Source organism: Aliikangiella coralliicola (assembly GCF_007004725.1).
GTDB lineage: Bacteria > Pseudomonadota > Gammaproteobacteria > Enterobacterales > Kangiellaceae > Aliikangiella > Aliikangiella coralliicola.
In genome coordinates this window covers 1-57671 of sequence record NZ_ML660163.1, presented here as the reverse complement: position 1 = coordinate 57671, position 57671 = coordinate 1, and the positions used below count along the sequence as shown (strand labels likewise).

Below are 57671 nucleotides of genomic sequence, written 5' to 3'. Positions count from 1 at the left end.
CAGCGGAAGTCACTGTTAGTGATGTTGAATATTGTTCGGTAACAGGCAATACCAAATATGAGTGGATTGCCAAGGTAGCCGCTAATGGTTTTGAAAATACCAGTGAGGCTGACGGGTATGCGGATAACACCAGCTTAACAATTCCGTTTGTTCAAGGTGACAATTCGATTGAACTCACTGCCGGCGGAAACTACAGCGAGCACTGGGTTGCGTGGATTGACTTTGACGGTGATGGAGAGTTTAACAACAGTAACGAAAAAGTATTGAGCGGTCTTTCTGGTAAAGGAACCGTGACTGGCAATATCAATATTCCGCAAGGGGTAGTCGGCGTAAAAACGCGCATCCGCATCGCCATGAAATACCATAGCGAACCTTCTTCGGCTTGTGGTGACATGGGAGACGGTGAAATAGAGGATTATAGTGTGTTGATCAGTGAGGCGAGTAATGAAGCGCCTACGGCTAAAGTCAATGGTCCTTATTCTGGCGTCGTTAATACCGGTATCGACTTTAGCAGTGAGGGATCAACCGATTCTGATGGCTTTATTCAAAGCTATCTCTGGGATTTCGGTGACGGAAACAGTAGTACAGATGAGAATCCAACTCACAATTATTCCACCAGCGGACAATACACGGTGACTTTAACGGTGACCGATGATGATGGTGTCAGTCATTCTGTTAGCACCAGCGCGAATGTCACCGCAAGTGCCAACGAATTACCTGATGCTTGTCAAACGCAGTCGCCGGTTACTGGCGGTCGACTTGAGCCGGGGGTCGCAACCTGTTTGGGAGAGAAGAGCGTTATCTGGTTAAGTATCGGTAATGTTAATGAACATCAGAGTATTGCGATTACCATGGGACATGGTCAGGGGAATCTTGACGTACTCTATAAAAATGATGGCTGGCCAAGTGATAACGATTTTGACGCTGAATCGCGAGGAGCGACTAATAGTGAGTGCATCGAAGTTTCGGGTGATACCAAGTATTGGTCTTATCTGAAGATTAGTGGCCAGGGGACTGGAGCCACAATTATGGTTGACTTTGACGCTGGCTGTCGCGCGAATTAATGGTTTAATATTCTTTATTGACGGTTTATTGCTTTTTGGTGATAAACCGTCAATTATTTTCGCCGCTTTCCTATTTTATTTATCAATTTGAGATAAATAAAAAAACAAATTCTAATCGCCGCTAAATCTTACCATTTAATATCCTATACTCATCGTTGCACTGTTTTCACTCAATGAAATGGCAAAGGAGCAAAGACGATGGATGTGTTAAATTTATTTCGAAAAAATTCCAAAGCAGAAAAATTTACCGCCGAATTAACACCGACACCTTCGGCAGGTTTAAAAGTTGATGATTTTGTTAAAAACAGAAAAAATCCAACGCCGGGTAATGTGGGTGTTTGTTTAAGCGGTGGTGGTTCTAGAGCCTTGAGCTCAGCTATGGGACAACTTCGTGCACTTAAAACGTTGTCAAATGGTCACGGAGATTTGCTGTCACAAACCAAAGCCATATCGACTGTGTCCGGTGGTTCCTGGTTAGGCGTCACTTATGCCTATCTGACCGACCCTGCGGTTACCGATGATGATTATTTAAATACCTATGTTGATGATCCTGGACAGCTAGTTCCGACGAAAACTACTGGGCACCAGTTATCAGAAACATTAGATGAATTGCCCGCTGGTAACGCCGGTGAAAATATCACATCCAACTTCTCTGTCATTGATATTGCATTGCAAGCTTTCTGGCTTTACAAATTTCATGGAACACCAGCTCACATGTTATGGCAAACTGTTATTGCCGATAACATTTTAAAACCATACGGACTCTATACGCCGGGAGAAGCTGAAGCACCTACAACCTATTTTACATTTAACGAGTCAACGATTGAGCAAATTAAAAGCTTTCCTTATCAAAATGCGACGTTTGGAGATTTAACGGGGCATCAGCTTTCGCAAGATGATGGCAGAGTCGAAAGACCGTTCTTAATTTGTAATACGGCGATGTTTGTTAATGATGCAAGACCTGATCTGGTTGTGAGCAGTAAAGGATTTAAATTTCTGGCTCCGGTTCAATGCACGCCTTTTTATACTGGAATTATCGGGAAACCCGGCGGAACTGACGCCAATGGCAAGAAACCAGGTGGCGGCGGTGTTACTTCATTTTCCTTCAATTCTGAATTGATCGATATCGGTGTTGGTGATGAAAAAAATCTAGTAGGAATTTCTGAAAACAGGCCGTTTTCTTTATTAGATATTGTGGGATCGAGTAGCGCGGCATTTGCAGAAACGCTAGAGAATATTTTTAAAACCTGGGAAGCTGATTTCGACCAATATTTGAAAGCCGTTGAAGAACGCGGTGACGCTGCAGAAAAGTTCTTAGGTGATCATTTGTTAGATAGCGAGAGCGATTCGCTTAAAGATTTTATCAGCCAAATAAAATCGACCAAAGCAGCTACTAAAACACGACGCGAATTTCAAAAAGAAGTCACCAAACTAGGATTTACTCACACAGCACTTAAAGCCGATATGAAAGAAATTGGTATCAAAAATATCATTCCACAGTATTATTATTGGCCTGTGACCGATGCAAAACCAGAAACTGACATTAAAGCAACTCGATTTGCAGACGGAGGAAGCTTGGAGAATACCGGTGTCGCGGCGATGTTGTCGTATCAAGATATTGATAATGTCATTGCATTTGTCAATACGCCGACACCACTTGAACCTATCAACGATGAGAGCCATATTCTGGTAGACGAAACCACCCTTGAAATTACTACCAACATTAAAGTGGATTCGCAAATTCCACCACTGTTTGGATACCAGCCATTTGATTCAGATTCTGGAACTTATCAACTTTATCAAGGCGATAGCAAACCTTCTTCACCTGAATATGCCAACAGTAAAGTGTTTCCGGCAAAGAAGTTTGCCGAATTACTTACCGGATTGTGGGGAGCAACGGGAAATGGAGAAGACAAGCCTGCAACATTTAAACAGACAATGGACGTTGTTGAAAATCAATGGTTTGGCGTGAAGACGCGAGATAATATTAATGTTGTTTGGGTGTATACCAACTGGGTCGAACAGTGGGTGAGCCAGCTTTCTGATGATGTCAAAGCTTTGCTGCCCGATGACTTTCCATATTATGGAACTCTGAATACAGAATTAACCCCAACTGAAATCAATTTGCTGGCAAACTTGACTGCCTGGTGTGTTGCTGACAAAAGTCATTGCGATGTGTTTGTTGATTTGTATCAGTAAAGCCTTTAAATCAGTTCAAAGATAAACTCCGGCCGCTCCAGTTTTAATTCGGGGCGGCTGTGGTTGACGTCAAAGCATTTTTTTGCACACCAGTCTAAAAAACATCCTGCCGTGCGAGGATAACCGGGGGAATAAATATTGAATTTTTATCGATACGATCAATCTATAACAAATCAATAAAAAATCACAGTATACTCAGGTCTAACCCAATTCACCGTTTTCCAGCTGAAAGTTTAAATAGTTAGTTAATATGCTAAGTCGTCATTTTATTCGAGCTACCATCGTTTTATCTGTTCTTTTTTTAACGCCCGCTTTTGCATTTGAATTCATCAATGTTGGTGCGCCAGTGATTAATATCGAGCAGGTCAATAAAACCAAGTTAGGCAAAATTGCCATTGCTGCGCAAGATCATCGGGGATTTATCTGGTTAGTCGGCGACGATGGCATGTTTCGTTATGATGGTAGTGACTTGAAAACTTCGCTTGAATTTCAGCGATTTTCGATATCAAATGTTACTGACGTAATAAAGGGAGGTGGAGATAACCTTTGGATAGGCACTAGCGATTTTGGACTGGTTTCCTATGAATTCCAGTCAGAACAGTTTGTCTATTATGGTGATGATGAAAGTTTGCATAGTCAGTTGGTAAATTTGCCAATCGATGCACTCGTGCAAAAAAATTCTGAGCTTGTCGTTGCCTCAGGCAGTAAGATATTTGTTCTCGACGAACAAACACTGGCGATAAAAAAACAATTATCAATTGATATTCCGGCTTCAGATAACATTGTCAGATTGTTGCTCGATTCTAGTGGCAATATCTGGTGTTCCACTGCAAATACTAATGGGGTTTATCTATTTAAAAACGACGAGTTAGTGCGTTTCAAACACGACCCTAAGAAATCCGATTCAGTTAGCAGCGCATTTGTTATCTCTATTTTTGAAGATAGCAAAAAGCAGATCTGGTTGGGAACTGTGACTGGAATTGATCGATTTAACCCGGCAACTCAAAACTTTCAACATTATACACCTTTAGATGAATCTAATGAGCGAGTGAAGACAAAAGGGATGCTGGCTAACTTGACAACGAGCATTGTAGAAGATTTGGACGGTTACCTTTGGTTGGGACTGCATAATTCTGGTGTGGTCAGGTTTGACCCGGAGGCCGAGACTTTTTCCCACTTTCGAGAAGTTAAAGGAGTCAATTCTACGCTATCGACTAACGGGATTTTTGGCGGTTTATTTTTTGACAATCAACAAACCGTGTGGGCCTTAACATTACGCGGATTGAGCCAACTCAAGAAAAACACCAGGAACCTGGCGCAGTGGCTCAATATGGGAGAGGATAATTGTACACCGTTGCGTATGTTTGAATTTAATGAAAGTGTCTATTTCGCTTGCGGTAAAACGGTTTATCGTTTTCAAAAGGATAATAGACTTGAAAAGTTAACCACATTTAACCAGATTATCACCGATCTTTCTTTTGATCAGAACAATCAACTCTGGGTGGGGACTGTCGGCGGCGGCGCTTACCGTTATAATCCAAAAACAAATCAATCAAAGCAATATCAATTTAGTAGTAATACGAACGAGAACTTAGCGGTCAATTCTATTTTAACTTTGCATCCCGACGCGAGTGGCATTTTATATGGCACGACTTTTATGCACTCAAAAAGCAAGGGCTCCGGATTCATTCAATATGATGAGACTACTGATCGTTTTTCCAATCTTGGTCTTGATTTTAACCTGGTAAATTTTATCGATATTAATGCGGAGAAAATGCTGTGGATATCAGGGAACGCTGAAAAATTAGATAAATCTTTGTACTGGTATGATAAAAGGACGCGAAAATATACACAGCTGCCTTTTTTAACAGGTAATGTTTATGCGGTATTAAAGTGGGAACAGAATATCTGGGTCAGTAGTGAAAAGCTTGGGCTATTTAAATTCGATTTACAGTCTGAACAAATCACTAAAATAACCATTGAGGGTTTTGGTGTTGCTGCGACAGAAAAAACAGAACTAGAAAAAACAGAACTAGAAAAAACAGAACTAGAAAAATCTAACCAGGAAAGAGTCACCGGTTTATACCTCAAGCAAGATTCGAATGAACTATTAATCAGCTCATCAAAAGATTTATATCGGGTAAATAGTATAGCCAATAACCGGATTGAAGCTCAGTGTATAACCTGCGCAATGAACTTAGGATATCTTGGGTTAAATAATGATACTAGCGGTCAACTCGCGAATAGCAATGGTTTTTTATTCGACAATAATCGCTTTTTAATTAGCACGGGAAATCAGTTGTTCGACATAAACCTTGATGAGGTGAAGCCTGAGAAATTAACTGGTCAACTGGCTCTGACAAACTTTAAAGTGATGAATAAAAGCCTTACACCCTCCGCAGATAATGTGGAGGGAGTGCTTAGTCAAAATATAAACTACGCAAGTAAAGTTACTATTCCGGCCGATAATACTTTCTTTTCGATTGAGTTTGCCTATGTTAATTTTATAAACACAGATGCAGTGCAGTATGCCTATAAGCTTGAAGGCCTCAACGATGAATGGGTGTATACCGATGGAACTCGCAGAGAGGCGGTTTTCACGTCTTTACCGTCGAAAGACTATGTTTTTAAAGTAAAGTCGACCAATCATTTAGGAATTTGGGATAATTCAGTTGAACCTGTTTCGTTATCGATAACTGTTTTACCACCCTGGTGGCGCACTTGGTGGGCCTATAGTTTATATTTAATCGCTTCTCTTGGGTTAGTGTCGTTTATTTTCTGGCTAATTTATCGACGCAAAATCGCAGAAACGGCCCGACAATCAGCTATGGCTATCACTATGGCAAAAGAACAATTATTTGCCAACCTTTCTCATGAATTCAGAACACCATTAACTTTGATTCTCGGACCGGCGGACGCGATAAAAAATAGGGAGGCTGCGGCGCAGACACGAAAAGATGTTGAGCTTATTCAACGCAATGGACAGCGATTGCTTTTTATGGTTGATCAATTATTAGATTTGGCACGTCTAAGAGGTGATCGCAGTAACGCTATGGTTTCGCTACATGTGGCGTCAATTTGCCAATTTGTCGTGTCGTCTTTTCAATCGACAATGACTGAAAAAAATATCAGCTTAAATATTGAACCGGCTATTGATGATTCATGGTGGGTTTCGGGCACTAAAGATTCACTTGAAACGATTCTATTTAATTTAATTTCGAATGCTTTTAAATATTCGCCATTTGGTAGCGAGATCAGGCTCAGTCTGAAAAGTGAAACCAACTACATCCAATTTCAGGTTGTTGATTCCGGCTGTGGAATCGCGGCAGAGGCTCAGCAAAAAATATTTGAACGCTTTACAAGGTTGGAAAATGCTGATGATTATGCGTCGGGGGCAGGAATTGGACTGGCGTTAGTTAAAGAGCTTGTTGAATCGATTGGTGGAAAAATAACCGTGCAGAGTGAGTTGGGCAAAGGAAGCACATTTTTCTTTTCTTTATCGCGAGTCAGTCCGCCTGACAATATAAATCAAGACAAGTTGCTGCCGGAGGAAAGTCACCAATTACAAGTGATCGTTGAACAGTTAAAGCATGCGACCGTTGCTGACGACCGTCGTACGACTGATGTTGATACAGATGTTAATAACATAAGAGTCAAAGAGACGAATACGAAAGCGGGTGCTTCCGCTACCGAAGCCAGTGCAAAAATTGAAAAGCAGACTTTGCTAGTGGTTGAAGACAATGTCGAGATGCGCGGGTTTATACGGCAAAGTCTTCAACAACGCTACGCGATTATGGAAGCTGCCGATGGCAAACAAGGAGCGGCAATGGCTCGTGAAAAGAGTCCTGATCTGATTATTTCTGATGTGATGATGCCGAAAATGAATGGTTTTGAGTTGCTGGAAACTATTCGCAATGACCTGGCTACCAGCCATATTCCCTTTATTCTGTTAACCGCTAAAGGTGACCGAGAGAGCCGGTTGAAAGGTCTATCAGAGCTTGCAGATGATTATGTGACCAAACCGTTTAACGCTGATGAGCTTATCGTGCGTATTCAAAATTTATTAGGACTGAGGACAATATTGCAGACCCGTTACAGCGAAGTTGCTGAACAGGGAGCTGATTTTGGAAATGTTGCGGGCGCACTCAGTGGCAAAGATCAAGAGTTTTTAGAAAAGATTATGCAGCTCATTAGTGACAAGTACCGCTTTCCTGAGTTGACGCTGTCGACTATTGCGTCTGCAGTGGCTATGAGTGATCGACAGCTACAGCGCAAACTTAAAGCAATTCTCGGGAAAAGCTTTACTGAGCTGTTACGAAACTACCGCCTGGAACAGGGCGCGTTATTGTTGCAGGAAGATTTGCAGGTCGCGCTAATTGCTGACCGTATCGGGTTTAGTTCCAGTACTTATTTTGTTCGATGTTTTAAGGCTAAGTTTGGTAAAACACCAACAGAGTATCGCCAGGCATAGGCAATCCATTTTTTAAAAAAGCCGCTAGTTTTTATTGAAAAAATATTTAATTGACGTCTCTGTACTATTATCTGTCGTCTTTGTTCAACGCGTAACTATCTGTTTCTAAGATAATTATCCCTGGTTCGACGAAAAAACCGAACCTAACTCCTTGTTCGACTATTACCGAAACCTCCTGCAGGTTTCGGCTTTTTCGCGGGGGCAACACACTGCTTATGACAACAATGTCATTGATTATTGGTTAATAAAGTAGAGGTAACAATGAAACGGATTCTTGCACAGTTATTCGGAGTTTTCTTATTTGGTCAGTTGGTGGCCTGTGGTGGCGGAGGGGGAAGTGGAGAGCCAACACCACCGACTCAAAATCTTGCTCCTATTGCGGTTAATGTGTCTATCAATGATGTTAATGGCGGTGATATTCAGGTGGGTGATGAATTAAAGGGTCACTATAATTATCAAGACGCAGAAGGCGATAAAGAAGGCGCTACCAGATTTGCCTGGATGCGAAACAACACTGTTATTGCCGGTGCAACGGCAGCAACTTATATTCCCGATGAAGTAGATGCCGGACAATTGATTCAATTCGTTGTTATACCCGTAGCGTTGACAGGAACTCAAATCGGTGAAGTGAATTATTCTTCAGATGGTGTGCTGGTCATTGATCCTCAGGAAAATAGCGCACCGATTGCCACAGATGTTTCGATTACTGATGTCAATGATGGTGAGGTTAGAGTTGGTGACGAATTAACCGGCAATTACACCTACCAAGATGCCGATGGAGATACTGAGGGCGCCACGACATTTGTCTGGAAACGTAATAAAGAAGTCATTGATGGTGCTACCGAAAAAAACTACACCTTAATTGATGCCGATGATGGGAAGAATATTGAGTTTATTGTATGGCCGGCTGCGAAAACGGGTGCTCAAACCGGGCAGATAGGTTATCCCTCTAACATTGTAACTGTGGTTAGTTCTCAAGAAAACCATGCTCCGGTTGCCGTGGACGATGAGGCGGTAGCAGAATTTAACCAGGCCGTTGTCATTGACATTCTTGCGAATGATACCGATGAAGATAATGATGAATTAGTTGATTTGGTAATTTCTGAAATGCCTCAGTCGGGCGAGGTTGAGCTTAACGGTGATCTAACTGTGACCTATCAACCCAATGTTGATTTTAGCGGTCAAGATCAATTTGAATACCAGGTTGGTGATGGCAATGGCGGTGTGGCGACAGCGCAAGTGACGGTAACGGTTAACAGTAGTAATGGTGTTGTTGTGACCGCCAACGATGATGAGTATTTTGTGGTGGTTAACCGAACGACAGTATTGGACGTTCTAGCCAATGATGAGGTTACTGGTGGCAGCAATCTGAAAATTATAAAAATTACCTACTCACTGGATAGTGAGATAAGCATTGAGAATAATAAGATTTCTTACACTGCTCACACCTACGGCGCTAATCCCGATAGTTTCAGCTACACGATAGAAAGTGAAGGTGTTCAATCGACGGCGGAAGTTCTGGTCACAAAAACAATGCTGTTTCCAGAAAAAGATATCGTAGAAACTCACATCAACCAAGCTAAATCTATCGATGTATTGGACAACGATAGGGTGTCACAAGGCGGTTCGATAACATTGACGAACTTCTCTCAACCGCAAAACGGACAAGTGAGCCGCGATGGTGATTTACTAAAGTACACCCCGGCAAACGATTTTTTTGGCATAGACAGCTTTACTTACGATGTCGAAGACAACCATGGAAATACTGCCGAAGGTACTATCGTTGAAGTACGAGTCAGGAAAATCGTTGATCAAAAATATGTCGAATTTGATTTGGCCGATTTAACATTAGTGCCGAATGAAGGGGTAACAATTACTGATCAGGATGTCGTGGGGAATTTTCCTGCCGACCTGGAATCAATCGGTGATTTTAATGGTGACGGACACGGTGATTTTGTTAGTTGTTTTGAGTCAAAAAGTATTGAGGTTAATTCTGCCGAATTGGTCAACGCCGGTGCCTGTTACATAGTTTACGGCGCGATGAGTAAGCTAACCTCACAATCATTTGAAGAGCTGCTTGCCTCAGGTAAAGCTTTATTGGTCACAGGACCTAGCGCCGCCGATTTCTTAGGTCAGCGTGTTTTTCCCGCCGGAGATATAAATGGCGATGGTCTGCAGGATCTCATACTGGAAGTAACTGTTAATAATAGTGATAAAGATTTGATTATTGTTTTAGGTCGTGAATCTTCAACCAGTATCCATTTATCAACGGTTAACTTCGCCACCTCGCCCGATATTTTCTACGTGGACACTATCAGTGAAATTCATACACTAAGTAAGCTTGGCGATATTGACAATGATGGGTATCAAGACTTCGGCTTTTCCGAGTATTTCACTAACGAGTTTGCTCAACAATTCCTTCTGACTAAAGTGTTAAAAGGTCGTAATGGGTCAATGACTTTGAATACCGAGCAGCTCACTCAAGAAGATGGAATTATCATTAAACCGGGCTCCCCTTATTCTCAGGGCAATATGGGATGGGCTATTGCGCCACTGGGTGATGTGAACAATGATGAAATAGATGATTTTGCGTTAACAACGGTGCGTACCGACCTTGGAAGTGCCAACTCGGCTAGAGCTATTGTATTTCACGGTGCTGAAAATGGGTATGCACAGAATATTACTCTGAGCCTGGCTGATGTGCTCCTTAATTATCCCTATATTGATTTCAAAGGATCGATAAACAATGACTATTCAGGATTGTTTTATCCGATTGGCGATTTGGATAACAACGGCTACCTGGATCTTGCCTGGGAGTCTGGTGATAGAACTTATGTGGTTTATATGGAACCTTTTGTTGACATTGGAGGCTGGCTTCCTAAAAAAGTCGATTCGAAAACACCGAGTATTGTTTCATCAAGTGGAACAGGTGTTAAAGTTCGACCTAAAGGTGATGTCAACAGAGATGATAAGGCAGATCTGGTAATCTGGGACGGTAGTTATAATGAAGGTTCTGGCGCGCTATTTGTTTTGTACGGAAATGGGCAAAAGATATCGCCAGATACAACTCTCGATTCGTTGGCAATAGAAAATGGTGGAAATGGTCAGGCCGGAATGCTGTTTTATCACTCCACCAATCCACTAACTGGCAGTATGACAGGATTGTTTGATCTGAATAATGATGGATATGATGATATCGTTATTGGTGGAAAAACTATCAACGAGAACAACCGCGAGGCATATATCATTTATGGCAGTGAAATGTTCGGAAACTAATCTGTTTGACTATGAAGTCTGACAGTTGCAATACGGATTTTATTCTTTGAAGCAGTAATCACTTCCCCTCTCCTTTGAAGGAGAGGGCGAGGGAGAGGTAGAAGTTTTATTTTCCTTCACTTTTTTATCATCTTTATTTACCTAAAGTATTCTAGTTGACAGAATAGACCTTCCATAGTTTTTTTTGGGCATTTTTTAGCCTTGATACTGGTTTTGGCCTTGCACGGCATGTATTATGCTGATTAGCCACTGCGAAATTTTGAATGATTTATTGGATACAATCGCTAAATTATTGAGAATAAAGTTTGAGAATGAAGTTGAGAGCATTATCTATTTTTTGTATCGCTATTTTTGCATACTCAAGTCTGTTCACCACTAGTCTGGTTGAAGCAAAAGTTTATAAATGGGTTGATAAAAACGGAAAAGTACACTATTCCGATAAGCCGCCAGAGAAAGAATCGAAAGACCCTGTAGTGGTTGAGTTACAATCAAATAAAACTAACGTGGTCGGTAATTCTATCCATTTTCCTGACATTAAAGTGCCTAAACCAATCAATAATCCTAACCCAGAGCGTTCAAAAAGTGTCTTTCTAGAACATGTGTCAGTCGAGCTGGAGTCCGACAATGACCCAAATAATACGGTAGTTGGTCAGCTCTACCATTTTGATAAGAATAGTTTCAGACGAGGGCTGGTTGGTACTTATGACGACTCAGAAGCGAGTCAAACGGCTTTGCTCTGTAATTCTAAACGACCGATAAGGTTGAGAAATATTCAAGGTGAATTGGCGGGGCAGAATTATCGCACGTCATTTAATAAAGGCTTTCAATCCAATAACTATCCTGTTGCCGGGGCGGAGAAAAAAAGGTTTGCTCTACAAAAGTCTGAGGCGAGTGATTTAAGTATCGCGGCAATCATTACCGAGTTAAAGATTGCGCGGTGCATTAGTTCTACCAGACGTTATGGCAATCAATACCATCAAAGTTCAACTTATATGAAAGTTAAATGGGAAGTTTTTGATAACCTGAGCAGACGTGTTGTGTTTAGAACTGAGTCGGAAGGAGTCGATGATTATTTTAAAAAAGCACCACGAGAAGGGCGAGCGGTTGAGAGTACTGGGTTTGCTTTTAAGCGAGCAGCTGAGAGCTTACTTTCACAGCAAGCATTCGTCGATATCGTTGCGCCTTCCGTTGCAAGGAGCTCTGCTTTCAAATCAAAACCTAATCCAAAACGGAGTGATATCAAGATAACTTATGGTGACAATCAGTCTCGTTTTTCGGCAAAAATTGAGAAAATAAAACAGGCAACTGCGACAATAAGAACTGTTTCTGGCCATGGCAGTGGGTTTGTGATTTCGTCCTCAGGACATGTTTTGACCAATTATCATGTGGTTAATGATAATACTGAGTTATTAGTTATTATTAATGGTGCTGAGTATACTGCGGAGTTGTTAATTAAAGATCCGGCAAGAGATGTGGCAGTTTTACAGATTAATGCTGAGTATGATGGAGAGCACCTTGAGATCAGTCGAGAGACTGCTGGACTTGGTGAAGTTATCTATGTCATTGGGACGCCGTTAGACGAAATGCTAGACTTTTCAATTACTAAAGGAATCATTTCAGCCACGCGAAATTTCCAACAACAAAATTTCTACCAAACCGATGCTGCTGTGAACCCTGGCAATTCCGGCGGACCAGTATTCAACGAGTATGGCAATGTTATCGGTGTGACCGTCGCTGGACTTTTTACTCGTGACGGCGGCTCAAGGAATATTAACTATCTTATTCCTATTGCCGACGCTTTGAATGCTATGGGAATTGAAGATTAAAGAGAGGCGCATATTTCATACGCTAACGTTTGAAATATGCGCGGTTATCAATAACTGTTCTCAGTATCTTCATAGTCTAATCCTTTAGATTGCGCTTGTTTTTTAATTGTCGCAAGTAACTTTTCATCTAGACTATTTTTGGCATCTTTTGATTTTGCTAACTGTTTTTTAATGTACGCATCCCTCTTTTCTGAAAGCGTTACCAGTTGGCGTTTAATATTTTTTCTTTGTGCCATTTTTTGTTGAACGAACTTTTCTCTTTGTGCTAACTCCATCGTTTGCATCGCTTCGGGGAGCTGCTCCTTCTCAATATTCTCAAGTTTGATTTCGTTGTTCTCCAGTGCCTGAAGTAGCTCACCGTTGCCCGCGAAATTTTGCTTTCCACCTTCACTGAGATTAAATTTTGCTCGTCTTGCTAATGATGAAGACGTCGAGGAGGTATGTAGTTTGTTGGTAGCTTGCCTATTTCTAAGTTGAATCTTTTTTTCTTCAGGAGTCCCATAATAAACTCGCGTGTCATCAAGCTCCCTGGATACCTCGGCAATTGATTGATCATAAGGTGTTGAAATGGCCAGGGCGCCCCCTTGTTGATCAACCTGGAAATTGTTACCAGACCCAAGCGCGGCAATTTTTTTCCAAGCGCGAGTTGTCATAGTATTTCTTCCTGCTTGAATTGTGTTAACGATAATCCCTTTTTGCGCCGCGTTGGATAACGTAGTCGTGTAAGGAATATCATCTTGATAGTCATTGTGACCGGGCGCATCTCCAACCAGGAAAATGACCTTATAGCTATTGGGATCCTGACTCCAGCTCATCCTGTTAACTGAATCGTAAAGAGCCGCATTAACGCTCTCAGGACCGTCACCTCCGCCGGCTGCTGTAAAATCTAATAATGCTGCGTAAACTGAGTCCAGGTCTGCAGATAGATCGACACGTTGGGTTATATAGTCATCACCTCTATCTCGATAAGCGACCAGCCCAATTCTAATGTCTGGCGTTGGTTTCGCAGCCGCCATGGTAGAAGCAATCGACCAGATTTTTTCTTTGGCTGCGTTGATCATTCCACTCATACTACCGGTTGTATCTAATGCAAATACGAGCTCGATTTTTGGTTTATGAGCGACTGTATTTATCACCGTTAAAGGTAACGGTTTGGTTTCTGCGGGGCGAACAGGAGGTAGCGATTCATTATCAATATTCAGGTGCTGATGAGAAGCGACTGCCATTATTGTGATTAATGTAATCGAAAATATACAGGCAACGAGTAACTTGGTTTTCATTGTCTTTCTCCTGATTATTGATGAGACTTAGAAAGTCGTTTGATAGCATTTTGAGCGTTACGATAAGCCGTATGAAAATCTCTGTCAGACGATTCAAGATCACTGATTTCCGAATTGAAGTGCTCAAAGAACGCGTTTCTTTTGTTATTGACAAGCTGTGGGATAAAAATGGTTAATGCTTGTATGAGAAAGAAAAGCCAGAAAGATAGAAACCAGCTTCCAGTGGCAAATAAAGTCCAAACGGCTGCAGAATAGCCCGCAAATAAAAGACCTGCATCTAGGACTGATGCGATGAACCTTTGATGATGATATAAGGTTCTTACCAACCAGACTGAAAGCAATATCGAAATGATAAGCAGGTTGATTGGCAAAAACAGATACAGCAATGCGATATTACCGACAAGGCAAACTAGAATGGTCGTTAGCCGACCCGCTTTACTTTTACTGTAGGCTAGTAATGTGCCGATATAAACCAAAGCAACCAGGCTAATTGTTAATTGAAGTGCGTTACTGTCTGTGTAAAAAAATTGTAAACCGTAAAAAGATATTGAACCGAGCAAACTTAAGCCCAAGCCGATTAGAGTTGCCCTGATGAAAGTAAGTGATTTCATGACTGGCTCCTGGCTTGTTTTTCATTGAGTAACGCTATCTCAATTTCATCTTCAGTGACATGAAAGTTCGATGAGTATTTCTGACTTTGCACCTGACTGTTCTCGCGGGACATCAAAAGTTCTGATTGTTGGCACATTGACTCATACTTCGAAAGATTATCTTCCAGTTGAGCTTCCAGCTCGGTTTGATTTTTCTGAAGTGCCTCGATAGCTTGTTCTGTTTGTTGAACTAACTTTTTCAGCTGTAGCTTCTTTTTAACCAATCCTCGAGCGAGGTCAGCACTTTTATTTTCAAAGCATAAATCCAGATCTTGGTTGATTTGTTTTAGCTCTTCGTCATGTAATTGCTTTTGCTCTTTGAGCCTAACGCTCTCTTTTTGTAAGGCGTTCAATGATTGCCTTTGCTTTTCAATTTCAGCATCCATATCCCTGATAGCTTGCTTTAGTAATACCAGGGGTTCTTCAAGTAAGTCCAAAATTGCGTGAACGTCGGCCGTTAGCAGGTTACCTAGTCGTTTTATGAGTGCCATCGCTTATCTCCTTTGGGGATGAATGAATAATTAAAGCCAATCAGTAAATGGTTCACTAAAAGTGAGTAGCCGTTAGTCTATGCCTGGTGGAGAGAAATTTTTAGACATGAAAAAGTAAATATTGTCGAAGGAAAGTTTACAAAAAGTTTACCTGCTCGATGGCGCGGCAGCTGGTAATATTAGCTTAGGGTGGAGAAGGGAGGTTCGATACCTGGATTGAGGGAACGGAAGTTAGAAATTAGAAGTTAGAAATTAAGAATCGAGTGTTAAAGTTTCGGTTTGTTAATATGCTAAGGTAGATGGTATATACTGTTAAAAAACGATGATGATACGGCGATGACAAAAGAGAACTCTCTATTAATTGTTGAAGATGAACCGGCGATTAGAACTGGATTAGTCGATGTATTTGTCTACCATGGATATCAGGTTGAATTCGCTGAGGACGGTGCAGTCGGTTTAGATAAAGCGCTTTCCGGTGATTTCGATTTAATTATTTTGGATGTCATGTTGCCTTCATTAAATGGTTTTGATATATGCCGGTCGATTCGTGAAAAAGATAAAGATCAGCCGATTATTATGTTGACTGCTAAAACAGCCGATGAAGATGTGATTCAGGGGCTAACGCTCGGCGCAGATGATTATGTAGCTAAACCATTTTCGGTTGCACAGTTAGTGTTGCGCGTAGAAGCGGTATTACGCCGTTCAAAGAAAGTAAATAGTCAATCGAGTCGAATTCGCTTAAGTCCTGATCGAGAAATCGATTTACTCAATCTCTCTATTCAAATTGAAAATAAGTCAGTTGCTTTTACTCGCCGTGAAATTCAGGTGATAGAATATTTGCAAAAATATAACGATAGACCTGTATCAAGAGATGAGTTGTTGGCGGAAGTTTGGGGATATGATCCTGAATTGGCCATTGAGACACGTACCGTTGATATTCATATCGCCAAAATTCGAAGGAAAATTGAAGTCGATCCTAAACAGCCACAATTTCTGGTAACTGTTCGAGGCGCAGGCTATCGGCTGTTATTTGATGTTGAGTCTAGCCAATGAGCGGGTTTTTAGTATGAACAGACTATCTTCATCAAAACTTCGCTTGCTGTTTTTAATTTTTTTTCTTGCGCTTGCGATACCTTCGGGAATATTAAGTTGGAAGGCTTATGAGCAATTACGTTGGGAAGCTTTTCACCAATATCAGCAAGATGCGCAATTACTGGCAAGACAGATTGATAATACGCTTTCAACAGCTATTGCAAAAGAAGAAGCGCGTACTGATACTGATTATAGTTTTCTTAACCTGGCTGGCGACCCACAAGCCAAGTTCGTACAGCGTTCCGATCTTTCGAAGTACCCGGTAGTTTCTGAGCTGCCTGGAATGATTGGCTACTTTCAGGTTGATGAACAAGGAAAATTCAGTACGCCCTTATTACCACAAGAGACAAATCAGTCAAATTTGTATGGCGTTAGCACTGCTGAAAGATTGTTGCGGAGTCAACTCGAATTGACGGTGAGATCCATCTTGAGCAGGAATGAATTGGTCACCAGCTTTGCAGAAAAAAATGATGTGAACTCAGAACCTTCAGGGATAAATAAAGAAACACTCAAAAAAGAACTGACAGAACATGAAGAAGCTGACTATGTATCTTCCTTGGCCGAGGCCGCTGAAGAGATTGAGGATGCTAGTGTCGAGAATGTGGGGGGGAACGACGCTGAAGGGGCTAGTATCGATAAGTTCAATCGGTCAGAGCTTAGCCAGAAAATAAGCCAGCTGAAAGCAAAGAAGAAACTTTCCAACGCGGGCTTTAGTAAATTGCAATCGATGGAGGAGCAGAAAAAAATTTCCAGAGATTTGGGGCTAGGAGAGACTTTTGATCGTGCCCAGTTAAGTTCTAACGCACAAGGAGCCAGTAGTATTCAACCGAAATCACTCAAGGTTGCTTCTGAACCATCAGCGGCACGGCAAAGAGCGAACAGGGTAGAACAAAATTATATACCGCAACAGTCGATAGATTCTTCACTGAAAGAAATTTCGCCTGAAGATAAAACGCTAATTCAAATTAATTTATTCGAAAGTGAGTTAGAGCCTTTTCGGTTTAGTTTGTTGCAAAGTGGGCATTTTGTTGCTTATCGACAAGTCTGGAGAAATAAAAAAAGAATCATTCAGGGAGCTATTTTATCCGCTGAGAAATTTTTTGAACAAGCATTTCAACGACATTACGTTCAATCTCCCTTGAGTGAGGTTGCAAGTCTTAATGTTGTTTATGGTAGTAGTATTTTAAAGTCTTATTTGGGAAACACAGAGTATAATTCTAAGTTTAGCTCAAGTCGCGAACCTCCCATGCGAGGAAAACAATTATTCGCCACTTCGTTATCTGAACCTTTTAACCAACTGTCATTGGTTTTTCGTGTAACGCAAATGCCGACCGGAGCTGGGGCGAGCTTTGTTGTTATGGTCGCGGTGAGTTTAATTCTGGTTTTGGTTTTAGGAACTTACTTATTGTATCGACTAACGTTAAGACAATCGTTGTTAGCACAACAGCAACAAGATTTCGTGTCGTCAGTCAGTCATGAATTAAAAACGCCGCTGACTTCCATTCGAATGTATGGAGAAATACTCAAACAAGGCTGGATGGACGAGCAGAAAAGAAATGAATACTATGATTATATTTACAATGAAGCTGAGCGGCTTTCGCGACTGATCGCCAATGTATTGCAGATTTCTAAAGTCAGTCGTAATGCCCTTAGCCTTGAGTTGAAGCCAGTAAAAGTTGCTGAGTTAGTCAGTTTAATCCATTCGAAAATTAATTCTCAAATAGAACAAAGCGAGTTTGAGTTAGAGATTGATATTGAATCTGAAGTTGAAAGCAAAAGTATTCTGGTTGACGCGGATGCTTTTGTGCAAATAGTAATTAACTTAGTTGATAACGCGATTAAATACTCAAGTAAGTCAGAATTAAAACAAGTTAATTTTTCAATTAGAGCGGGTCGTGAGCACTCGATTGTCGTATCAGTGCGAGACTTTGGCCCCGGCATTCCTAAAAAACAAATCAATAAAATTTTTGAATTATTTTATCGAACTGGAAGTGAAATGACGCGAGAAAATGCAGGTACAGGAATTGGCTTGGCATTGGTGAAGGAACTCGCTAATGCAATGAATGCCAGTGTTAAGGTTAAAAATCATGATGTCGGTGCTGAGTTTATTTTGCGATTTTCTGCCTCAGACCTCGGCGACTTCTAGAAGAGACTTCTACTTCAATATTAATAAAAGGAATTAGTGTTATACCAGGGCGTTGAAGGTAGTCAGGAAATACAACTCTTTGTCAATCAATTAGTTATTGCTCTTTTTACCCGCTTCAATCTCTGCACTCTCCATCTTTAAAGGCCTACCTTCCGGGCAAAAATTAACCAGAAAATCGTTCATCGAAGCGAACAAGTTATTTTTGACCAATCGATAATGGACATATTGCCCCTGTTTATCGCTCTCGATCAATCCAGCGTTCATCAAAACATTGAGATGTTTGGACAAAGCGGGCTTACTAATCTCAAATCGGTCAGCAATTTCCCCGGCTGTTAGGCTGGTTTTAGACAAATAGGCCAATATTTTTCGGCGCACTGTTGAAGATAATGCTTGAAATACGGATTCCATACTGTTATAAATCTCTTAACTAATTAACTATATAGTTAATTATCTAATTTGCTAAATTCTAACTATCATAGCCCAATTATGAGCACAGTTAAAGTAGCGGCAATAAAAGTCAAGAACAACGCTAATGGAGGCCCAGGATGGGAGAGTTGAAAAGACGCAGGCTTAATCGGACTGTTGTTCTACTTTTAATTGCATTCATGTCACTCAGCATCCGAGCGATGGTTCATTATGATATCGACAAATCTGCACTGCTTTACGTTGGCATTCCATTTTTTATCGCGTTAGCGTTATCGAGGCTATCTCCGCTTAAGCCAAACGGCAGCTGGAAACAAAAGTATCTCACCCATACCATCTCGGCGTTAATCGTTATGTTGGGAAGTTCCGTTGTTTTGTTCGAAGGTTTTCTCTGTGTCCTAATGTTTATGCCGATATATTTTGCGGCAGTTTTGCTCGGCTTCACTATTGAATATTTATCACATCGCTTTCGCAATAAAAAAAACAGCAAACTGTATAGTCATGCATTACCTGTGTTGATTATTTTAAGTGCGTTTGAAGGCATTCATCCCGACCTTAGTTTTTCCAGAGACAATCAGGTTTCTGTTACTCAAGTCGTTAATCTCAGTGTTAGTGAAATTCGTTCAAATTTAATCAAGCCTATGGCCCTGGAAAAGGAGCGAGACTGGTTTTTATCTTTGTTTCCAATGCCTCATCAAATTAAAGCTGGAACTTTGAATGAAGGTGATGTTCATGAAATTGAGGTTGTTTATCATCGATGGTTTGTGACTAATTCACATGCTGGAAAAATGCTACTAAAGCTTGAAAAAGTTTCTGACCATCATATTAAAACTCGTTTTTTAGAAGACTCTAGTTACCTTTCAACATACATGAAATTACAAGGCACAGAAATCAGGCTAACGCCAATCGATAGTCAAACAACTCAGGTTACTCTTTCTGTGAGCTATGAGCGCTTACTCGATCCTGCCTGGTATTTTGATCCTCTACAGCGGTATGGCGTTGAAAAAGGTGCTGAGTTTTTAATCGCGGAGGTTATCGCTGACAATGGAGAAAAGTGATTTAAAGCAAAAGTACGTTAATGAGCGTATTGTTGAAAGTAATGGTTGTAATGCGTATGACGGTAAAGTTGTGTGGTCTCCGGTAAAATCGTTGTGGATTACTTCCATGTACTTCATTGCGATTGTTGGCGGTATCCTGACATTTTCTATCAGTGCCTTTCTCATTTTTTTAGCCAGCACTGCTGTCACTTTATGTTTAGGTCACTCACTGGGAATGCATCGACGTTTGATACATCAAAGCTATCAATGCCCCAAATGGTTAGAGTATTGCCTGGTTCACTTTGGTGTTATTGTTGGACTTGCCGGGCCAAAGGGAATGATGCACACCCATGACATGAGAGACTGGGCACAGCGCCAAAATAAGTGTCACGATTATTTTGGCCATCAACAGCCATTTTTCATTGATGCCATATGGCAATTACATTGTGATTTGGAGCTGAAAAGCCCACCGAAGTTTATTCCTGAAGAAAGTTTTACCAACGACCGTGTTTACCAGTGGATGGAGAAGACCTGGATGTGGCAACAACTTCCCTGGGCTTTGTTATTTTTTTATTGGGGCGGAATTGCCTGGGTCGTCTGGGGAATTTGTGTGCGAGTCGCGGTGTCGGTGACCGGTCACTGGTTAATCGGTTATTTTGCTCACAATGAAGGTGATCGAGATTGGCATGTTGAAGGGGCGAGCGTTCAGGGTTATAACATTCGATTTGCCGCACTGATTACTATGGGAGAAAGCTGGCATAATAATCATCATGCGTTTCCAGGCTCTGCGCTTTTGGGGATAGAAAAAAATCAGGTTGATCCAGGATGGTGGGTATTGCGTGTATTGGAAAAACTAGGGTTCGTTTGGAATTTGAAACTACCTGAGGATCTTCCTGGTAGAATTGAGTTGAAAAATATTAATTTTCTAGAAACGAAAAGCCACTCAAACGAAAAAAGTGCAATCGCAAAAATACCCGGGCTGCCAGATGAAATATAAGAAAATGATGTTAGCTTATGATAAAGAATGCCCGTTGTGCGAAAACTACTGGCGAATGGTTCGCATTCGGAAATCTGTCGGTAAACTAGAGTTAATTAATGCCAGGGAAGACAGTGATTTCATAGCGCAGATCAGAGAGGCTGGTCTGGATGTTGACAAAGGCATTGTGTTAAAGCTGGATGAGCAGATTTATTATGGCGCTGAAGCTGTCCATATATTGGCTTTATTGAGTAGTAAAGTTGGTTGGTTTAACTGGGTTAATTTCAAGTTGTTTAGTAACGAAAAGTTGTCACGATTTATTTACCCTTTTTTACGTGGTTGTCGTAGCTTGCTTTTAAAGGTTTTAGGAAAAAGTAAGATTAATAGAAAGATAAAGAAATAGTTTTATATAAATGGAGCCTGTCAGTAAATTGTCATCTCGACAGAAGCGGAGAGATCTCCTTCATACATCTGAAAACTTTCAGTTTTCATCTGGCTGTAATTAAGCATGGCGCTTTAAAACAGAAAAATCTCGGTTTTTGGGTATGGTGAAATCTTTGGGAGATCTCTCCACTTCGGTCGAGATGACAAGGGGAAATTTATCATTAGAATATATTTTTCGGTATAGGCTAACTGTCATATAAAGGAACTAGTTACTCAAGTTTCAAGATATATGTACAAGCTATAGGCCAAAAAATGAATAACCATTTACAAAATAACTCAATAAAAATCTCCACATTCAAAGCCTGGTTTAAAGCTGCCGCGATATATAATCTGGTTTGGGGATCTTATGTAGTTTTTCTGCCGAGTAGCTACTTTGAATTAATTGGCATGCCTCCACCAAGTTATCTGGCGATATGGCAAGTAGTTGGCATGTGTATTCTGGTGTACGCGCCGGGTTATTGGTGGGCGAGTAAAGATCCGATAAGATTCAGGCATTACATTGTGATTGGGCTTTTAGGCAAGATGTTAGGCCCAGTTGGATTTCTATGGTCTGCGTATCAAGGGTTATTACCGATTGAGTTTGGTTTGACTTTGTTATTGAATGATTTGATCTGGTGGCCTGTCTTTATTTTGTTTTTACGTCAAATGGCCATACAACAAGGCGGCTGGTTAAAACTGGTTAAGGGGGAGTAGTGTAAAGATGCGACAAGATAACAATATGCAAATGCTCAAAGTAAGTCGTATGCACAAGTTTTGTCAAAGGTGGTTAGAGTTTGTCGCCATTATGCATATTGCTGGTGGGGTCGCCTTGACTCTGCATTTTCCGGAGGCTGTTTGGACCTACTATCAAGGTGAGTTATTCAGCGTTTTTTCTGTAAACACGTCAGCCATTAATGAAGTGAAGTCGATGGTTGACATGTTGGTGAGAATTTTTGGACCAACAGTCGCCAGTTGGGGAATTATGATGCTGTATCTGATAAAGCGGATATCAATACATCAAGACAAAGGGGCGACGTTCATTTTGACCATTGCGGTTCTTGTCTGGTTTACGCTGGATACTTCTCTTTCATTGTTAAATGGAATGACGCTTCATTTAGTTCTCAACTCATCTGCACTTGTTGCAATTTTGTTTCCCGTATATTGGTTGAATGCTAAAGTTCAAAACGAATAAGTAATGGACATAAATAAAAATGCGTAGCAGTTTGGTTAAAAATTGGTTTGGTCCAAAGTTCGATGAACTTCATCCATTACTTCAGAATCTTCATCTTAGTGGAGGTCAACTGGCTGGTGAAATTGAGGTTTCATTTGGTAGTGGTTTAGCAGGAATTATCGGACGAAGAATTGCGAAAAAGTTGGGTATACCTGGTGGTGGCAAGCATCAGCTTGAAGTGTGTATTTCACATCACTCCGATGGTCTTCATTGGGATAGAACCTTTGACGGTAACCAGCAAATGAAATCGATCTTTAAACCTGTAGGAACAATTGAAAGCGGATACTGGCTGGAAAAGACGGGACCGATGAAAATGAAAATAACCGTTGATATTATCGACGGCGGTTGGCATTGGCGGTGTTTGAAATTGAGTTTCTTAAGCATTCCTGTTCCATTATGGATGATTCCTCAATCAAAAGCTTATAAACAAATTGAAGATGGCCAGTATCGATTTTACGTTGGTTTTTTTATGCCTGTTTTAGGGAAGTTATTTTCTTATGGTGGGTTATTAAATACCTAAATCCAGAGTGATAACCATCATTCTGAATTTAGGTTGCTTAAAGGTTCTCGCGTGAAAATAGTTGGACCGCCATCTCGTCAATTTCATCGTAGAGAGCGAGTCTAGATTTCCAATGCTGTGGTATTCCGTCTAAACCATAATAAGCACCAGCAATCTGACCACAAATAGCTGCAGTTGTATCTGCATCATTCCCAATATTGGCTGCTAACAATATGGCTTCTTCAAAGCTATTTGAATGGTAAAAACACCATAATGCTGACTCCAGACTTTCGATGACATAACCGCTACCAGTGAGTTCTTCATAAGACTTGGTAAGAAAGCTACCGTTGGCAAGGTTGATTACTTTAGGTTCGTAAGGTTTGAAACCAGACTCGATTAATATTTTTCTTTTATCCTGACTCGAAAATGCTCTCAAAATCATTGCGGTAAATAATTGACAGCTTTCTATACACTCTGCTGCGCCATGAGTTGTTCTAGAACTTTCACCTGCATAGTGAATCGCGTCATCAAAGTTATTGTGATAAAAAATTGGAATGGGCGCTAATCTCATTAGTGAACCATTACCTGCAGACATTTTATGGGTTGAACCACTGAACGGATTCCCATTATTTTCGTATTCTCTTAACGCGCTACTGACGGTGTAGCCAATATCAAAACAAGTTCCTGTACTACTCATATAACCGAGACGATACCAGTTACAATAGCGATTCATTTGATCTTCAGGGTTAAAGCTCTGTTGTCGAATCAAGCTTTGCGCCAGGCAAAGTGCCATTGAAGTGTCGTCTGTCCATTCGCCTGCATTCAGATTAAATGGGCCACCACCAACCATATCTGAAATTGGTTCGAAAGTTCCTTTCCGTTTAAATTCCAGTGTTGTGCCAACGGCATCGCCCACAGCCAGGCCTATTAAGCATCCGCGAGCAGCGTTATCTAACTTAATTGTTTTTACATCCATCTGTATAAAATCCTCGACTTCATTAAGTTTATTTATTATTTAACGAGCGTAAATTTCCCGCATATAAAAATGCAATTCAGTGTCGCTCGACTTACGATAAAGCTGAGCCATTCTGGTTGCAGTTTGTTTCGATTCACCGCTGATTTCTTCGATGACATTCGCTTTGGTAATTCTTCTTCTAAATCCTGACTTGTTGAGTTTTCCGCCTAATATAATCTCGTAGCACTTTTGTAACTCAGACAAGGTAAATTTTTCTGGTAATACATGTAACGCAATTGTTGTATATTGCGCTTTATTTCTCAGACGTTGAAAAGCATCTTGAATGATATGTTCATGATCAAAAGCCAACTTTTCTTCACATATTCCGTCATCGCTCATTGGGCACCAACGACTTTCCTTTCCAAACTGAACATTGTCGAAATTAACCAGTGAAAAATAGCTGACGGTTACTGACCATCCTCTGGGATCTCGTTTATTATTGCCGGTAGCCCCCAGTTGTTCGAGGTAGGGAGCATCATAGTCCGTTTTTTCCTTCAGTTTTCTCATTGCCGTCTGGTCGATGTTTTTGTCTTTTTTAATATCAATGAAACCACCGGGAATAGCCCATTCATCTTTATAGGGAAAGTCGGCCCGTTTGGTAACTAATACATTCACCTGTTCGTCAATAATGGTGAATATTACGATATCGACGCTTGTAAGTGGCACGTCGTAATCATGGATATTGTAGTTAGCCAAAAATTCTCTTTCGGTCTTTTTCATTGAATTAGCAACTCGCATAAAAATGTTGGTGAATTAATATCGTCAGGTTTTAGCCGTTAACTCTGTTGGCTTTTTAGCCATAGAAGTGCTAAGCCAGTTATTGCGCTCAATTTTTTTTGATTGAGCATTTCCAAAGCAGTTGCTAATTTCACAACATGGGTTTTAATATCTTCGTTTTCACCTGTAGCGCCGAAAACGCCGGAATGATTTAAATCTATTTTCGCAAAGTAAAGGCTTGTTGTTTCGTTAGTTCCGCCCGGGCTCAAATAAAACTCTCCAACGAACTCCGGTGCGTCGCAACGATAACCGGTTTCCTCCAATAACTCTCTTTGAATGGCGATAGATTTATCTTCACCAGGCTCAACGATACCGGCCGGTATTTCATACAACCAAGGATGATCATCATTTTCCAAAGGCCCAATACGAAATTGCTCGGTCAGTAACACTGATTGCTGCTTTTCATCAAACAATATGATTGCAACCGTCGCATTTCGCACCAATACTTCTCGGTTGTGAACAGGACTATTATTGCCATCGAACTGTTTATACTGGATCGCATGTTTCAATATCTTAAAAAAGCCGTCGTAACAAATCGTACTTTTCTTAATGATTTCTTTTTTCACAAATGAACTCCATAGAGTTTTTGGTTAAATATATATCGAGCGACCAGTCCATCCAGGTAGTTCTTAAATCTGGATTCGAATAAAAAATCAGGTCGAGGATAGTCAGCAATTAATTCTCTTATTAAACTACTGTGTACAGGTACTCGTTCGCTAACACTTCTAATATTCCAGCGTTGGAGAATCTCTTCCGACTTGTAAAATTTATTCCAGGTTTCATAACTGGCATTGTCTGGGCCGATTACAAAGGTTAAATCGGCGTCAATACCACTAGTTTTGTATCTTTGTTCTAGTTCAGCTAACACGTCATAAGTGTAAACGGGTCTATCTCTATTCTTCGCTTTATCTTTGTTGTTCTTTTTCGCACTATTTTTCAAATAGATGTCTCTTTCAATATTTGAAGTTAATATTGGCGTTATGTGCTCGTAGTGCATAAATCGCTCAGAGTGATACGACTGAGCCATCATGCTCGCCATGAACAACCGATCATTAAATGGCGCCATTATTTTGCCGAATGGATGCTTATAACTAGGCACCAGCAGTATTTCATCGTAATCCCGGTAGACTTGTTCTATCACATCTTTATGTCCCAGGTGGGGTGGGTTAAAGGCTGAACCGATAATTCCAATTTTCTTGTTTTTCATAATAGTTGACATAATAGTATACGGTGTGTACTATTAATAGTATATCAAGTGCACTATTAAGGCAAGGGTGTAATGAGAATTAGGAATTAGGAATTAGGAATTAGGAATTAGGAATTAGGAATTAGGAATTAGGAACTGAACGACAAACATTATGGGAAAGCATAACTGGAGAGAGAGCATGAAGACCTTAGACGCCAATAAAACCGCCACTTTTGATGTTGATGCCCAATATACCTTTACGCCGGAGTGTCCCGATGAGCTTCCAGTGGAGGGAGGCACGGAGATTGTTGAGGCTTTGAATGAGCAGGCGACATTGGCGAGTATCAGGGTTGGTTCTAAAGATGCACATAGTCCGCAAGCAGTCTGGATCGCGAGCGAAGAAAAACCAATGTACTCTAAGGTTAAGGGGGAAAATGTTGATATTGCCTGGAATCAGCATGCAGTACCGGGAACGAAGGGGTTTGAACTAATAGCGGGTTTGCCAAAGCCGGCGGATTACGATTTTTTTATCTGGAAGGGAGTGGAATTGGACATGCATCCCTATGGCGCCTGTTATCATGATATTGCAAACAAGATGAGTACCGGCGTTATTGAATATTTAAAAGTCAAAGGAATTGAAACCGTTATTGTCGGGGGATTAGCGACTGATTATTGTGTAAAAACGACAGCTCTGCAGCTTCGCCAGGCGGGATTTAATGTTATCGTTAACCTGGAAGCGTGTCGCGGAATTTCTGAAGATACCGTTGAGGTAGCAATTGATGAAATGCGCACAGTTGGAATAAAAATAGTGAATAAAACAGAAGAGTTAAGAGGGTAGGTTATGGCAAACAAACCGGTTATTCAATCGTTACTTGATACCGATTTATATAAGTTAAGTATGATGCAGGTAGTATTACATCACTACCCGGCAGCGGAAGTAGAGTACTTATTTAAGTGTCGCACAGAAGGTGCTGATTTAGCGTCACTAGCCACAGAAATAAGAGATGAAATTTCCCATTTGTGTCAGTTGCGTTTTACGGAGAACGAAATTCACTATCTTAATAAGATTTACTATTTGAAATCGGATTTTGTCCAGTTTCTTAAGCTGTTTCGATTGAATGAAAATTATGTGCGAATAGGTCGGGATGAAGAAGGCCAGTTAGAAATCAAAGTGGTTGGCCCCTGGTTACATACGATCTTGTTTGAAGTACCCATTTTAGCAATTGTTGAAGAAGTCTATAACCGGCATTTCCATGCTGACGTTGATTTAAAAGTAGGTCAGCGTCGCTTGATGGAAAAAACCAGGATGATTAAAGAGCATCCAATGGGCGGACAGTTAAAATTAATGGAGTTTGGTACGCGGCGGCGGTTTGGCCGCAGGTGGCAAAAGCAGGTATTGGAACATTTAAACCGGAGTGTACCTGATAACCTGGTAGGGACCAGTAATGTCTATTACGCGCGAGAAATTGGACTCATGCCACTCGGCACAATGGCGCATGAATATTTGCAAGCATTCCAGGCACTCGGGCCTCGCCTGGTTGATAGTCAAAAGGCGGCACTTGATGTCTGGGCGAAAGAATACCGGGGTGACTTGGGAATTGCTTTAACTGACGTTGTTGGTATTGACGCCTTTCTCAGGGATTTCGATCGCTATTTTGCGAAATTATTCGATGGCGTTAGGCATGATAGTGGATGTCCCTTCGAGTGGGGTAACAAAGTCATTGAGCACTATCAAAAATTAGGTATTGATACGCGGACAAAATCTCTCGTGTTTAGCGATGGTTTGGATATTCCGTTAGCATTCAAGATTCTGGCGGAGTTTGGAGAAAAGACCAATGTGGTATTTGGAATAGGCACAAACCTGACCAATGATGTAGGTGTAAAGCCTTTGAGTATTGTGATGAAAATGGTGAAGTGTAACGGTCAGCCTGTTGCAAAAATTAGTGATAGTCCAGGGAAAACCATGTGTAAAGATGAAGCTTATTTAACCTACTTAAGAAACGTATTTGAACTGAGTTAAATAAATGTCAGGACAATAAATCTCCCGAAATGTCAGACCATTCACCCCCTCTTTAAAAAAGAGAGTGGTTTTGTTCCTTCCTTTGGCAAGGGAGGAGTAGGGAGGATTTATCTAGTAAAAAGCAGGCTTAAAAAGTAACGAGTTTTGTAACTTTTGAAAAAAGATAGGAGAGGCCATCATGAAGTTGTTTTTAGCCCAATTGAATTTCGTCGTTGGTGATATCGAAGGTAATCTGAAGAAAATTCTAACCAGGTACAATGAAGTAAAAAATGAAGAAGGTTTGCTTATTTGTGGTGAGCTTGCATTAACAGGCTATTATCCACAAGATCTTATTGTAAAAGAAAGTGTCATGGAGCGACAGCGAAAAGCGTTGAATACCATTCGCGAGAAAACCTTAAGCCACACATGTGGGATTGTTATCGGTTATATTGCAAAAAACCAACTACCCGTTGGTAAAAAATACCACAACGCTCTCGCTTTGATGAGCAAAGGTGCAAAGGTTTTTGAATATCATAAGCGACTGTTACCGACTTATAACGTGTTTGATGAAGCACGGCACTTTGAACCCGGAAAAGGTTCGAATGTTATTCGGTTCAATAACAAAACTTTAGGGTTTCTGATTTGTGAAGATGCGTGGTCTTATGCTGAAGGTTTTAGATATTGGCATGACCCGGTGAACGAACTTGCGGTCAACAAGCCTGATGTTGTGATTAGTATTAATGCATCGCCAAGTAATCTCGGAAAAATGGAAGAGAGGTTACAGGTTATTGGAAATGTCGCACGAAAAGTTCAAGCGCCAGTCGCCTACGTCAATCAAATCGGTGGAAATGATGAACTTGTCTTTGACGGTGCTAGTTTCGTCGTTGATAAAAAAGGAGATTTGGTGCATAGACTAAAGTCATTTGAGGAAGACTTTGCTGAGATTGATTTTGGTGAAGTTGTAAAGCGAGCTGCTGGCTGTTGGAAAATCACTGAGAATGAATTGTTATTGAAGCAAACTGTCTTGGGAATTAAAGATTATGTTCAAAAGTGCGGCTTTAGCAAAGTTGTTATCGGTTCTTCCGGAGGGATCGATTCCGCGGTAACAATCGCGATTTGTGCCCGAGCTTTGGGCGCTGAGAACGTGACGGCGATTACGATGCCATCTCGATATTCATCAAGTGGAAGTGTAAGTGACTCTGAAGTGTTATGTAAAAATTTGGGCGTTCGATTATTGAAAGCATCAATTGAGCAAGAGTTTAGTATTGCAGTTAGTCGGTTTGAATCAATGACTGGCGAAATGCCTTCTGGGTTAACACGTGAGAATATTCAAGCTCGAATTCGCGGTAGGATTTTAATGGAATACAGCAACCATTTTGGCGCGCTGGTTATTTCTACCGGCAACAAGAGCGAAATGAGCGTTGGTTATGCAACACTTTATGGTGATATGAATGGTGGCGTAAATCCACTTGGTGATCTTTATAAAATGGAAGTTTATGGATTAGCAAACTTTGTTAATGAGGAATCTGGGAAAAGCATTATTCCGAAGTCGATAATCGAGAAAGCACCCAGTGCTGAATTGTCTGAAGATCAAAAAGATAGCGACTCACTACCCGATTACCCGATTCTGGACGCAATACTGAAACTCTATATCGAAGGTGATTTATTAGGCGCGGAAGAAAAGGAATCTTGTGAACAATTGATTGAGCGAGCTAATTACTCGAAATCAGAAATCAGGAGAATTCACGCGATGGTAGATAAGGCCGAGTTTAAGCGACGTCAGGCACCGCCGATTATTCGAGTCCAGAAGAGAAGTTTTGGCATGGGAAGGTGGCTGCCGGTTGCAGCGAAGTATTAGAGGAATAGAAAGAGGTATCAATGATGAAAATTATTAAGGGCGATTTAATTATGCTTGCCGAAGAAGGCAAGTTTGACGTGATTATTCATGGCTGTAATTGTCTTTGCAACATGGGAAGTGGTATTGCCAGGACCATCAAAGATAAGTACCCAGAGGTTTATGTGGCTGATTGTGAAACCAAAAAAGGAGATAAAGAAAAGCTCGGAAAATACTCTTTTGTTGCAGTCAATGGTGACAATCAATTTACAGTCATTAATGCGTACACGCAGTATGCTTATAGTCGTGACAAAGTCGATGTAGATTACGACGCTGTTCGAAGCGTATTTAAATTAATTAAACGAGATTTCTCTGGTTTGAGAATTGGCTGTCCGCTCATTGGCGCTGGTTTAGCTGGAGGCGATTGGAATATCATTGCTTCAATCATCGATGAGGAGTTAGCTGGCGAGGAGCATACGCTTGTAGAATTTGAAAAGTGAGAAATAAATGAAAAATAAAATCACAAAAACTTCAAAGTTCCTGAGTTATGTTTTGAGACATAATCCCGGTGAAATTGGAATTGAGCTAGATGAAAACGGCTGGGTTGCAATTGAACAGTTGATTGAAAAGTCAAATCAAAAGGGGAAGGATATATCAAAGGCGTTACTTTTTGAAGTAGTTGAAACGAATGATAAGCAAAGGTTCGCGATTAGCTCGGACGGAGCAATGATTCGAGCTAATCAGGGTCATAGCATTGATATTGAACTGGATTTAAAACCGCAGACGCCACCTGATAAGCTATTACATGGAACGGCAGTAAAGTGGTTAGATGCGATCAAGGTTGATGGACTTGTGAAGAAAAACCGACATCATGTGCATCTTACTGAAAATCGAGCCGTGGCCAGTTCCGTTGGTCGTCGTTTTGGTAAGTTAGTACTTTTGGAAATTGACGCTAAACAGATGTGTGAGGACGGAATTGAGTTTTATGTAACAGCTAATGGTGTTTGGTTGGTTAACTCGGTTCCGCCTGAATATCTAAAGGAAATAGATGAGTAATAGAACTCAAATGAGTGAGTAAAAAACAATGAAAGAAATAGAAAAAATTAGAAGTAAAAAAGAACTTATCGACTATTTAGCTAGAGGCAAAAAAGCCAAGTATCTATGCTTTTGGGGGCATACCGAAAAAGATAAAAATATCGTAACCAAAACATGTTTCAGTCAATGGTATGTATCTCCTTTTACGGTAGATAATGTGTGCTATAAAACGGCAGAGCATTTTATGATGGCTGAAAAGGCAAGGTTGTTCGGTGATGAGGAAGTACTCAATAAGATTATTGAATCTAAACACCCGCACCAAGCTAAGAAACTGGGGCGGCAAGTGACTGGTTTTGATAATGGGGTGTGGGACAAAAACTGCTTCGATATTGTCGTCAAAGGTAATGTTGAGAAATTCGAACAAAATGAAAGTTTGAAGGCGTTCTTGGTGGGGACTGGTAGTCGGGTTTTAGTCGAAGCCAGTCCGGTTGATAAAATCTGGGGAGTCGGATTAGCAGAGGAGCATGAGGATGCAGTAAATCCATTTAAGTGGAAAGGTTTGAATTTGCTCGGTTTTGTATTGATGGAAGTGCGAGAGCGGTTGAAGAGTTTGTAAAAAACGGCTAACGCCAAGAATAAAATTATAAATCACTTGGAAAGTAGAAATGAATAGGAACAAGAGAGCAAATATCGCTCAGGAAACTCTAGAAATCATAGAGAGAGGAAGCTATATCAACTCGAAAGGTGAAAATGTTGAGCTAGCTCAAGATATCAAAAAAGCTGTTGATAGCAGCGTACACTATGATGAACTAGCGCTAAACAATTTAAGCGATAAGGTAACAGATGTACTTGCTAATTGTGACCAAGGTAAGTTTTTAGGCTATTTGGTTGAGAATTGCACTACTTTTGAGGGGGCTCAAACGCTACTAAAGCAATTTAATGATGTTCTATGTTTAAATTTTGCTTCTGCAAAAAATCCCGGGGGAGGTTTTCTCGGGGGCAGTCAAGCACAAGAAGAAGCTCTTGCTCGTGCTTCCGCTTTGTATCCATGCCTAACTAAGCATATGGATATGTACCTAAAAAATCGAGAGGAAAACAAAGTACTTTATAGTCATGATATGATCTATTCGAAAGATGTTCCGGTTTTTAGAAATGAGGCCGGGGAACTTTTCGACAAACCATATACCGTTTCCTTTATTACATCGGCAGCTGTTAATGCTGGTGTTGCGTTAAGGAAGGAACCTGGGTGTGAATTCAAAATTAGAAGAGAAATGAAAGACAGAGCGAGACACGTTCTTTCAGTTGCTATCGAAAATGGCCATGAGTTAATTGTCTTGGGGGCTTGGGGGTGCGGTGTGTTTAGAAATAGACCTGAGGTCGTTGCATCGATATTTTATGAGTTGATGGAATATGAAGGATTTAAATATGCATTTCGAAAAGTAGGTTTTTCGGTTTTAGATCTTACGAAAAGCCTTGAAATTTATAATGTGTTTTCCAGAAAGTTTTGTGACAAAAAATAACGTTAAATAAAAAGGGAACCTGCATTGGAAATAAGAAAATTAAATATGCTACGCGGATTAGCTGCAATGATCGTGTTGATAACGCATTTCAGCGACGCGACTGGCTGGCTTGACACTCGTTTAGGAGGGCGTGCCGGTCAATATGGTGTTATGTTGTTTTTTATGCTCAGCGGTTTTTTAATGTCCTATCTTTATCTTGATAAGGCGTTTAGCAGAAAAAATATTAAGCAATACATCCTTGCGAGAAGTGGAAGAGTATTGCCGTTATATTTGTTGGTTGTTTTTGTTTCTTATTTATCAAATTACCTTGGACATGAAGTTTTATACGAAATATCCGATTGGCAAAAACTAATATCTCATTTAATTTTTCTTGATGGCGAAAGTGTTTTATGGACGATAGCGCCGGAAATTCATTTTTACGCAATATTTTTAGTGTTTTGGTATTTAGGTGCCTGGAGACCAGGATATACTTATGTGGTAGTTATCGCATCGCTTATTTTACTATTTTTAACCAACTTTCCTCGGCCACATGGTGACTTCCACGGATTGCATTATGACTTTCACCTTTTTAGAAGCTTGCCATACTTCTTTATTGGAGTTTTGTTGGGGATGCATTATAAGTCACTTAAAGTCCCTGAATATCTTAGAAAAAACTGGTTTATCCTGGCGCTTGTATTGATTCCCATATTATATCCGCAATTTTCTCCGGTAACATCGGATGCGAAACATAGAATGTGGTTAAGTTATGAAGTGCTTTTTGTGATGTCAACGGTGTTCTTTTGTATTCTGTTTTTAGTTCCCGATAATAATGTTTTACTCTCTAATAGGCTCGGTGACTTTCTTGGGAAGATTTCTTTTTCATTATATTTACTGCATATGCCATTATTACCTCTGGTGAATAAATTGAATGTACCAATTGAATTGAAGCTTGTAGTATTCGTTTTAGTGAGTCTATTAGTTGCCTATGTATCCTATCGATTTATAGAGAAACCATCAGCAAAATTTGTGAGAGGCTTATCGTTTAAGACCGTAGGTTGGGTTGACGAAGGAAACCCAACAACTAAGCTTGAAGTTAAAACGAAATCTTAAAAGTTTGAAGGCTAATTTTAATGACTAAAGCTTTTATGTTGGTTTTCAAATTGTTGACTACTTTAAAGATATTGAGGTTGCTTTTGGGTTTCCTTCGTCAACCCAACCTACCGTGCTCACTAAACCTCAAAGTCTACAAATAACCTAAGTTCCCTGAGATAACTATCTCTTCTCGTAATAAAATTGATTTTAACTCCTCCGTTAGCGGTAAAACCGTTTTTTATTATCTATACTTGCTGAGAATAGGATATGGGTGGGCGTCATTTTGGAAAGGTAGATATTTAAAGAATCGATAATATTTCATCTCTGTATTAAGCAGATCATCATTAAAACCAGCGATGTGTAGGGTTTTAATTGATCACATTATTAAAATAAGTGAGCGTGGGTAAGTCTTATGTTTGCTTATTGTAACTACCATGCCCCCAAGTTAGTTCTAAGTATTTATTCTTATTGTTAGTTCTTACAAATAATTCGTTAGCAAAGATTAAACTTCTAAAGTGTCGGTAGTCGTTCAGCGATAAAACGGAAGATTTACAATAACTAGAAGGAGATTAGGTTATGTCCGATGATGTTAGCTTTTTTCTTAATGGTGAATTAATCAATGTTAAAAGCCCTCCACCAGATCTGTTGCTTATTGATTTTCTGCGCTCTCCGGATATTAGTCTCAGTGGTGCGAAAAAAGGGTGCGGACAAGGTGGTTGTGGTGCGTGTACCGTTATTTTATCTAATTGGAATGACAAAACTAATCAAGTAGAGCATCGTTCGATTAATTCTTGTTTGAGAGCTGTTTGTTCATTACAAGGACTGGTGATTACAACTGTTGAAGGCACCAGTGGCGTAAAACGACTACCTCCAGAGTATCCTAAACATGTGTTAGCTCCAACCCGAGGCGGCACGCCATTTAACCTTCGGGATTCTAAGGAAATAAAACTATCAGAAAAAGCCGCACAGAAACTCCGTAAAAGCGCAATTGATACTAAGGGGCAAGATAAAGCTGTCAAAAAGTTCTGTTTTGATAAGAGTATTAATCCTGTTGCCTATAAACTGGCAGTGAATAATGGGACTCAATGTGGTTATTGCTCCACCGGATTTGTGATGAACATGTCTGCTTTTTTGGTGAATAACCCTAAGCCGACCAAGAAGCAGATCGAAGAAGCGTTTGATGGCAATATATGCCGTTGTACTGGTTATCGACCGATTCTGACAGCGATGAAAACCTTTGCCGTTGATTGGAGCAAAGAAGATGAAAAGCACAGGATGAAGTGTCTGACTGACGATCAGGTGGATGCTCAGTGTGTCGGTACAGAAGTTGAAATTCCTTTTCCTAAAGCGGCGAAACGGAATACCGAGGGAGTTAATTTACACGGAGAACAGCAGATATGGCTAACGCCTGATAACATCTGCGAGTTACTTGGAATTTATCAAAAATATTCGTTTGACGATATTTACCTGATTCATGCAAATACATCCTTCGGCGTTTATACGCAAGACTTTCTGGAAACAAAAGTACTGGTTAACATCAGCCGGATTCGAGAGTTATATGGAATTGAGTCGAATGACAATTGGTTAAAGGTTGGAGCCGGTACAACTTATACTGATTTTCTTGAGTATCTTGATAAATTTATAAAAAAACGAGATCTTTCTCAAACCACTGCCGCCGGTGCCTTACAATTTATGGCACACCGAACTGCCGGAACTATCGTGAGGAACGCGGCGTCCCTCGCTGGAAATTCGATGCTCGTGCTTAAACATATTAAAAAAGGTACGGGCGAGCCTTTTCCCTCAGATTTATTCACAGTTTTATCAGCTTTAAATGCTAGCATTCGCTATGTGAACCTGGAAAACGGTGACACCAAGGAAAAAACGGTTGAGCTATTGATAGAAGCGGTGCGCAAAGATCAAAAGCTTGCCAGTCAAATTCTTTTACTATCATACGACATTCCACTTGATGACAAAGATGAAGTTATTCTGGCGCAAAAAGTTGCGCTACGTGATATTAATGCACATAGCATTGTCAATAGTACTTCGCGACTAAAACTCTCCTCTGACTTAAAAGTCGAAAGCGTTAACCTGACCTTTGGCGCTATTGCCCCATTTCCGTGGCGAGCGCGTAAAACCGAAGAAATTATTATTGGCAGAAAGTTGTCATTAAAAAATTATTCGAAAGTCGGTGAGGTCTTAGCTAAAGAAGTCGCTGAAACACTGGAAGAGTGGGCACCACGAATGCGAGGTGTCGAATACGAGGGATTCAGTGATCAATATCGAGTGGAACTTGCTGTTGGGTTTGTCTATAAGTTATATGTCACAGCCTTATTACAAAAAGATGAAAAATCAGTACCGCCGGCTGTACGTTCTGCGGGAGAAATTACCTGGGGCAACTGGCCTGTTAGCGATGGGCGACAGTATTACAAAAATCAGGCTTACAAAGCACCGGTGTCACAGCCTTATATAAAATTAATGGCGCTATACCAAACTTCTGGACAGGTCAGATACACCCACGAAATGGAAGTGCCGCCGACGGCTGTTAATGCGTCTTTTGTTCAGAGCGAAAGAGCGTTAGCTAATTATTGTTTTAGAAATCCTGATACCAAAGAGCATCCGATATCGGCAAGAAAATTAAGTGCACTGTTAACAAAGAAGTTTCCCGAGTTTACTCGTTTGATCACTTACAAAGATGTTCCGACTGGCGGCCTTAATTACCAGGGGATTGGTGGAGACCAACCTATTTTTGCCGAAAAAATAGTGAGTTACGTTGGTCAATCAATTGCTTTGGCTGTTGCAAAGGAAGAAACTGAAGCGAATTTAATCGCTGAATTTATTACCGAACACTGCATTCACTATGAACCAGTTGATTGGCCGAAAGCCTGGCGAGAGCCAGTACTTGGATTAGACGATGCCATTGCTCGTGGCAGCATTTTTCCAGATGGCCCCAAGTCTGCTTCTTATGTGACCCATATATGGAAAATAATTCGTCACAATAGTGATTTAAGTTGGACGAAAAACAAAAAGCCATTAGATAAATCAATTGAACGCCGCACTGCAGATGTTGATGGTGTTTCTTGTGTTGTAGTTGAAAACACCCAGGCAAGTGGCGGACAGGTTCACTTTTATATGGAGACTCAATCTTGCGTTGCAATGCCTAATGAAGCAGAAAGACTAACATTCCATCCATCGTCACAGAGTCCGATGGGAATGCACCAGACCGCGGCTTCTGTTCTAGGTGTTGAACACAATCAAGTTGAGATCGCTGTGCGACAGTTAGGTGGTGGTTATGGTGGAAAAACCGAGCCGGCAAAATTTGTAATTGGCGCGTCAGCTGTGGCTGCGAAAACCATGCAGAAACCTGTTAGGTTGGTTATGCCGAGAGATAATGACACAAGCATGATCGGTAAGCGACATCCCTATTATGGACAGTATCAGATTGCGATTGATTCCGGGGAAACAAACCCTGAAAACAAAGGGATTATACGCGGGATGGATTTCAATTTTTACGGTGATGGTGGCGCTTTTTATGATTGCTCTTTTATCGTTTCCAATTGCCTCCAGCTACGCGTTGATAATGCCTATATGGTGGAAAACTTCCAAAGCACGCTCGACGTTTGCAGAACCAATACCGCGCCCAACACGGCAATGCGATCGTTTGGTGATATTCAGGGAAAAATAATTACAGAAAATGCGATTGATGACGCGGCGTTTTCTATTGGCATGGATCCGAATGATGTGAGGGAGAAAAATCTTTACCAGCGAGGTGATGTGACTCCCTTCGGTCAGGCGTTGAGTTATTGTTATATTCGAGAAGTTTGGCAGTACTTAAAACAAGTCAGCGAAATCGATAGCCGCAAAAAAGAGATCGAAAAATTTAATAAGCTTAACAAGTGGAAAAAGCGTGGAATTTATATGATTCCGGTGAAGTACGGATCTGGCTATAACCTGGTCCAACTGGAGCAAGCTAGCGCGTTGATTTCTGTTTATTCCGGTGACGGCTCAATCATTATCAACCAGGGCGGTGTTGATATGGGCCAAGGCATGGTCACCAAAATTGAGCAAATTGCTGCTTATATTTTGAATGTGCCTATGGACTTGATCCAAATTCAATTTGCTAAGACCGATGTGATCCCTAACCCAACAAGCACCGGTGGTTCAACCGGTACCGCCTATAACGGTTTGGCAGTTAAACAAACTTGTGAAAGATTGCGAGGTCGTTTATTAGAATTTGGCCACATGATGCTTAAAGAAAAAGGCGATCAGTGGTGTCGAGAAAACGGTGTCGATTTTTGGAATTATGGCGAAAAAGGTTGGGCTGCAAAAGCATCGACTGGTAATAATATTATCTGGCAAAACCTGGTTGCTCTTGCCTATCGCGAGCGAGTGAGTTTGGTGGAAAGCTTCAACGCCCGAGTTCCCGGCGGAACAACTGGCGTACCTGCAATGATTTTTAAACCAGAATCAGAGCAAAAACCAATACCTGGAATTGAATTAGCCGGTCAACCCATTGGTGGTGAAGTTGATTCATTCTGCGGCTTTACTTATTCAGCTGCTTGCTCGGAAGTGGAAGTCGATATTCTTACTGGCGAAGTTAAAATTATTCGCTCTGACTTAATGTACGACATGGGCTGGAGCTTAAACCCCGCACTCGATATTGGACAAGTTGAAGGCGCTTTTATTCAAGGTGTCGGTTATGTGATGACAGAAAAATTAGTGTTTGAACCTGACGGTGATGAAAAAGGCAGACTCAATACAGTGAACACCTGGCGTTACAAACCACCGGCCACGACTAATATTCCTTTAGAACTGAACGTCCATCTATTTCCGCGTGATAAAGCTGCGAATGTACCGGAAAACCCCAACGATTTACTCTCGGCGAAAGAGGTTGGTGAGCCACCTCTGGTGTTAGCTGCCAGCGTGTTTCTGGCAATTAAAGCAGCAGTGCGAGCTTCACGGGTTGAACGTGGTTTGGATGGTATTTTCAAAATGGACGCGCCGGCGACAGTGCAGGAAGTTTCAAAAGCTTGCGCGGTTGATCTTTCTGAAAAGTAACTAAACGGTTTAACGAAACGATAGTCGGCGAAGTTAATGAGCAGGCAGATTTGTGATTACTTTCCGACTATCTAGTTTATGAAAACCGCACCTTATAAAAATCGTATCGCAGACTTTACTTGGGTGTGTTAACAACTGATAGAGGGAGCTATGACCAATCAATATTTAAAACCGAATCGAAAAGCGCTAAAGAAAATCAAACACATTGTTGTGTTAATGATGGAAAACCGGTCGTTCGATAACATGTTAGGCTGGTTGTACGATGAACAGAAACCGCCCCATGATCAATATTTTGAGGGGCTGCGCGATAATTACTGGAATCCGCTCAATAATATTGATTCCGACGGCATGCCATTTATCGAGCAAGTATACGTTCGAAAAAATGGCGAAGCTCCCAGGTATGGGCCGAGAAAGCTAAAAGAAAAAAAATACGACGAAGATTTTTGTTTTCCCAATCCTGATCCGGGAGAAGGGTTCAGAGACACCAATCATCAATTGTTCCAACATTACGAAATCGGGCAACTTTATCCACCAACTCCGGTGAATACAGGATTTGTTAATAACTATGCGAATGCAATGTTGTATGGTGCTTATTCTTTCGGCGATACGCCGACTGATCCTAGAAATATCATGGCTTGTTACACACCGGAGCAAACACCGGTGCTTAGTACATTAGCGAAAAAGTTTGCCGTCTGTGATCATTGGCATTGCTCGGTTCCTAGCCAGACATTACCAAATCGAGATTTTGTTCACGCAGCCACGTCAACGGGATTTGTTAACAACAAACCAACTGCGCAATGTGACGCGAAAACAATTTACCAGCTCATTCAAGATGAGATCGATGGTGGTAGAAAAGAGCTGAGCTGGATGGTTTATGGTGGAGAAAAAGATGGTAAGCCATTTTCACTAACACAAACGATTATGACTCAACTGCATGATCCAAAATTCAAGAAAAACTTCCAGCCTATTTCTAAATTTATCAAAGCTTGTAAAAGTGGGAAGTTACCCAGTTATTCCTTTTTAGAGCCGCAGTTTTCCGGGCCACTGCAAAACGACCAGCATCCGTCTCAGGATATCCGGCCGGGTGAGCATTTGATGGCGAAAGTTTACAATGCAATCATCAAATCTCCGGCCTGGAAAGAGACGCTTTTCGTGATTACTTACGATGAACACGGTGGTTGTTATGACCATGTTGCGCCTGGAAACGCCGAGCCGCCAGACGGATATCCGGGCAAGCCCGGGCAAGATGGTTTTTTGTTTAACCGATTTGGTGTTCGGGTTCCCGCAGTTGTCATTTCTCCCTGGGTAAAAGCTGGAACAATTGGCCGTCCATCTGGATATGTTCCTTTCGATCACACCTCAATTATTGCGACTGTTCGACATTGTTTTGATTTACCGGGATACCTGACAATGAGAGATAAGCATGCGCCCGATTTGAGTTGTTTGCTAACACTTAAACGCGCGCGTCGTGACTTTCCTAAGGTGACGCCATTGCCTTTACCGAAAGGATTAAAAGATCCGCAACAAGATAACGACTTACAAACTAATGCTGCGGAAGTTTTGGAAAAAGTTTCAGGTATAAAAAGAAATAAAAATGAAATGCTCCATGATTATTTGCACCGTGCTTATCATCGGCATTTTACCAAGCGTTAACTGCTGTTTAGTCGACATGATTAACCATCATTTTTACTATCAAGAAGGAACTTAATATGTTCAATAAAATAATCTCCAGTATATCTATCACCGTACTCGTTTTTGCGATGCTTAGCGGTCACAGTCATGCGCAGAAGAAACCTCAAAACCCTTTGGTCAAACCGCGTGACTTTTCGAGCTTTCCAGATTTTGGCTACATGGTTTCTGTTGCTGACTATGAAGAAATGTATTCGGATCATCCTGTGTTCAAATTAAAAACAAACTATCCTCGAAAGCTGCCCAAGCGGAGTAGTTTGCCGAAAGCTTTGAAAATCGATTTTGTCAAAGATTGGGAAAAGTATATGGATAGCGTTAAGCAATATTGCTTCGCTGGTAATATTCCCGAATGGAACCCCCATAAGAATAAGCAACGCAACTGGTATCACATTCCCTGGTTGCACCCCAGTTCTCCGACTTTTCCACCTAACGGTGGAACCGAAGGTTTTCATGGCTTAATTAAAGAAGCGCCGGTTGGTTCCTATCAATTGCATCATACGCAAACCAATAATTATCAAATATATGCGATTACACTTATTAATGAATATGCCGGTTATACCATGGGTAAAATGTGGAAGGATAAAAATAACCCAGACCCCGGCGCGACCGATCATCGTTATGGCGGTGGATTTCCAGAAGGTACCATTTTTTGCAAATTGTTATTCGCGGATGTTCAACCGGATGATAACAGCGTTCCCTATTTAGAAAATCCCATTCAATGGCAAGGCTACATCACCGAAAGTTGGAATTCTCCAACACGAGCTGTTCGGTATTTAAGACTATTACAAATGGATATTATGGTCAGAGATAAGCGGGCGGATAAATGGATGGGGTGGGTGCTAGGAACCTATGCCTATAACGGTAAGCTCAATAAGCGTCACTGCAAAGACAAAGAAAAAGACACTAAGTGTCGGTTTAAAAACCTGGTTCCGCTAGGGTTGCAATGGGGTGATGATCCCGATGTAACCGATAATATTATCAATGCTTATCCCTATACAAAAACCAAGACAAATCCTAAGCTCAAGCAAACTGTGATTAATCCCTCGCCTGATTTACCGCCGCAGCATTTAGGTTGGGGAATGCGTTTGAACGGACCAGCTGATCTTAATACTTCGTCGTGCATGTCCTGTCACACTGCATCGCAATTTCCGGCAATAACGCCTTTAGTACCGCCTGATGCGACCATTGCTAATGGTTTCGCGCCTCCGCCTAATGGCGGCAATGCTGCCTGGATGAAGTATTTCATTAATATTCCGGCTGCTACTTCGTCTGACCCAAGAGCTTTTTCCACTGACTTTTCGTTGCAAGTTGCGATGAGCTTACAGAACTTCGCTGATGCTAAAACGAAAAATGATGAGGGGTATTGGGCGGTTGAATTTGGAACCGGTCGAAAACCGGTAAGTCGAGCACAACAAGATTGATAAGTAACTTGAGTTATTATCCAGAATTCAAGTTAAGTAGAATTGATGGGCAATAATCTGAAAAAATGGCGGTGATGTCAACTTCACCGCCTATTTTGAAAGGCATTATTATATTTTATTTATCCCTGTTGTTTTTGTTTATCGATTAATCCCTAAAAGCAATAGCTGTCGTGTTTTACCTTTAGTCACTGGCGTTGATTGCGACGATTAACTGATTAAGAGGGATCCTCAGTTCTTCATAGTTAACTGGATTAAACTCTTCGTAGTTTTGCAAAAAATAAACACAGCAAGTTTGTAACTTTTTTGCTGACTTACCGATATCGCCATAGCCTACGTTATTTGCGATCCCAACAATATTATGAGCAATTGTTTTTATCTCAAGAAGAACTTCTTGCATCTCGCTTTTATTGTGAATATGAAGTTTAGACTTGAGTTTGTTTAGCCGAATTTCTTTTTCGATAAGCCCTGTCTTAAATTGGCGCCTGATTTTTGCCAGTTTGTCGGCGTACTCAGGATTTTTAAGTAACACACTTTTCATTAGAATACCTAGCCATTCATGGTAACAGTTCTTGTGTCGTGGTTTGTAACTAACAGACAAAATAACCAGTTTTCTCAGTGATTAGCTCGTTTTACTTCCTTACAAAATATTTAGCTTATTATTGTTAGTCGGTTTAATCTCTTTCTCGATGTTGTTAGTATGCCTAATTCCGCTTGTGAATGAAATTGGTAAAACTACCTGACATTTGTTATCGATATCAGTAAAAATACGTAGTCATATAGCTTTGTTGTGTTTGATAAACTGACTCATTAGCTCTGTGAGATTTGCCGCATCAAATTTATGTAGTATATTAAGCCGGTGAGTCTCAATGGTTCGCTTGCTGATAAAAAGCTGACTTTCTATTTCTTTATTGGTTACGCCACTTAACAAAAGATCAAAAATTTGTTTTTCTCGCTCAGTCAACAACCCAATTTTTCTGTTAAGTTCTAAAAGTTCGGAGTATTGTTGATACTGATTGCTTGCATGCTCAATGGCATTGTGCAAAATCTTAATAAAACTTTCTGCGTCAATCGGTTTTTCAACAAAGTCATAAGCGCCTTGTTTGAGTGCTTTTTTTACCATTGACACATTGGCAAATCCTGTCAGAAATACTACCGAGGGGAGATACTCCCAATCCTTCATTTTATCCAATAATTCAAGACCGGTGAGATCGGGCATTATGACGTCTGAAATCACCACTGAAGGGTGAAGGCTATCATAGTTTTTTAGGAACTCTAATGCACTGAGATAAATTTCTGTGGGGTAGTTTAGTGAGTCTACCAATAACTTGGTATAGTCCGCGTGTGTTTGTTCATCGTCGATAATATATATAGACAAATCCTTCATTTTTTACTTCCTGAAACAATCCAAAAGGAAAGGTTAATCCTTTATACTCAATATATACTATAGTGTATAAATCTAGGCAGTCAAAAAAATGAAATGATTTTAGCAATCGTTAAAATATTTTGACTTTCTTGTTACTATAGAAAATCTCATTAATATTCTATCTTATTCTATCTTATCACGACAACTTGATGTTGCCGGTGTTATCTGTTGGCAACTTTTAATTGTGATGTATGGGAAAATCTATTTTAAAAACAGCGCCATATGCCTCTTCTTTATCCAGCTTTATTGTTCCGTCAAGAGATTGAGTCACTAAGTTGTATACAATGTGCATACCTAAACCACTACCGCCTTTTCCTCGGCGGGTCGTGAAAAATGGTTCAAATATCTTTTTCCGAGCGTGGGCCGGAACCCCTGAACCGTTGTCTTTATACATTATTTCGACTCTATCGCCAGACTTAGATACATCGATAGTGATTTTTCCACAATCAATATTTTCGAAGCCGTGTATTAAAGAATTGATAATCAGGTTGGTTAATATTTGTGAAAGTGCGCCGGGATTGGTCGAACACTCTAAGTTTGAGGGGCATATTAGGTTAACTTCGTGTGAGGTTTTTCTTAACTTTGGATGCAAGCTCTGAAGGACCTGGTCAATATAGCTTTTCATATTTATCTGGCGAAAGTCTTCATGAGTTCTATCTACGGCCACTTGTTTAAAACTTTTAACCAAATCGACCGCTCTATCAAGGTTTGACTTCAACATTGTACAAGACTCAGAGGATGTACTAATAAAGTTTTTAAAAGCGGTTTCCGTCAATTTCCCTTGCTGATAAAAAGTCGCTAGATTTTTACATTCATGCTGCAAAAATGTAATTGCGGTTACACCAACGCCAAGAGGTGTATTGACTTCATGGGCGATACCAGCAACCAGGTTGCCGAGTGACGCCATTTTTTCCGACTCAATCAGTTGCTCCTGAGTTTTCTCCAAATTGGTTATGGTTTTTTTTAGTTCACAATTGGTGTCTTTAAGCTCTCTGGTCCTTATTTCGACGATTCGCTCCAGGTTGGCATTCAAGTTCTCCATGGCTTCTCTGGCGCTAACTTTCTCTTCCAGGGAAGAATAAATTTGCTTCAGGATTATCCTGACAACAAGAAGTAGAACAACAGAAAGGGATAAAACTATTACTAATAGTATATTGGTTTCATTGTAATTTTCTTTTCTTTTTTTCTCTAAAAGTGCTCTGTAGGAGCGCTTGTGAAGTTTCATTAATTGCTCAGACCTATTCAACAACTCTTCAAAAAGTGGGACTATCTTTTTTGAGTTTGATTTCGCCATCACTTTAAAATTTTTTTCAAAGCGTAAATAACTTTCCTTTAATCTCGAGGTGGCAGGAGAGAAAGCTGGGTCATTAAACTTTCTGTTAGTCAAACTTATCAAGTTTACTACTTTCTTTATTTCGTATTGAATATTTTCTAACTTTTCTATCGAGCCAAAATGTGTGGGTTTGAGACTAGAATGTTTTTTTTCGTCATGATGAGATGAAAGCGTATCAGCTTTTGCGTTGACAATAATCTCGACTAAACTTCTAGCGTAAAGCTCTGTAGCTATGTGATATTCCGCTATTTTTGTCTCTGCTTTTCTATCAATATTGTCAAAAAGTAGAATGAGGGCTGCCACAGAGAGACCAAAAATTGCCAGTAGAAAAATCAAAAGGTAGACGCTTTTGACGATTTTTTCCTTTTGTAGTACTGCCCTCATTAAACAGATCCTTTCCGTTCTATCTGTTAAAACCATTCATGACTTTTTTTAGAGAGTCAAAGTCGTGATTGCTGATGGGAATAAAGTATTTCGCGTCCATTGATTTTAATATACTTTGCTGCCTTTCTTGATATAGTGAGAGCTCAAGAAAAGCATCTTCAATCATCGCTTTTTGTTTCTCGTCAAATTCAGGTTGAATCGCCCAAACATGAGCAAAGAAGCGCGGGGTTTTCCAAAGAATGGCTACTTTGTCTGTGTCTATATCACCATTGCTCAGCATTCTTTCGACAGTCTTTGAGTTTAATACGCCGGCATCGACGGTGCCATCTTGTACAAGAAGTGCTGTTTTATCATGGGTTCCTGAATAGATAATTTTATCGAAGTGAGCTTCTGGATTAAGCCCTTTTTGATTGAGAAAAAACCTGGGCATAAAATGCCCGGAAGTCGATAATCTTGAACCAAAACTAAAGGACTTTTCCTTTAAGTCAAGCAGACTATTAATATTACTTTTTTTATTAATGATAAAGGTACTGGTGAATCTGGTATCAATATCTCTGGACACCAGTGGAATGGCGCCAGCTCTTTCATTGACAATGACAAAAGACACGCCACCAAAATAACCCAGATCAATCTTCTTTTGAACAAATAGGTCGATAAGCTCGGTATAAGAATTGACCTTCACAAGCTCGAACCTGGCGTCAGTTTTCAGTTCGAGATAATCAAGTAGTTGATCGAACTTTATTCTAGTTTTGACTCCACTGTGACTAGGTTCAACGGCAACTCTTATAACTTTCTTTTCGGCTTCAACGATTTGTTGGTTCGAGTCGGAGCATCCAATTAAAACGAATATCGAAGCCCAAACCAACAGGCTAACTTTGAAGTTGTAGTTAATCGTCATCGCTTTTCACCTCATGAAACAGAGTGGGAATGGCTATCAATCAAGCTAGTGGGGTAATTAGCAATCAAATCGCTAATCAAATGATGGTTAACGGGAGGGCTGCATAAGAAGCCTTGGTAGATATCACAATGTCGCTGTTTTAGATATCCGAGTTGTGGCGAAGATTCGACACCTTCCGCAACGACTTCCATGTCCATTGAATGAGCCAGGGTAATTATCGCGTTAGCAATAGCTGCATCATCTTGATCATTCATAATATCTTTGATAAATGCCCGATCTATTTTAAGCGTATCAAAAGGCAATCTTTTTAAGTAATTCATTGAGGAATAGCCTGTGCCGAAGTCGTCAATTGACAGCTTAATACCCAGATCGTGCAATTCGTGAAATGTATTTGAGGTATCTTTGATGTGCTCGATCAATAAGTTTTCAGTCAGTTCTAATTCCAGTTTGTTAGCGGAAAATCCGGTTTCATTCAAGACAGTTTCTATCTGTTTGACAAAACCGGGAACTTGAAGTTGTCGAATTGAAATATTAACGGCGACTTTTAAATTCAGGTTTTCAGCTTCCCAGGCGACTCCCTGCCTGCAGGATTCTCGGATAACCCACTCTCCAACTCCTGTAATCATTCCGGTATCTTCTAACACAGGAATGAATTCAAATGGCGATACTATATTTGCCTGATCGTCCCTCCAACGTAACAGTGACTCGACACCGGTCACCTTATTGGTTGCAATATCGACTTGAGGTTGATAACACAAAAAGAATTGCTCTTTTTCCAGCGCCCTCCGCAAACCAACTTCCATCGTGAGCCTTCTTTTTGCTTTTTTCTCATCCTTGTCGGTATAAAATTGATAATTATTTTTTCCTTTTGATTTAGCCTGGTACATAGCGACGTCTGCTTTTTTGATAAGCGTATTAACATCCTCACCATCCTGTGGCGAAGTGCTTATGCCAATGCTGATAGTCACGAACAGTTCTTGCTCGCCGATGTAGTAGGGTTTGCTCAGGTTATCAAGTAGCTTTTCTGCGATTGGTGCAATATCTGTTCTCCGGCTAATGTCGCTTAAGAGTATCGCGAACTCGTCACCACCAAGACGCGACACAGTATCTCCGGACCTAACGTTTTGTTCGAGGCGCCGCGAAATTTCGCGCAGAAGATTATCACCGGTATCATGCCCCAACGAATCATTGATGATCTTGAAACGGTCGACATCTAAAAATAGAACAGCAATTATTCTTTGTTGCCATTCTAGTCTCGTAATAGCTTGGTTAAGGCGGTCTCTAAATAAAGTCCTGTTAGGCAAATCGGTGAGTGTGTCATTGTGAGCCAGATATTGAAGCTTTTCCATTGCCTCCATTCGTTCAGAAATGTCCTTGCCTGTTGAGATGAAATGCGTAATTTTTCCTTCTGCATTTACCTGCGGCGTAATTGTTTTCTCTTCGTAGAAATAACTTCCATCTTTTTTCCTGCTGATCATCACATTGCTGAACACATCTCCTCTTCGAATGGTTCTCCACATGCGTCTATAAAAGCCGTCGCTTTGCTTATCAGATTTGAGCAGAACTATATTTTGATTGATTACTTCTTCTTCGTTATATCCAGTCATTTTGGAAAAGGAGGGGTTAACGTACTCAATCGTTCCTTTTTTGTCACAAATAATCACAGCTTCTGCAATTTGCTTTATCGCGCCTGACAGCTTTCTCATCTGTTCATCGGCAAGCGTTGTTTCGGTGATGTCCTGTACCGTCCCGGTGAGTTTTTTTACCTGCTTATCAGCAGATAACTCAATTTTACCCCGTTGCTTTATTATTTTCTTTCCGCCGTTTGGACAAATTATTTCATGTTCAAACTCATAGCTTTTTTTACCGCTCGACAACCGTCTTAAGGCTGCTTTTATTTGTGCCCTTGCATCTTCGGGAATTACTCTGAATATGTGTTTTATATTGGTTTTTTCCGGTGGTGTTTTCACCGAAAATATTTCTAACGATTGAGCTGACCAGAATAGTTCACCCTGAGCCGGACGCCATTCCCAGTGGCCTATCTTGGCAATTTTCTGAGCTTCGGCTAGTCGGTCCTGACTGATGGCTAAGTCGCGATTGGTTTTTTCGTGAAAATAAACGGCCTTTTTTAAGTCCTTGTTAATCGCCATGATTTTTCGAGTTCGTTCCTCAACTCTTTTTTCCAGATAATTTTTGGAACCGACCAATGTCTCAATAGTTTGCAAGTCTTGATACGATCTTAAAGCGGTAATGAGCGTAGTGTTTAGTCGTTCCGATGTTAACTCTGTTTTATCCTTGTAATCATTGATATCGTAATCTGAAATTATTTTATTTTCGGGAAATTGCCCCGGTTGTCCAGTTCGTAGAATAATTCTGACAAATCGATTGCCAAGCTTTTTTCTGACGAAGTCGACGACATCAAATCCTGCTTCGTCATTTTCCATCACTACATCGAGTAGTAGAACTGCTGTGTCAGGATGTTTTTTGATCAGCTGCTTGGCTTCTTTAGCAGAATAACCGTCGATAAAAGTAAGTGGCGCACCATTAAATTGAAAGTTTTCTAACACCAGGTGAGTGAGTTGGTGAACGAGTTCATCGTCATCGATAATCATCACTTTCCAGGGTTCTTTTTTTAGCTGGTGAGTGGAATGATTGTCGGATTTATTCGATTCCTTTTCGCCAGAAAATACAAATAGACTCGGTTTTTTGGCATTGTCTTTCATCTTACTTTCCTTCGCCATAATGCCTACCACTTTGTTACCGATAAGCGCGTTGACCTTAATAGTAGAGAATTGGAAAGCCGATTGAAATCCGTTGAAATACCCCGTGTAAGTAATATTTCTACGTAGTTCTACGTACTAGGTATTTACAGTTATTACTGAAAAATGGAGAACAGAATGCTTCGAAGAAACACTGGAAAGTGCGAGAAAAATCCAATGAAAGAGCTTATGTCGGTTTGAGGAATGAGCTACTTTTTTTCTGCTCGTAATTTACTTATTGTACGACTAAGATCAAACTTTCCATGCCCATAGTGCGAGTCAACTCCAGGTTCTCCTAAGTCGTCAGCGGTCTCTAAAAGTGAGTTTGTAATTTTTTCATTGGAGATCTCTGGAAACATCATTAATAGTCGTGCGATTGCTGCACCCACAAAAGCTACGGCATATGAAGTTCCATTAACACGCTGATAACTGGTTGGCGTAAAAGGAACGGCGACTGTAAGGTCTTTACCAGGCGCCATAATTGTTGGCAATGTTCGATTTTCAGCGCATTGGCTAAGGCCAAAGCTGGATGTTTCTAGTCGCCGGCCGTTTTCTTCAATAGCACCCACCGATAATAGCGGGACTGAGTTTCCAAAAGGATTCAAGTTCGCAGGAGAATAATTTGTTTCCTGAGATTTTCCATAATTTCCTACCGCAAATACTGGAACGGTATTGGCCAACCACAAAACTTGAATTGGGTAGTTCCATTCGTTTTTGCAGCCAGGTGTTGAGGCGAGCCAGGCGTTCACAAGCACGTCTACTTTTGGTTGTAGAAAAATCCAGTTCATACATTGTAAAGTAGTCAAAAATTTATATTTACCGCCAGGCAAGCCGTTACATGATAGGTAATTCGCGTCAGGCAATAAGCCAGGTTGTTGTCCATTAACGCCTTTAGCCGCTAGCAAGCTTAAAATTCCAGTTCCGTGTCCTAACCCTGTGTCTTTTATCGAGTAATCATTGTCCAAAGGGTTAAATTGAGTGATTGAAATTGAGTTTAATTGCTCATGCTTTGTGCTAACCCCTGAATCGATTACAGCTATGGTCAGCGCGGGAGACTTTTGCTGACCGTCCGCATTTATTTTTGTGTCATGTGTACTGATATTGTTTTCGAGATTATTACCAGAAAGGGCGTTGCCAATTTTTGTAAAACTAAAAATCGCCGAGTTGTTCAACGCAATATATTTAATGCTTTTTATTGACCGTTTTTTTTCTAAAAGTTTTTTATTGATGTAATTATTCACAGAATTTTTATTAAGTTGTAATGCCAATCTTTGTACAAGTTGCCGAGCTTCAACTTTACTTAGATGATGATTTTCAAAAATCTCTTGAAGAGAATTTTGATTAATCTCTTGATCAAATTCTACATACCATTGCTGAGTGTTTGTCTTTTCAATGTGAGTGTTTGCTTTTTTTCTAATAAGCGAGTCTATTGGAATGCATTTCTTAATTATCGATGAACAGAATTCATTTTTCTGATTATTAAAATGAGTGTTCGCGTATAGTTTTGTTGCTAAAGCAAAACCTAAAGTCGCGATATAAAAAAGAGATTTTATAATTGTTTTGAAGAGTCTTATCTCCATTGGAGATTGGTGATTTGAAGCACGAAAGTTATTTGTATCATTTTTGGATGTTGTTGTCATGTGATCTTTTATTTTTTTAGATTGGCTTCATCTTTCTAAATTAGTTTCATCTAATCTAATGTGAATATTACCTAGCTACAAGTAAAACTCTGTGCTAATTTTTTTAGCGTTCCAAGTCGGTATTAGTTGTGTTCGCAGTTAGCAAACTCGCAGTTTCAGCTATTCACTTCTCGACAATTCTGTATGGAACTGATGCCATGTCGCAGTTTTAATTAGTCGCTTTTAATTTGAGCTTCGGTGCGGTCTTTTCTTTAACACAATTTGCAATGTGAGGAATGTATCTTGAACTTTCTGTTCAAGGTAAGTATTTCGATAGGAGATTGATAATGTCAAGAATGAAAAAAAAATTAGTCAAAATATTTGCTTTGGCTTTTGTTATTTTGGCTTCTGGCTGCGGTTATTCCGACTATCCCGGCCATCCAGGACATAAGACGGAACACGAAGCCTATGTTCCTTCTTTGAATGCAGTTATTTCTGGTTTCGGTGATTACGACGGCACCTATGTTTATTCTGTGAAATACAGTAATAGAGACTGGATGAAAAGCAGCTTTAAATTTAAATCAACGATTACCAGTTACAAAAATGTTGTACCAAGTTCTTTACCTCATCGCCCTGATATCATTCCAGACGCTGATACTTTCCATCGCGCAACTGGGTTTTCCGGCGGAGACTTCCGTAGACACTGGATTGCGGTTGACGAAGATCCTAACACCAATGGATTTTTAGATAACTTCCTTAGAACACAACCTCTTGATGATGATGGCAACTGGATTGAGCCTGGCCTGATTTTAGCCATGACAGCGCCTGCACAAGAAATTGATAGCATGGACTGGGATCTTCAGTCTTCAGTAAAAAGTGCTTCTGAATTACTGACCACATTAATCAGTAACGGCGGAAAAGTGAGTGAGTTAACTTTAACGGTTAATGCGATAGAGCTTGATGGAAAAAGCCATGCAGTTGACGGATTCGATCTTGGATTCAAAACTAATGGTGTAGGATTTAATGAAATTGTAGTTAAAAATCAGAAAGCAACTAAAAGTGTCATCGAGGCCATCCTTAATAACACTGAGAACCTTACTGAAACTGATTTGAAACTTCACTTTAGCAATGGAATGGTCATCCCATTACCAAAGAGCACGAAGATTATGTTTAATCACTCTGTTCTTTCGAAGTTCGCGAAATAATCGGATAAGTTAACCAAGGAGAATATTAAACATGAAATTTAAAGCAAATAAAACACTTGTTGCTAGTATGGTTTTTGCTGCGCTGTCTTCTGCCAGCACTATAGCTTATTCGGCCGATACTATTGATGTCATTGTTAAACTTAAAAACGAACAAATGCCTTTCTCTGTGAGTGCTAACAGAAGTCTTAATGCACAAAGCATGAGTACTCAACGGCTACATCAAATGCAGGGTGAAAACAGAAAAAGAGCGGTGCAATCTTTCGTTAGCAATAAAAAGATTACGCCAAAACACATTTATAACAATGTTTATCACGGCTTTTCTGCGACTGTAACACAAGAGCAGTTTGAAGCGTTGCAAAATGATAGTCAGGTTGAAGGGGTATATAAAGATGAGATTTATACCATTTTCGATCCTGGTCTTTATCAGAGCAACAAAAAGAAACATAAAATAAAGGATTTGAAAACTACCAAGAAGAAGAGAAAACTAATCGACTGGCCACAAGTTGTTCCTCAAGGGCCGATTGATTCAGGTGCTGCTTCTTCAGCTTATCGTGGCGCTGATCAACACGTTTATGTATTGGACACAGGTGTTGATGTTCGTCAAAAAGATATTAAGGACAATCTTGGTTTAGGTTATGCGCCGGAGTTTTGTAACTGGCCATCAAACAAAAAACTATGTCCAATGCCGTTCTCTGATGACAATGGTCACGGAACTCACGTTTCCGGTACTGTAGCTGCTGGCGATAACGCGATTAATGCATTAGGTATGGCACCTGAAGCGATTGTTCACCCTGTTAAGGTTTGTACCTATGCGGGTAGTTGTCCTGGTTCTTCAATATTGGCCGGTTTAAACTGGGCAGTATTTGATATGTTGGGACGCGGCGAGCCTGCAGTGGCAAACTTGAGTTTGGGTGGCCCAACTTCACTTGATCCAGGTGATTGTACTGATACTGGTTATGTCGGTGACAACTTTGTTGCTGAGTCATACTGTAACGCTGCTCATCAAGGAATGGTTGTTGTAGTTGCTGCGGGTAATAGTTCTGATGACGCTGCCGGTTATTCACCTGCGGGCTTCAACTCGACTATCACAGTAAGCTCTTACACTACCTATGATGATTCTACTGGCGAAGCGGTTTTCACCAACTTCAGTAACTATGGTGATGGACCTAATACTTGGGGCGACAAAAAATCTGGCGCAATTACCATTGCAGCACCAGGTGACACTATCGTCTCACTAAATCGTACTCATGCGAACTTGCTGCTTAGCGGTACTTCTATGGCATCTCCTGCCGTTGCCGGTGCAGCTGCGTTAGTGATGGAAAAGCATCCTCAGTCGCTCGACTTTTCTGCTTTCCAAAATGTCCGTCAAATGTTAGTTGATAATGCGATTACACCAGCATTTTATTCAACTGAGCCTGATAACGATGGCAACCCTCTTAACTTCCCTCACGAAGAAGGAATTTTGAGTTTGCGTTTTCTTGACGAATAAATCGTTAACTGGTTGGCAAAGGCGTTACCGAGAGGTAGCGCCTTTTTTCAATGTAATTTAATTTTTTGACCGAAAGCACGACGAGGTTTTCCCAATAATCTTTTTGGTGAAGACCAATTTTAAAAAGAGTTTAAAAGCATTTTCGACAGATAGTTAATAACAAACGAACTGGATTCTAAACAAGAGTAACCCCCAGAAGCTCTGTTGGTTTCTAGTATCGATAAAAAATACAACTGACGAAAATTTTATTTTAAAAAGTTTCTAGTTGTTCTCATTCTTTATTTGGGTTGTTTACGATGTGGCTGTTTTTGATTAGTTCAAAGCAGTTTCCTTGTGCAGGCAGCTTTATTGAGTGTGAGATTGGAAAAGAGGAGTAGTAAAAAAACTGTAAATAAAATTCACATATATAAAAATAGGAGGGTTAAAATGAAACAAAAAATAACAGCAACACTAAAAACTACAGGTAAATTTTTAGTCGCTTTATTCAGTTTGTTTTGTTTAAACGCAGTAGGTAATCAATCTAGCCAGAAAGATGCATCTGAATCAGAGGCATTAAAATTATTAAAATCGGCTAGTACTTCAACACTGGTCAAAAACGCCTTTAAAAAGGGTCACGCATCACAGGTTGATGAACTTCAACCGCAAATGGTAACGGTTGCTTCGCGCGTTAAGTTTAACGCGGCCTTAAGCGATAGCGCATCGTTATCAACATTAAATAGTAATGCTTTAGATGCTCAGGATAAACAGAAAGTTGTTATTCGAAAACCTGGCGCAAGTTTTATTAAAGTTCACTTTAGTCAATTTGAAATTCCTGCTGGAAGCTATGTCGAAGTTAAAAATAAAGCGGGTACTCAGGTTCACCGGTATGGTGGGCAAAATCCATCGAAGTTCACGCTAGACGCCAACGCAGGCGATGACGGTGTTTCCAGCTTTTCTGCATTATCAATTCTTGGTGACACTGCAATCATTGAGTATGTTAAAGGTGCTAATGGTAATCGTCCATACAAGGTCGCTATCGATCATATTATGGAAGGTTTTCCACCTGAGACTATTGAGCTGATGATGCAACCGAACACTTGGGATAGTGTTGAGACACGTTCGACTTGTGGTGTGAATGAGCGACGTGATGTGCAATGTTGGGCGTCTTCTTATCCCACTGAGTTTGAACGCTCTCGTCCAGTTGCCAGACTATTGATCAATGGCTCTGGTCTTTGTACTGCATGGCGGGTTGGTTCGGGGAATCATATGTTCACCAACAACCACTGTGTTGAAAGTCAGTCTGAGTTGTCAAACACTGAAGTCTGGTTTAACTACCAAAACACTTCCTGTGGCGGAAGCACTTTAGAGCCAACCACGATTGTAACTGGTGATAATCTTTTCAAAACGGATTATACCCTTGACTACACATTATTCAGCGTGACTAACTTTAGCTCTATTTCCAGCTTCGGATATTTTGGGCTTGATGTGCGTGACGCAACTGCGCAAGAGCTGATGTATATTCCGCAACACGGTTCAGGCAATCCTAAAGAGTTGTCGATTGAGAGTGACGAGAATACCGGTGGCTTATGCCGAGTCGATTCTCCGTTTGCAAACGGCCGTGGCACTAATACTGATATGGGATATATGTGTGACACTATTGGTGGTAGCTCGGGCTCTCCGGTACTTGCTAGCAGCAGTAATAAAGTTATCGCACTTCATCACTTCGGTGGTTGTGAAAACCAGGGTGTGAGAATCGCTGCAATCTGGCCACAGGTTTCTAGCTATTTTGGCGGGCAAATTCCAATTGGTGACAATGAAACACCTAATGGTAATCCAACGGCTAACTTCTCATTCTCTGCGAATAATTTGGTGGTAAGTTTCACTGATTCAAGTACTGATTCTGATGGCACGATCACTGGCCATAGTTGGGATTTTGGCGATGGTAATTCGTCAACTTCTCAAAACCCAACCCACACTTATGCAAACGCTGGTAATTATTCGGTGACGCTAACGGTTACTGATAATGACGGTAATACCAATGCTAAAACACAAAGTGTTCAGGTCACTGATCCGCTGAATCCTGGTTTGTCGAAAGGGGTTCCGGTAACAAACCTGAGTGGTTCGCAAGGTGAAGTTGAGCATTTCTTTATTGATGTGCCTGCTAATTCCAGCAATCTGACTTTTGATATTAGTGGTGGTAGCGGTGATGCTGATTTATATGTGAGATTTGGCGCAGAGCCAACCACTGGTACTTATGACTGTCGACCCTACAGAAATGGTAATTCTGAAAACTGTACCTTTAGTTCGCCACAGGCTGGTCGTTACTATGTAATGTTGCGAGCTTACAGGGATTATTCTGGTGTGCAACTTGTCGCAGATTATTCAGACTCAACGGGTGGTGTTGGTTTTGAGCATGAAGATCTTTCTGGAAGTACTGGTAATTGGAAGCATTATTCGTTGGATGTTACTGCGGGAATGAGTTCGTTAACTGCGAGTATTTTCGGTGGTACTGGTGATGCTGATTTGTATGTTCGTTTCGGCGCAGAGCCGACAACCAGCAGTTATGAATGTCGTCCTTATAAATCGGGTAATACTGAGAATTGTTCAGTTGATAATCCTCAGGCGGGAACCTGGTATATTAGTGTTAGAGCCTATCGGACTTATTCGGGAGTGACTCTGCGAGGGAATGCGGAATAGGGATTTTTTTAGGGCCGGGATTCCGGCCCTTTTTGTAATGTTTGGTTTAAATCTCTTCCTTAATACGTCGATCAACAAATATTTAAGCTGATCAATAGATTTTCATTGCTCTTTCAACGCTTTTTCAAAACTTTATCTTAGTTATTTAATAGTTTATGGAGGCTGTTGGTATTTGTTGAGTCGGTGGAATAGGTTAACAAATCTAAAAATAGTGACTTTTGCTGATTTGGTTGGGTTATAGTGAGGGCTTATCTCTATTTGAGTTGGTTTGTTCGTTTGTGTCATTAACCTTTCTAAAAGAAATCGTAGGTGTATACATTTTTTTGATTTTGTAGGTTGGAGCCCAAAGCGAACTTAAAATCAGCAAGTTATCTAGACCCTTGCTTGTATAAACGATATTGCTGATTCCAAAGTAACAGACTTTCTACTCGTATTGAAGCTAGAAATGATTATTTTCCTGTTTTTTTAAGTATTAACACAATCTGAATGCTACAACCGTGTAGCACCATATTTTGCGTGATTCTAAGCCTTATTCTGGAGTGTTAAATTTGAGTTATTTTTGTGACCAACATAGAGCAAAAATTATAGAGGGGATTATATAATGAAAAAAGAGATAGCAGTTGCGGTATTCGCAGCAATTATAGCTAGCTTTATAACTTGGTTAGTTACAAAGACAGATGAAGTTGTTACAACTGTTCAACTGGAAAAAATAGGAAATGACATAAAAAATGACGAGAACTTCTTGGGTGTATTACTACGAAAATTTAATGAAGACCCAAGGTTTAAAGGAAAAGATGGTCTTGACGGGCAAGATGGAACTGACATAAAAAATCTCAAGTTAAGAAGTTATGAAGCTGTCGCTCGGAACAATAACTCAGTAACCAGTACTACGAGTATTCATTTTTATTGTGGAATAAACGAAATAATTTTTAATTTCGGTGGGGCTGGTGGGAATAAAGAATGTACAGTCAATAAGCAAAGTGCTGGTTCATGGGTAATTAGAGCCCGAGCTGAAGAGAATCAGACTCTCCATTGTCGAGTACTTTGCTTTTAGTCCTTGTTACATAAAAAACTACTCAACTATCACAACGCTGGGCAAGTAAGCATAGTGTTTCTGGTGGTGTATTGTGAAATAAGCTTGGCCCGTTATACTTTGGTTTTTGAGAGATAAATGAGATTTATCCGCAGCCAATGTGCTTTTGATTCATAATCAAAAACACATCTACAGATGTAAACTATGGGCATGTTTGTAGTTGTCGTTTATTAGCGGAGATAAACAAGATGAAGAAATTTGCAAATGAGTTCTTAGGTCTCCTATTTGCATTACTAGTTTTAAACGTCTGGTATTTTTCTTCACTTGCTGTTGAACAAGAGGTTATTCCGAAAAACTTGGAATATCTCACAAAGGCAGCAATTGGTATCATGTCTGCTTTTATAGGTGCCTATTTTGCATTTAAACTAAATAGAGATAAAGGGGAAGCTGAATTAGAGAAAGAACATGTAACAGCAATAAATACTGCCTTATTTACTATTGCAAAACAGTTTTTTTTACTTCATACCTTAAAGCAAAATCTTGATGAATTCCGAGAAGATAAATCTAGATTCATAACATGTCCTGCTATTAATTATGGAACGGTTGAACATATAGCATTAGATTATAAGTCATTAAATTTCTTAATTGAAAAGGAACCAACTTTTTTACTCGATTTGTATGTTGAGGAGGAAAGATTTCGATCAGCAATTAATCATGCAAATCGGAGACACGACATACTCGTAGAGCAAGTTCACCCAAAGTTACAAATGGAACCCGATATTAGTTTGTTTTCGACACCTGACGCTCTTGCTGACGTTGTTGGAAAACACTTGGCGTACTCGGTCTTTCATACCACGAACAGGCTGTATCATGTTGCAGACGCGGCATATTCCTCAACTTATTCAATGCAAAAAAAAATGTTTAAATTGGCTAAAAAACACTATCCGAAAAGAACTTTCGTTAAATATTCTTTAAAAGATGATAACTAAGAAAAGCTGACAGGCCGTCTGTTAGGGGCGGTAAAAACTAACAAAAAACTAACAGACATATATGGACACCTCTAATAAGTCAAGGTAATAAAATTCGTTGGCCAAATATTTTTGGCCATTTTTGTTATCTTGTCTTTAGCCTTTGCTGTTAAAACAGTCGATGGTTGGGTTTAGTTC

General features: G+C 40.4%; 43 protein-coding genes (1 of these 43 running past the window's edge). 29 read left to right on the top strand and 14 right to left on the bottom strand.

Annotated features, from left to right (window positions below):
* From FLL46_RS09330 to FLL46_RS09310, 5 genes are all read left to right on the top strand, one after another.
* Positions 1 to 1064 carry the end of a PKD domain-containing protein gene (locus tag FLL46_RS09330; protein WP_142893246.1) on the top strand. The gene continues 2353 nt to the left of window position 1, outside the view, so 1064 of the gene's 3417 nt are visible here — the last part of the coding sequence; its start codon lies off the left edge, out of view; the stop codon is at positions 1062 to 1064.
* A 198-nt stretch (positions 1065 to 1262) separates the two neighbouring features.
* Entirely contained in the window at positions 1263 to 3263 is a 2001-nt protein-coding gene (locus FLL46_RS09325) for a patatin-like phospholipase family protein (protein ID WP_142893245.1), read from the top strand.
* A 250-nt stretch (positions 3264 to 3513) separates the two neighbouring features.
* A complete protein-coding gene (locus FLL46_RS09320; protein WP_142893244.1) occupies positions 3514 to 7734 on the top strand; it encodes a hybrid sensor histidine kinase/response regulator transcription factor in 4221 nt (1406 codons plus the stop codon).
* A 261-nt stretch (positions 7735 to 7995) separates the two neighbouring features.
* A complete protein-coding gene (locus FLL46_RS09315) occupies positions 7996 to 11010 on the top strand; it encodes an Ig-like domain-containing protein (RefSeq protein ID WP_142893243.1) in 3015 nt (1004 codons plus the stop codon).
* 311 nt (positions 11011 to 11321) lie between these two features.
* The gene (locus FLL46_RS09310; RefSeq protein ID WP_142893242.1) at positions 11322 to 12836 is read left to right on the top strand and encodes a trypsin-like peptidase domain-containing protein; all 1515 of its coding nucleotides are present in this window, start codon (positions 11322 to 11324) and stop codon (positions 12834 to 12836) included.
* Between the two features lie 47 nt (positions 12837 to 12883).
* On the opposite strand, the gene FLL46_RS09305 is transcribed toward FLL46_RS09310, so the two are convergent.
* Genes FLL46_RS09305 through FLL46_RS09295 form a run of 3 tightly spaced genes read right to left on the bottom strand, consistent with a single transcriptional unit; the run spans position 12884 to position 15257 of the window.
* Positions 12884 to 14116 (bottom strand): vWA domain-containing protein, encoded by a 1233-nt coding sequence (locus tag FLL46_RS09305; RefSeq protein WP_142893241.1) that lies wholly within the window; start codon positions 14114 to 14116, stop codon positions 12884 to 12886.
* A gap of 14 nt (positions 14117 to 14130) precedes the next feature.
* Positions 14131 to 14727: a hypothetical protein gene (locus FLL46_RS09300; RefSeq protein WP_142893240.1), complete on the bottom strand. Its 597-nt coding sequence runs from the start codon at positions 14725 to 14727 to the stop codon at positions 14131 to 14133.
* On the bottom strand, positions 14724 to 15257 hold the full coding sequence (locus FLL46_RS09295; RefSeq protein ID WP_142893239.1) for a PspA/IM30 family protein: 534 nt from the start codon (positions 15255 to 15257) through the stop codon (positions 14724 to 14726). Before FLL46_RS09295 ends, FLL46_RS09300 begins: the two co-directional genes overlap by 4 nt.
* 336 nt (positions 15258 to 15593) lie before the next feature.
* On the opposite strand from FLL46_RS09295, the gene FLL46_RS09290 reads away from it, so the two are divergent.
* Complete coding sequence (locus tag FLL46_RS09290) at positions 15594 to 16310, top strand: response regulator transcription factor (protein WP_142893238.1); 717 nt, start codon at positions 15594 to 15596, stop codon at positions 16308 to 16310.
* Positions 16311 to 16323: 13 nt separating this feature from the next.
* Positions 16324 to 18495, top strand: a complete 2172-nt coding sequence (locus tag FLL46_RS09285) for a sensor histidine kinase (RefSeq protein ID WP_168204107.1) — start codon at positions 16324 to 16326, stop codon at positions 18493 to 18495.
* Between the two features lie 90 nt (positions 18496 to 18585).
* On the opposite strand, the gene FLL46_RS09280 is transcribed toward FLL46_RS09285, so the two are convergent.
* Entirely contained in the window at positions 18586 to 18903 is a 318-nt protein-coding gene (locus FLL46_RS09280; RefSeq protein ID WP_142893236.1) for a metalloregulator ArsR/SmtB family transcription factor, read from the bottom strand.
* Between the two features lie 137 nt (positions 18904 to 19040).
* Here FLL46_RS09280 and FLL46_RS09275 point away from each other — a divergent pair, with 137 nt between their 5' ends.
* The 6 genes from FLL46_RS09275 (at position 19041) to FLL46_RS09250 (ending at position 23105) form a co-directional block, all read left to right on the top strand.
* Positions 19041 to 19976 carry a hypothetical protein gene (locus FLL46_RS09275; protein WP_210418654.1) on the top strand — a complete coding sequence of 312 codons (936 nt, stop codon included), beginning with the start codon at positions 19041 to 19043 and terminating at the stop codon, positions 19974 to 19976.
* Positions 19963 to 20952 (top strand): acyl-CoA desaturase, encoded by a 990-nt coding sequence (locus FLL46_RS09270; protein WP_210418653.1) that lies wholly within the window; start codon positions 19963 to 19965, stop codon positions 20950 to 20952. The genes FLL46_RS09275 and FLL46_RS09270 overlap by 14 nt, the downstream gene beginning before the upstream one ends.
* On the top strand, positions 20942 to 21334 hold the full coding sequence (locus FLL46_RS09265) for a DCC1-like thiol-disulfide oxidoreductase family protein (protein WP_142893235.1): 393 nt from the start codon (positions 20942 to 20944) through the stop codon (positions 21332 to 21334). The genes FLL46_RS09270 and FLL46_RS09265 overlap by 11 nt, the downstream gene beginning before the upstream one ends.
* A gap of 293 nt (positions 21335 to 21627) precedes the next feature.
* The gene (locus tag FLL46_RS09260) at positions 21628 to 22068 is read left to right on the top strand and encodes an alkyl hydroperoxide reductase (RefSeq protein ID WP_142893234.1); all 441 of its coding nucleotides are present in this window, start codon (positions 21628 to 21630) and stop codon (positions 22066 to 22068) included.
* A 7-nt stretch (positions 22069 to 22075) separates the two neighbouring features.
* On the top strand, positions 22076 to 22546 hold the full coding sequence (locus tag FLL46_RS09255; protein ID WP_142893233.1) for a hypothetical protein: 471 nt from the start codon (positions 22076 to 22078) through the stop codon (positions 22544 to 22546).
* A gap of 19 nt (positions 22547 to 22565) precedes the next feature.
* Positions 22566 to 23105: a DUF4166 domain-containing protein gene (locus tag FLL46_RS09250; protein WP_142893232.1), complete on the top strand. Its 540-nt coding sequence runs from the start codon at positions 22566 to 22568 to the stop codon at positions 23103 to 23105.
* Positions 23106 to 23142: 37 nt separating this feature from the next.
* On the opposite strand, the gene FLL46_RS09245 is transcribed toward FLL46_RS09250, so the two are convergent.
* Genes FLL46_RS09245 through FLL46_RS09230 form a run of 4 tightly spaced genes read right to left on the bottom strand, consistent with a single transcriptional unit; the run spans position 23143 to position 26083 of the window.
* Positions 23143 to 24060, bottom strand: coding sequence for an ADP-ribosylglycohydrolase family protein (locus FLL46_RS09245; protein WP_142893231.1), 918 nt, complete (start codon positions 24058 to 24060; stop codon positions 23143 to 23145).
* 39 nt (positions 24061 to 24099) lie between these two features.
* Positions 24100 to 24819, bottom strand: coding sequence for an NUDIX hydrolase (locus FLL46_RS09240; protein WP_142893230.1), 720 nt, complete (start codon positions 24817 to 24819; stop codon positions 24100 to 24102).
* A gap of 56 nt (positions 24820 to 24875) precedes the next feature.
* A complete protein-coding gene (locus FLL46_RS09235) occupies positions 24876 to 25442 on the bottom strand; it encodes an NUDIX domain-containing protein (RefSeq protein WP_142893229.1) in 567 nt (188 codons plus the stop codon).
* Positions 25439 to 26083 (bottom strand): nucleotidyl transferase family protein, encoded by a 645-nt coding sequence (locus FLL46_RS09230; protein WP_168204106.1) that lies wholly within the window; start codon positions 26081 to 26083, stop codon positions 25439 to 25441. Before FLL46_RS09230 ends, FLL46_RS09235 begins: the two co-directional genes overlap by 4 nt.
* Positions 26084 to 26261: 178 nt before the next feature.
* Here FLL46_RS09230 and FLL46_RS09225 point away from each other — a divergent pair, with 178 nt between their 5' ends.
* From FLL46_RS09225 to FLL46_RS09175, 11 genes are all read left to right on the top strand, one after another.
* A complete protein-coding gene (locus tag FLL46_RS09225; RefSeq protein ID WP_142893227.1) occupies positions 26262 to 26900 on the top strand; it encodes an isochorismatase family protein in 639 nt (212 codons plus the stop codon).
* Positions 26901 to 26903: 3 nt separating this feature from the next.
* The gene (gene pncB / locus FLL46_RS09220; RefSeq protein WP_142893226.1) at positions 26904 to 28082 is read left to right on the top strand and encodes a nicotinate phosphoribosyltransferase; all 1179 of its coding nucleotides are present in this window, start codon (positions 26904 to 26906) and stop codon (positions 28080 to 28082) included.
* A 178-nt stretch (positions 28083 to 28260) separates the two neighbouring features.
* Complete coding sequence (locus FLL46_RS09215; protein ID WP_210418652.1) at positions 28261 to 29919, top strand: NAD+ synthase; 1659 nt, start codon at positions 28261 to 28263, stop codon at positions 29917 to 29919.
* A gap of 20 nt (positions 29920 to 29939) precedes the next feature.
* Positions 29940 to 30395 (top strand): macro domain-containing protein, encoded by a 456-nt coding sequence (locus tag FLL46_RS09210; protein ID WP_246119293.1) that lies wholly within the window; start codon positions 29940 to 29942, stop codon positions 30393 to 30395.
* A 7-nt stretch (positions 30396 to 30402) separates the two neighbouring features.
* A complete protein-coding gene (locus FLL46_RS09205; protein WP_142893224.1) occupies positions 30403 to 30951 on the top strand; it encodes an RNA 2'-phosphotransferase in 549 nt (182 codons plus the stop codon).
* A gap of 28 nt (positions 30952 to 30979) precedes the next feature.
* Positions 30980 to 31546: a riboflavin biosynthesis intermediates N-glycosidase gene (locus FLL46_RS09200; RefSeq protein WP_142893223.1), complete on the top strand. Its 567-nt coding sequence runs from the start codon at positions 30980 to 30982 to the stop codon at positions 31544 to 31546.
* 49 nt (positions 31547 to 31595) lie between these two features.
* On the top strand, positions 31596 to 32450 hold the full coding sequence (locus tag FLL46_RS09195; protein WP_142893222.1) for a TIGR02452 family protein: 855 nt from the start codon (positions 31596 to 31598) through the stop codon (positions 32448 to 32450).
* Between the two features lie 24 nt (positions 32451 to 32474).
* Positions 32475 to 33539, top strand: coding sequence for an acyltransferase family protein (locus FLL46_RS09190; protein WP_142893221.1), 1065 nt, complete (start codon positions 32475 to 32477; stop codon positions 33537 to 33539).
* A gap of 558 nt (positions 33540 to 34097) precedes the next feature.
* Entirely contained in the window at positions 34098 to 38576 is a 4479-nt protein-coding gene (locus FLL46_RS09185; protein ID WP_142893220.1) for a molybdopterin cofactor-binding domain-containing protein, read from the top strand.
* Positions 38577 to 38726: 150 nt separating this feature from the next.
* Complete coding sequence (locus FLL46_RS09180) at positions 38727 to 40229, top strand: alkaline phosphatase family protein (RefSeq protein ID WP_142893219.1); 1503 nt, start codon at positions 38727 to 38729, stop codon at positions 40227 to 40229.
* A 56-nt stretch (positions 40230 to 40285) separates the two neighbouring features.
* Positions 40286 to 41686, top strand: a complete 1401-nt coding sequence (locus FLL46_RS09175) for a hypothetical protein (protein WP_142893218.1) — start codon at positions 40286 to 40288, stop codon at positions 41684 to 41686.
* A 181-nt stretch (positions 41687 to 41867) separates the two neighbouring features.
* On the opposite strand, the gene FLL46_RS09170 is transcribed toward FLL46_RS09175, so the two are convergent.
* The 6 genes from FLL46_RS09170 to FLL46_RS09145 all read right to left on the bottom strand — a co-directional run bounded on the left by FLL46_RS09170 (position 41868) and on the right by FLL46_RS09145 (position 50123).
* A complete protein-coding gene (locus FLL46_RS09170) occupies positions 41868 to 42224 on the bottom strand; it encodes a hypothetical protein (protein WP_142893217.1) in 357 nt (118 codons plus the stop codon).
* Between the two features lie 234 nt (positions 42225 to 42458).
* The gene (locus FLL46_RS09165) at positions 42459 to 43070 is read right to left on the bottom strand and encodes a response regulator transcription factor (protein ID WP_142893216.1); all 612 of its coding nucleotides are present in this window, start codon (positions 43068 to 43070) and stop codon (positions 42459 to 42461) included.
* A 217-nt stretch (positions 43071 to 43287) separates the two neighbouring features.
* The gene (locus tag FLL46_RS09160) at positions 43288 to 44826 is read right to left on the bottom strand and encodes a sensor histidine kinase (RefSeq protein WP_168204105.1); all 1539 of its coding nucleotides are present in this window, start codon (positions 44824 to 44826) and stop codon (positions 43288 to 43290) included.
* Positions 44827 to 44845: 19 nt separating this feature from the next.
* Positions 44846 to 45724, bottom strand: a complete 879-nt coding sequence (gene phnD, locus FLL46_RS09155) for a phosphate/phosphite/phosphonate ABC transporter substrate-binding protein (RefSeq protein WP_142893214.1) — start codon at positions 45722 to 45724, stop codon at positions 44846 to 44848.
* Positions 45725 to 45735: 11 nt separating this feature from the next.
* On the bottom strand, positions 45736 to 48447 hold the full coding sequence (locus tag FLL46_RS09150; RefSeq protein WP_168204104.1) for an EAL domain-containing protein: 2712 nt from the start codon (positions 48445 to 48447) through the stop codon (positions 45736 to 45738).
* A 245-nt stretch (positions 48448 to 48692) separates the two neighbouring features.
* Positions 48693 to 50123, bottom strand: coding sequence for a S8 family peptidase (locus FLL46_RS09145; RefSeq protein WP_142893212.1), 1431 nt, complete (start codon positions 50121 to 50123; stop codon positions 48693 to 48695).
* 326 nt (positions 50124 to 50449) lie between these two features.
* On the opposite strand from FLL46_RS09145, the gene FLL46_RS09140 reads away from it, so the two are divergent.
* From FLL46_RS09140 to FLL46_RS09120, 5 genes are all read left to right on the top strand, one after another.
* Positions 50450 to 51307 (top strand): hypothetical protein, encoded by an 858-nt coding sequence (locus tag FLL46_RS09140; protein WP_142893211.1) that lies wholly within the window; start codon positions 50450 to 50452, stop codon positions 51305 to 51307.
* Positions 51308 to 51338: 31 nt separating this feature from the next.
* On the top strand, positions 51339 to 52796 hold the full coding sequence (locus FLL46_RS09135) for a S8 family serine peptidase (RefSeq protein ID WP_142893210.1): 1458 nt from the start codon (positions 51339 to 51341) through the stop codon (positions 52794 to 52796).
* Between the two features lie 426 nt (positions 52797 to 53222).
* Positions 53223 to 55472, top strand: a complete 2250-nt coding sequence (locus FLL46_RS09130) for a pre-peptidase C-terminal domain-containing protein (protein ID WP_246119292.1) — start codon at positions 53223 to 53225, stop codon at positions 55470 to 55472.
* A gap of 601 nt (positions 55473 to 56073) precedes the next feature.
* Positions 56074 to 56526, top strand: coding sequence for a hypothetical protein (locus FLL46_RS09125; protein ID WP_142893209.1), 453 nt, complete (start codon positions 56074 to 56076; stop codon positions 56524 to 56526).
* Positions 56527 to 56753: 227 nt separating this feature from the next.
* Entirely contained in the window at positions 56754 to 57494 is a 741-nt protein-coding gene (locus tag FLL46_RS09120; RefSeq protein WP_142893208.1) for a hypothetical protein, read from the top strand.
* Positions 57495 to 57671 lie beyond the last annotated feature (177 nt).

Excerpts from the sequence above, each read along its gene's own strand:
- FLL46_RS09325 (WP_142893245.1), top strand. The coding sequence starts at position 1,263 with ATGGATGTGTTAAATTTATTTCGAAAAAATTCCAAAGCAGAAAAATTT.
- FLL46_RS09320 (WP_142893244.1), top strand. The coding sequence starts at position 3,514 with ATGCTAAGTCGTCATTTTATTCGAGCTACCATCGTTTTATCTGTTCTT.
- FLL46_RS09315 (WP_142893243.1), top strand. The coding sequence starts at position 7,996 with ATGAAACGGATTCTTGCACAGTTATTCGGAGTTTTCTTATTTGGTCAG.
- FLL46_RS09310 (WP_142893242.1), top strand. The coding sequence starts at position 11,322 with ATGAAGTTGAGAGCATTATCTATTTTTTGTATCGCTATTTTTGCATAC.
- FLL46_RS09305 (WP_142893241.1), bottom strand. The coding sequence starts at position 14,116 with ATGAAAACCAAGTTACTCGTTGCCTGTATATTTTCGATTACATTAATC.
- FLL46_RS09300 (WP_142893240.1), bottom strand. The coding sequence starts at position 14,727 with ATGAAATCACTTACTTTCATCAGGGCAACTCTAATCGGCTTGGGCTTA.
- FLL46_RS09295 (WP_142893239.1), bottom strand. The coding sequence starts at position 15,257 with ATGGCACTCATAAAACGACTAGGTAACCTGCTAACGGCCGACGTTCAC.
- FLL46_RS09290 (WP_142893238.1), top strand. The coding sequence starts at position 15,594 with ATGACAAAAGAGAACTCTCTATTAATTGTTGAAGATGAACCGGCGATT.
- FLL46_RS09285 (WP_168204107.1), top strand. The coding sequence starts at position 16,324 with ATGAACAGACTATCTTCATCAAAACTTCGCTTGCTGTTTTTAATTTTT.
- FLL46_RS09280 (WP_142893236.1), bottom strand. The coding sequence starts at position 18,903 with ATGGAATCCGTATTTCAAGCATTATCTTCAACAGTGCGCCGAAAAATA.
- FLL46_RS09275 (WP_210418654.1), top strand. The coding sequence starts at position 19,041 with ATGGGAGAGTTGAAAAGACGCAGGCTTAATCGGACTGTTGTTCTACTT.
- FLL46_RS09270 (WP_210418653.1), top strand. The coding sequence starts at position 19,963 with ATGGAGAAAAGTGATTTAAAGCAAAAGTACGTTAATGAGCGTATTGTT.
- FLL46_RS09265 (WP_142893235.1), top strand. The coding sequence starts at position 20,942 with ATGAAATATAAGAAAATGATGTTAGCTTATGATAAAGAATGCCCGTTG.
- FLL46_RS09260 (WP_142893234.1), top strand. The coding sequence starts at position 21,628 with ATGAATAACCATTTACAAAATAACTCAATAAAAATCTCCACATTCAAA.
- FLL46_RS09255 (WP_142893233.1), top strand. The coding sequence starts at position 22,076 with ATGCGACAAGATAACAATATGCAAATGCTCAAAGTAAGTCGTATGCAC.
- FLL46_RS09250 (WP_142893232.1), top strand. The coding sequence starts at position 22,566 with ATGCGTAGCAGTTTGGTTAAAAATTGGTTTGGTCCAAAGTTCGATGAA.
- FLL46_RS09245 (WP_142893231.1), bottom strand. The coding sequence starts at position 24,060 with ATGGATGTAAAAACAATTAAGTTAGATAACGCTGCTCGCGGATGCTTA.
- FLL46_RS09240 (WP_142893230.1), bottom strand. The coding sequence starts at position 24,819 with ATGAAAAAGACCGAAAGAGAATTTTTGGCTAACTACAATATCCATGAT.
- FLL46_RS09230 (WP_168204106.1), bottom strand. The coding sequence starts at position 26,083 with ATGAAAAACAAGAAAATTGGAATTATCGGTTCAGCCTTTAACCCACCC.
- FLL46_RS09225 (WP_142893227.1), top strand. The coding sequence starts at position 26,262 with ATGAAGACCTTAGACGCCAATAAAACCGCCACTTTTGATGTTGATGCC.
- pncB (WP_142893226.1), top strand. The coding sequence starts at position 26,904 with ATGGCAAACAAACCGGTTATTCAATCGTTACTTGATACCGATTTATAT.
- FLL46_RS09215 (WP_210418652.1), top strand. The coding sequence starts at position 28,261 with ATGAAGTTGTTTTTAGCCCAATTGAATTTCGTCGTTGGTGATATCGAA.
- FLL46_RS09210 (WP_246119293.1), top strand. The coding sequence starts at position 29,940 with ATGATGAAAATTATTAAGGGCGATTTAATTATGCTTGCCGAAGAAGGC.
- FLL46_RS09205 (WP_142893224.1), top strand. The coding sequence starts at position 30,403 with ATGAAAAATAAAATCACAAAAACTTCAAAGTTCCTGAGTTATGTTTTG.
- FLL46_RS09200 (WP_142893223.1), top strand. The coding sequence starts at position 30,980 with ATGAAAGAAATAGAAAAAATTAGAAGTAAAAAAGAACTTATCGACTAT.
- FLL46_RS09195 (WP_142893222.1), top strand. The coding sequence starts at position 31,596 with ATGAATAGGAACAAGAGAGCAAATATCGCTCAGGAAACTCTAGAAATC.
- FLL46_RS09185 (WP_142893220.1), top strand. The coding sequence starts at position 34,098 with ATGTCCGATGATGTTAGCTTTTTTCTTAATGGTGAATTAATCAATGTT.
- FLL46_RS09180 (WP_142893219.1), top strand. The coding sequence starts at position 38,727 with ATGACCAATCAATATTTAAAACCGAATCGAAAAGCGCTAAAGAAAATC.
- FLL46_RS09175 (WP_142893218.1), top strand. The coding sequence starts at position 40,286 with ATGTTCAATAAAATAATCTCCAGTATATCTATCACCGTACTCGTTTTT.
- FLL46_RS09170 (WP_142893217.1), bottom strand. The coding sequence starts at position 42,224 with ATGAAAAGTGTGTTACTTAAAAATCCTGAGTACGCCGACAAACTGGCA.
- FLL46_RS09165 (WP_142893216.1), bottom strand. The coding sequence starts at position 43,070 with ATGAAGGATTTGTCTATATATATTATCGACGATGAACAAACACACGCG.
- FLL46_RS09160 (WP_168204105.1), bottom strand. The coding sequence starts at position 44,826 with ATGAGGGCAGTACTACAAAAGGAAAAAATCGTCAAAAGCGTCTACCTT.
- phnD (WP_142893214.1), bottom strand. The coding sequence starts at position 45,724 with ATGACGATTAACTACAACTTCAAAGTTAGCCTGTTGGTTTGGGCTTCG.
- FLL46_RS09150 (WP_168204104.1), bottom strand. The coding sequence starts at position 48,447 with ATGAAAGACAATGCCAAAAAACCGAGTCTATTTGTATTTTCTGGCGAA.
- FLL46_RS09145 (WP_142893212.1), bottom strand. The coding sequence starts at position 50,123 with ATGACAACAACATCCAAAAATGATACAAATAACTTTCGTGCTTCAAAT.
- FLL46_RS09140 (WP_142893211.1), top strand. The coding sequence starts at position 50,450 with ATGTCAAGAATGAAAAAAAAATTAGTCAAAATATTTGCTTTGGCTTTT.
- FLL46_RS09135 (WP_142893210.1), top strand. The coding sequence starts at position 51,339 with ATGAAATTTAAAGCAAATAAAACACTTGTTGCTAGTATGGTTTTTGCT.
- FLL46_RS09130 (WP_246119292.1), top strand. The coding sequence starts at position 53,223 with ATGAAACAAAAAATAACAGCAACACTAAAAACTACAGGTAAATTTTTA.
- FLL46_RS09125 (WP_142893209.1), top strand. The coding sequence starts at position 56,074 with ATGAAAAAAGAGATAGCAGTTGCGGTATTCGCAGCAATTATAGCTAGC.
- FLL46_RS09120 (WP_142893208.1), top strand. The coding sequence starts at position 56,754 with ATGAAGAAATTTGCAAATGAGTTCTTAGGTCTCCTATTTGCATTACTA.